Source organism: Vibrio nigripulchritudo ATCC 27043 (genome assembly GCF_000222685.1).
Lineage (GTDB): Bacteria > Pseudomonadota > Gammaproteobacteria > Enterobacterales > Vibrionaceae > Vibrio > Vibrio nigripulchritudo.
The window spans coordinates 115,344-173,014 of sequence record NZ_AFWJ01000267.1; the positions used below are offsets into that span (position 1 = coordinate 115,344).

The window sequence follows — 57,671 nt, forward strand, 5'->3', positions numbered from 1 at the left end:
CTACCCGTATGGCTGTGCTGAGCAGACCACCAGTAAAGCAATGCCGTGGTTGTTTGATGATTCAGACTTAACGGCAATAAAAGCCAAAGCGGCGGGCGATAAACCCGTTCGTCAAATCATTGAAGATTCGATGAACCGTTTGTCCACCATGCAGAAAAGCAACGGCAGCTTTTCCCTTTGGAGCAGGCATGGTGACGCGGACGACTGGCTCAGCATGTACGTGACCGAATACCTCCTGGAAGCCAATGCACGCTTTCATGATGTGGTTCCTGCCAAGATGCTGGAGCGAGCAAAAGAAAACCTGACACGACTAATCCGAAATGGCAAAGCCGATCAAGCCAGTCATTTCTATGCCTTATGGCTCGGAGCTAAAGCTGGTCTGGTCAACAATACTCAGCTGTACAACACATCGCAGCAGTTGACCGACAAACCGAATCACGCCATTTCACGCTTATCCGCAGCGCATTTTGGTGGCGCATTCCTTCTGAATGGCCAAACTAAGCAGGGGGAGAAATTCTTCAGTTGGACAGAGTCGGACACGATGCGCAGCCGGATTCGTTATTACGAATACGGCAGCAAAATTCGTGATATGGCGATGACGATTGCGATCCTCGAAGACGTTCGCAAGGTGATTAAACTGAGCCCTGAAATGCTTTCGCTGAGAAACCGACTGGCCATTCGCGTTATGGAACTGTCTGCTCAGAGAAACTGGCTCAGCACTCAGGAACGCATGGCGCTGGTTCGTGCAGGTATTGCATTGAAGCAAGATAACGGAACATCGGTTTCCATCGAGATTTCTGAAAACGGCACTCAGCGTGAGTCGACGGCGAAATCTTCTGGTCACGAGCTGCTGGCGGTAGGAAGTACCCTTTCCAATCCGAGTAAACAGCCCATTTTCATTCAGATCGCAACCAAAGGGCTGGCTAAACCGGAATACTTGCAATCCACGATTCAGTTCCGACAAGCCATCCGTTCTTACCGCTATGAAAACGGCGATAAGTACAAAGGAGAACCACTCAAAGTCGGTGACAAGCTGATAGTGTCTGTCGATTACAATCTTAGGGAAAAAACAAACAATGCACTGATTGTTGAGTACCTTCCGACGGGCTTTGTGCTTGAGAACCCTCAATTCACCAACAGCGCAGAAATCATCAAAGCAGCGAAAGTGGTGAAAAGCAGCAGTTGGGACATGCTTGAGTATCGCAACGATCGTCTGGTGGCTTCCACCAACATGAAATCGGGCAGTCAGTATCGCATTAACTATGTATTACGAGCTGAAACCCCAGGAGAGTCGGCAATTCCAGCCATGTTTATGGAAAACATGTATCAGCCTGAGAAGCTGATTTACAAGCCTTATCAATCCATTCCGTCGATCACCATTCGACCATAGAGGCTAAGCCGAGGTATGGCTTTGAAACTCAGAAAAGGATTGGTTTTGGCTGCAAGTATCACCGGCGTCATGGTGGTACTTGCAATCTTGTCTTTTTTTGTTGCCAATGCTTTGTCTCCTCTGGATTTTGAGGAAAAGTTTGACCACAGCACGACAGTCTACAGCCGCAATGGTGAAGTCCTCAGACAGTTTTCTAATTCCAAAGGTATATTTCGCATTCCAATCCATCATCAGATTGAGGAAGGCAATGTTAGCCGACCGGTGTCTGAGGTTTATCTCAGCGCCCTTTTGGAGTACGAAGACAAGTATTTTTACTACCACCCGGGGTTTAATCCCTTTTCGTTGGCTCGCGCCCTTGCTCAGCAAGTCGTAAACGGACGGGTCATTTCCGGCGGTTCAACCATTACCATGCAGGTCGCTCGTATGTTTTACCCGTATGAGCGTTCTTATTGGGGTAAGGTTGAGCAAATTTTCCGGGCTCTCCAGCTTGAACTTCACTACTCAAAGGAAGAGATTCTCGATCTTTACCTGACGCACACCCCTATGGGTGGCAACATTGAGGGAGTGGAAGCGGGTGCCCAGCGATATTTTGGTAAGTCGGCTCAGGATTTAAATTTAACGGAAGCACTGACTCTGGTGGTACTTCCACAGCGCCCCACCAGCACCAGACCAGATCGCCACCCCGAAAGAGCCTTGGCGGCAAGAAACAAAGTGTTGAAGCGCGTTCAGAGTGAGTTAGCACTTACCGATGAAACGTTAAAGCTCTTGTTGGCGACACCTCTGGATGCCTCTCGCTATTTCCCGCCCGTTTTAAGCCCTCTTCTGGCGAGAAGGCTTCATTTAGCCAGCCCTGAACAGCCGACGTTTAGCACTTTTGTTGATCAAACTTTGCAGGCGTCGATTGAAGACTTGATAACTCAGCGTTCAGTGAGTTGGTCAACCGCGCTGTCGAGCGCTGTTTTAGTGATGGATAATGAATCAGGGGAAGTGATTGCTTACAAAGGATCTGCCGACTTCAATAACCTGCGTCGTTATGGTCATGTGGATATGGTGCACGCATTACGCTCTCCAGGTTCCACACTCAAGCCTTTTATCTATGGTCTTGCTCTGGAAAAAAGACTGGTTCACAGTGGCAGTTTACTGATGGATATCCCCATTTCGCACGGAGACTATCAACCGCAAAACTTTAATCGCTATTTCAGTGGTCCTATTCGGTTAGACCGCGCGTTGCAGCTTTCAAAAAATGCCACTGTTGTTCAGGTGCTGAGTCAACTGGGATCACAACAATTTCTCGACTGGCTAACCAGCAGCCACATTCCCCTCAAAGCAAATGACCCGAACCTTACGGTTGCACTTGGCGGAGTGGGTACTAACTTATCGGGATTAGTTTCTTTGTATTCAGCGCTTGCCCGACAAGGAACCGCTGTTCATCCCAGATATGTAAAAGACGCTCCCAGCCACGTAACCCCATTACTCTCGCCCTCTGCAAGCTGGGTAATATTCGACATTCTTTCACAAATCCCACCACCTGAGCGTTTTGCTCCAGCCTATGGCAGAAAAGTGGCATGGAAGACAGGTACCAGCTACGGTTTTCGCGACGCCTGGTCTATAGGGGTCAGCAAAAAATATACGGTCGGCGTATGGGTTGGCAGGCCGGATGGCTCTCCTAACGTAGGAAAGACCGGCGCCAAACAGGCAGCGCCTATTATGTTTGATGTTTTTGACCTGCTCCCGTCAGAAAGTGAACCCATTCTCAAGCCAGAAAATGTCACTGCCAGTGAGGTTTGCTGGCCAAGTGGACTAATGAAAAACAGTGTTGAAAGCGAGCACTGTATCAGTGCACAACCAGCCTGGCTCATTGATGAGCAAGCGCCACCGACGTTGCGCTTTCAGGAGCCTTTAAACACGTTACACAAGTGGCCGACACCACTTCTTCAGTGGTCTTTAGCCAAAGGTGTTTCCTTAACGGACGAGACAGAAAGTGCCACCAAAAAAGTGAAGATACTCTCCCCACAAAGCGGGATGCAGTTTTTTCCTTATCCAAACCAAACTTTTCAGTTGAAAGCATCGAGAGAACCGGTTGACTGGTATTTGAATGATGTGCCGATAGAAAAATCTATTCTAACCTTTGATTCTATGCCAACAGGCAGCCATACACTGACAGCGTGCTCTATTCAGTGCGATAGCGTAGACATTTATGTTTACAAGTAACACTGAGCCAGCAGAATTCGCCTCTCTCCAATTGCGCTACTGATGAAAATCATTTTCTTTATGGTGCATAATTCGCAATAATTCCCGGCAGATAGCGGTGATTTTGAAAACTTGTAACAGCCAAGCCTCATCATTATTTGATCTAAGGCTACAGTTTGCCCTAAGAAGTGTAGTAAAATTACGCTAATTTGATTTAACAGTTACTTTGAATTTGACGAGGTTAGAACTATGTCAGCTAAGAAGCCAATGGCTCTTGTTATTCTGGATGGGTGGGGACACCGTGAAGAAATCGAAAGCAACTCGATTGCGAATGCAAATACACCGGTAATGGACGATCTGCTTGCCACTTGCCCAAACACTCTGATCTCTTCATCTGGTATGGATGTGGGTCTGCCTGACGGTCAAATGGGTAACTCAGAAGTAGGTCATACCAACATTGGTGCTGGTCGTATCGTATACCAAGACCTAACCCGCATTACAAAGTCTATTGCGGATGGTGAATTTGAGCAGACAGAAGCACTCGTTAGTGCTATCGACAAAGCAGTTGAAGCAGGCAAAGCGGTTCACTTGATGGGTCTGATGTCACCAGGTGGTGTTCACAGCCATGAAGATCACATCTACGCAGCTGTTAAAATGGCAGCAGCACGTGGCGCTGAAAAAATCTACCTACACTGCTTCCTAGACGGTCGTGACACTCCACCACGCAGTGCAGAGAACTCACTAAAGCGTTTTGATGCACTGTTCGCAGAGCTAGGTAAAGGTCGTATCGCTTCTCTGGTTGGTCGTTACTACGCTATGGACCGTGACAACAACTGGGATCGCGTGCAAGCGGCATACGAACTTCTGACTGAAGCAAAAGCAGAATTCAGCGCAGACAGCGCTGTTGCTGGTCTTGAAGCGGCTTACGCTCGTGAAGAAAACGATGAGTTTGTTAAAGCGACGGCAATCAAAGCAAAAGGCCAAGAAGACGCAAGTATTCAAGACGGCGATGCAGTACTCTTCATGAACTACCGCGCCGACCGTGCTCGTCAAATCACCCGCACTTTCGTGACAGATTTTGCTGGTTTTGAGCGCAACGTATTCCCATCTGTTGAATTTGTCATGCTGACTCAATACGCTGCAGACATTCCTCTTGCAACAGCTTTCCCACCAGCATCTCTAGACAACACACTAGGTGAGTGGCTATCTAAGCAAGGTAAAACTCAGCTTCGTATGTCTGAAACTGAAAAGTACGCACACGTTACTTTCTTCTTCAACGGCGGTGTTGAAACAGAGTTTGAAGGTGAAGATCGCAGCTTGGTTGCTTCTCCAAAAGTCGCAACTTACGACCTTCAGCCAGAAATGAGCTCTGAAGAGCTGACAGACAAATTTGTTGAGGCGATTAAGTCTGGTAAGTACGACTCCATCATCTGTAACTACCCTAACCCAGACATGGTAGGTCACACAGGTGTTTACGAAGCAGCAGTAAAAGCTATCGAAGCAGTAGATACATGTGTAGGTCGCGTAGTTGAAGCCATTCGTGAAGTAGGCGGTCAGGTTCTGATCACTGCGGACCACGGTAACGCAGAAATGATGGTAGACCCAGCAACAGGTGGCGTTCACACGGCGCACACGACTCTTCCTGTACCGCTAGTATACGTAGGTGAGCGTAACGTTGAGTTTGTTGAAGGTGGTAAGCTTTCTGACCTTGCTCCGACTATGCTTGAGCTAACAGATACAGAAATCCCTGCGGAGATGACTGGTCAGGTAATCGTTAATCTGAAATAATCATTGTCATAGTCAAGAGGCTGAAGAGATTCAGCCTCCCCTTATGGCGGAATTATTGTTAAGGATGAACCTGTTTCAATCACAGCATTCATTTAACGCCAGTGCCCTTCGCACTGGCGTTTTGTCATGTTTTCTGGCTCTCATTTTCCCAGCTCTCAGCGTCAATGCCGCAACGCAAACCGAGTTAAAAGGCGTTAAATCGGAGATTTCGCGTCAGCAGACGCAACTCAACAAGAATCAAAAGCAGCTCAATCAGCTTCAAAGTGCGCTAAAGAAACACGAGCTTTCTATCAACGCGATAGAGAAAGCAATCAGCCAGACTCAGTCTGCCCTGAAAAAAGCCAATGGCAACCTGACTCAGTACCAAAAACAGAAATCTGAATTAGAAGCCCAGCAGAAGGTGCAAAGCGATACGCTAAAAGAGCTGGTCAAAACCTACTACATTACCCGTCGCAAATACGATGCTGCAACACTGCTTCAAAGCGACAATAAAGCCGAATTAGATCGAATTGGTCATTACTTTCAACATCTTGCTAAAGAGCGTACTAAAGCCATAGAAGCGCTCCAAAAAACAGAAGCCGACTTAGAACACAACCACCGTGCACTGACTCAAAAGCAAAAAGAAATCTCTGACTTGTTAGTGACGCAGAAATCTAAAAAGAAAGAGCTAACCACATCGCAATCCAGCCGCAAGAAAACCGTTTCTAAAATTAAAAGTACGATTAAAAACGACAAAACCTATTTAGACGAACTTCAACGCAACGAAAATCGTCTAAAAGCCGAGATAGCCAAAGCCGCTAAGCGCGCCTCAATTCCAATGAATGGTTTAAGCCGACAGAAAGGCAAACTCCCGTGGCCATTAAGAGGCAGAGTGCTTCACAACTACGGAACTAAGCAAACCGGTCAGGTTAACTGGAAAGGCATGGTAATTTCCGCCAAGCACCAGCAACCAGTTAAAGCGGTATACCCTGGTACTGTTGTTTTCGCTGAATATCTTCGTGGGTATGGATTATTGGTACTTCTAGACCACGGCAAAGGGGATATGACACTGTATGGCTTCAATCAAACCTTGATGAAAAAAGAAGGCGATAGAGTCACCGCAGGTGAAACCATCGCATTAGCGGGAGACACTGGCGGGCAAGACAAAACATCACTTTACTTCGAAATCCGCCGCAACAGCAAAGCACAAAATCCTAAGTCTTGGTTGGTGCGGTAATCCAATATTCAGATAAAAAGAAAGGGAGCTTTGAAGCTCCCTTACTTTTAATAAGTCGAATAACTAGATTTAGTCACTACCGAATAAATCACGTGTGTAGACTTTTTCCGTTACATCGTTGAGCTCTTCAACCATACGGTTAGATACAATCACGTCAGAGACTGACTTAAATTCTTCAAAATCTGTCATTACACGCGAATTAAAGAATTGCTCTTCTTTTAGCACCGGCTCGTAAACGACCACTTCAATACCCTTAGCTTTCAGGCGTTTCATAATCCCCTGAATACTTGAAGCGCGGAAGTTATCAGAACCCGCCTTCATTATAAGACGATAAATGCCTACTACTTTTGGTGACTTCTTCAAAATCGATTCGGCAATAAAATCTTTACGAGTGCGGTTGGCATCAACAATCGCCTGAACGATGTTGTTCGGCACATCTTGGTAATTCGCCAGAAGCTGCTTGGTGTCTTTCGGCAAACAGTAACCACCATACCCAAACGATGGGTTGTTGTAGTGGTTGCCAATTCGGGGATCAAGCCCAACACCTTCAATGATTTGTCTAGAGTCTAGTCCCAGAGATTCTGCATAAGAATCTAACTCGTTAAAATACGCCACGCGCATCGCAAGGTAAGTATTTGAGAACAGTTTAACAGCTTCTGCTTCTGTCGAGTTAGTGAACAAAACTTCGATATTTTCTTTTTCAGCACCTTGCACCAACAAACTCGCAAACTTCTCTGCTCGTTCGCTCTGTTCACCAACAATTATACGAGACGGATGAAGATTATCGTAAAGCGCACGCCCCTCTCTCAAGAACTCTGGAGAAAATATCAGATTCTTACAATCTAGTTCTTTTCTAATACGTTCGGTATACCCCACAGGCACTGTAGACTTAATCACCATGGTCGCATTGGGATTGATTGCCATAACGTCTTTGATAACAGCCTCAACTGAAGAGGTATTGAAATAGTTAGTAACCGGGTCGTAATCCGTTGGAGTTGCGATGACGACAAACTCAGCATCTTTATATGCTTTCTCTTTGTCCAATGTAGCAACAAGGTTTAATGGTTTGTCTTGAAGAAAAGATTCGATCTCACTGTCTGATATCGGTGAGAGCTTGTCATTAATAAGGTTTACTTTTTCTTCAATGACATCCACTGCTATTACTTGGTTATGTTGAGCTAACAAAACTGCATTGGATAAACCTACGTATCCCGTCCCTGCTATCGCAATTTTCATCTATACCTACCCTACCGACAAAATCAGATGCGCACCTTTATCGTAAGTACAGCATCAATCTAGATTTGCGCAAATTACACGCTTATTTCGCTCAACGAGAAAGACAATGAGCTTTGTGGTAAATCTAGCAAACTAGATTAGGGTAGGATTATGAAACGGGGATGAAATCAACGACTAAGAGAGTATGAGGATGAAACAAAAGAAAAGAGAGAGGTGGCGACCCACTCATTTGTAGAGATCACACTTGAAGAACAACTCACCTTTAAACTCCACCTTATAAATAACTTCAACTCTCGTTATCGGTAGTTGAAACGAAAAAACTTGTTAAACCGTAAAGCAAGTTTGTATAGTAACCACTCTAAGATACTCGGGTTAATTTGAACTAACTTGCTGTATATAAATAGTAAACGCATTTTGGTACATAAAAGCTACATCTGCTAGGTGTTTTAATGGTATGCTTACGCATCCCTTTGTAGGGGAATTTTAATAAATCTCAAGCATATAAATTCAACTTTACGTCATGTTTCTAGAACTACTATTTGTATTCTTCTCCTCGTTTGCTACGTTATTTTTGATGCGTAAGATAGCCAAGCGTATTGGTTTAGTCGATACCCCTAATGCAAGAAAACTACATACGGGCGCAGTACCTCTGGTCGGGGGAATATCAGTTTGTATAACTCTAAGTCACTTCATTTTGTTTAAACCCGATGTCATCCAAAATAGCGAGCTATTTCTGGGATCTATTGCATTTCTTACAATTCTAGGGGCTCTTGATGACAAATTTGACGTTAGCTTCAAAATTAGGATGGCTTGCCAAGCTTCTCTTTCCATAGCCATGGTGTACTTTGGGGGACTCAGCCTTCATTTTCTTGGAGACATGTTTGGTATTGGCAATATTATCTTTGAATCTCCCTTATTCAGCTTGTTTATAACTACGCTTGCTGTAATTGGAGCTATAAATGCCTTCAATATGGTAGATGGAATTGATGGATTGCTTGGTGGATTATCAATAGTAACTTTTAGCGCGATAGCTATATTGCTGAGTTTAGATTCTCAGCATAATCTAGCATACCTCTGCTTAGTTATTGTTGTCGCGATGATACCCTATATTTGTATGAACTTAGGCTTGTTAGGCAGAACTCGTAAAGTGTTCATGGGGGATGCTGGCAGCATGTTAATTGGGTTTAGTGTTATATGGATACTCCTAAGTGCTAGTCAAAGCAGTAGAGAAGCAGGGGAAACTTTGATACGACCAGTGACTGCTTTATGGCTAATAGCCATCCCATTGATGGATATGGCTGCAATTATGCTGCGAAGAGTTAGAAGGGGTCATTCTCCCTTTAAACCAGATAGAGAACATTTACACCACATATTCCAACGCTTGGGTCTCGGTCCTAAGCAAACACTAATTACTATCTGTTCTATTGCAGCTTTATTTGCAGGGTTTGGTATTTATGGCGAGAGTGTGAATATACCAGAAGTACTCATGTTTAGCCTCTTTGTTGCATGCTTTGTTGTGTACTCAGCAATATTGGCATACATTTGGAAGATAACTAGCTTTCTGAGAGCTAAACTTGGTAAAACGGCAGATATTCAACACTCAAAACTCTAACGAAAATGACCACTAAACTTTAGCTATGAGTTAGTGGTCGCTAAGATAAGAATAGTCAATTATTTGAATGTCAAATGTAAACTCTAGCAACTCTACCTTCCGAGTTTAAAAGGTATTCTTCTGCATAAGCGGGGATAAAAACAGACTCCCCTTTCGCGATAACTAAGCTTTCACCAGAAGTATGTACAACCGTTACAATACTATCTATCGCAAATAAAATCTCTGCACCTTGGACTAATATTTTTTCATCGCTAGCCATAGTAAAGCAATCAAAGCTAAAATCTGGAACTGGTACGGAATAACTATTTTTTCTTCCAAGCACCTTCGGCGCAAGCAACAAAGACTCTAAAGGCTTTTCAACAAATGAAGTACAACGAACTAATTCTTTTACATCAATATGCTTTAACGTTAACCCTGCGCGTAAAACATTATCGGAGTTTGCCATGACCTCTAAACCGGTGCCTCTTATATAAGCATGCGGTGTTCTTGCATCAAGATACATGGCATCACCTGGTTTAAGTGTAAAAACATTAAGCATAAGAGGTCCAAAGAGACCTACATCATTAGGATAAGTTTGTTCAAGATCTAGAATTAAAGTCCAGATATCATTTTCTTTATTTGGTCTCTGATACTCTTTTGCATATTCAATTAGTCCACGAATTGATAGCTCTTTATCCTTATCACCTAGGGACAAAACACCAGTAAAGAAAACCTCCATTCCTTCAGGGGTCATATTCTTTCTGAAAGATTCTACTAATTTTTGAATAACTGGTAAGTCAAGTTTTTCAATAACCCTAGAAAACAATGAGATAATGTCTGCGTATGCTCGAAAACCGTTCATTGCCTGGTAAGTGGTCAAGGCATAAACTAGTTCAGGTTTATGATTGGCATCTTTATAGTTTCTATTCCAAGCAGAACGTAAGACACCTAAATCCTCTTCTTTAGCAAAGCCACTTTCCGCTTCCTCTTTATTTGGGTGAACTTGGATTGACAAAGCACTTTCTGCCGATAAGACTTTAAATAGATAAGGTAATTCTCCAAATTGTTTTTCAACTGAATAAGATAGAATTCGAACTTTATCTCTATTGATAAATTCAGATAAGAGAATATCTTCGTCTTCAAATTGAAGCTTTGAACAGCCATTAGGGTGTGCGCCCATCCAAATCTCTGCTTGAGGCTCTCCGTTGGGATTTTCAATACCAAATAGCTCTTGAAGAGCAGTATTACTGCCCCAAGCATAATTTTGTATTGGGTTATTAAGTTTAAAAAAGTTCATCAGCATTACCATTAAACGAAAAAAGCTTGACTCAGATTATTCCAAGTCAAGCTTTTATATTTCTTATATTTTATTAAACTTGCTGCACACGCAACAAAACAGAGTTTACAAGCGCTTTAGCAGTATCAAAGGACGCAGCTTCAGCATAGCACCGCAATTCTGGAGCATTACCAGAAGGTCGTAGGTGAATGATTACATCATTAGTCAAAGACAATCTCAAACCATCAGTAGTGTCAGTACATTCTACTTTTAAATCCGTAAAGCCAAGCTTTAGCAGTAATTCTTCAGGATTCATCTTGCCATATTCAAGTATTGCTAAACTATTTTCCGTAGGAAAGTTTTGAATACGATCACTATGCGTAAAACGCTGTGGTAGATTACTTACCAAGCTTTCGATCGATGTTTTTTTCGCTAAAGAAAGTAACATTAGCGTTGGTAGAACGGCGTCACGGGTTGGCAACGCTTTTAAAGGCTTCCCATTAACCAACATATCACTTCCAAGCAAATATCCTCCGTTAGCTTCAAACCCAGCAATTATTTTATAAGTTTTTGCTAATTCAGAAAATTCAGCAATGACATAAGGCGAACCAATCCGAGTTTTAGAAACAGCTTTGAACTCAGGAGATCTTGCGATAATAGTGTTACAGCTAACAGGCACAGCCAATGCTTCAACTTGAAGCGCTTGCGAACAAAGCAAGCCTAGGATATCACCTCTCAACCATTCGCCGTTCTCATCAGCAACTAATGGACGATCACCGTCTCCATCTGTTGAGAAAATAAAATCTAAATTATACTGTTTGGACCAAAAACGTGCTTTTTCTTTATCAGATTCAGCCACAGCTTCGGTGTCAATTGGAACAAACTCATCAGTACGTTCCAATGAAATGACTTCAGCCCCAAGTGACTCAAATAAACCTTGATAAATGTCCCTGCCAGCACTTGAATGTTCGTAAATACCTATGCGCTTTCCTTCTAGTAAATCTGAGTCAAACAAATCGACATAACGCTTTCGGTAAAGCTCGGCAGCTCGTAAGTCAATCGTTAACTCAGGCAACTCATCGATACGACTAAAGGCTACTTTCTTGTTTAAGATTGCTTGTTCATCTGCTTTGGTGATCTCTCCATCGGGGCGGTAAAACTTGATTCCATTACGATCAAAAGGTATGTGAGATCCAGTCACCATTATACAGGGCATATTATCTTGCATTGCTGTGTACGCTAGCGCAGGAGTAGGTACAACACCGTAGTAAATAGCCTCTATACCTGCATCGGTCAGCGCTTGAATGACAGATTGCGCCATTGCAGGGCTACTTGGGCGATTATCAATTGCCACTGCAATTTGATTGAAAGTAAAATTTCCACGCATTGATGCGACAAATGCATGAGTAAATGCAGCACAAACGTCCGATGTAAACTGTGTAACGAGCCCCCTTGCACCACTAGTACCAAATTGAACACCTGAAGCCCCAAGCACTTCACTACTGATTAATTGTGTTGCCATAATTTTCCTATCTCAATAAGTAGTTAGTAGTCACCACCAAACTTAGATGCTTGTTCATCAAAACGAACAATATCGTCTTCCTCAAGGTACGAGCCTGAGCGAACTTCGACAAGTTCTAAGGGCACCTGTCCTGGGTTTTCTACAGAGTGCGGTGTACCCACAGGAATATAAGTCGACTGATTTTCAGTAAGAAGGAAAGTTTCGTCGCCTTTTGTTACTTTAGCTGTACCTGATACGACAATCCAGTGTTCAGCTCTATGGTAATGCATCTGCAGAGCTGTTTTTTCTTTTGGTTTTACTAACACTTGCTTCACATGGTAGCGCTGACCTTCAGATACCGTCTCATGGGAACCCCATGGGCGATATACCTCTTGATGTTGCTGACACTCTGCTCGGTTTTGTTGCTTTAGCTGATTGACAATCGACTTTACATCTTGAACCTTTTCTTTATCAGCCACTAATACCGCATCTTTTGTCTCTACGATGATCAGGTTTTCGATACCAACGGTAGCAACGAGTTTATTTTGTGAATAAATGTAGCTATTCTGAGTCTGCTCAGTTAACACATCACCACGAGTTGCATTGCCTTTTTCATCTTTATTGTTCACGTCCCAAAGTGCTGACCAAGAACCAACATCACTCCAATTTGCGTCCATTGGAACGACTACAGCTTTCTCTGTTTTTTCCATTACCGCGAAATCGATTGATTCGTCGGGGATCTGTGAAAACAGTTCAGATGACATACGAATAAAGTCTAGATCGTCAAAATGACTATCGAATGCCTTATCACATGCTTTCAAGATATCTGGTCTGAACTTAGCTAACTCTTCAAGATAGGTAGATGCTTTGAATAAGAACATACCGCTGTTCCACAAGTAGCTACCATCCTCCAGATACTGCTTCGCAGTTTTGAGATTAGGCTTTTCGACAAAACTATCGACACTAAAACCTTGACTTTCATCCGCAGCGGTAACTTTATGACCGGTTTTAATGTACCCATAGCCTGTTTCTGGTGTATTCGCTTTGATACCGAAAGTTACCATATCACCACGTCGTGCATACGGAATGGCAGCTTTCACCGATTGATGAAAAGATTGAGTATCTTTGATTACATGATCCGCAGCAAGAACCAGCATCAATACATCTTCATCTGAAGTTTGGTTTTCAGATAGGGCAAACTTTGCGGCTAAGGCAATAGCAGGAGCAGTATTACGCCCGACTGGTTCTAATAGTATCCCGCTATAACTGCTCTCAATACGGCGAAGTTGCTCAGCAACTAGGAATCGATGCTCTTCATTACAGATAACAAACGGTGCATCGTGTTGTAGACCTACCATGCGATTTAATGTTTGCTGAAGCATTGTTTGCTCGCCAGTTACCGCTAGGAATTGCTTAGGGTATTTTGCACGAGATAAAGGCCATAAACGACTGCCCGAGCCGCCGGCCATAATTACAGGAATAAGCATTATCAACTCGTTGTTAAATGGGAATTACTTTGTAAAATAAGTTTCGGTAGCATAGTAAAAAGAGTTCTTTACAAGGTCAATTTTACATCATACAGATAAAGAATATAAATAATATGTTCTACGACAATTTTCTTTTTAGAATACTACGTCTCAGTCTCTTATATATAGTAGATAAGTTACTTACCTTAAAATAAAGTTCTGAAATTATAACCAAGAACGGATTCCTTTTTTTTAAATTATAGTATTTACTACGAACACCCTGCATTTCCAATAAACTAATGTCTCCATGATTACTGGTTAAAGAGCTGTCGTGGACTCGGAAGCTAGATAAGTATTTTGAAGAACGACTGATTTCTCTATCTAAGCACCTACAAAAAAAATCATAATCTCCAGCCATTTTTAACTGTGAGTCAAACCCTCCAACTTCAGAATATAACTCCGACTTCCAAAAAGTACTAGGTTGACCAAACATACTATAGTTAACATTTTTGAAAAAGGTCTTAATCAAAGGAGGATAGACAACCTTTTGCTTATATTCTTTAGTAAAAATATACATATTCCCAAAGATAAATTCAGCATTAGGTTCATTCATAAATTGTTTTAAAACGACTTCAAGTGTATCAGGTTCATATAAATCATCACTATTTAGATAACAATATATATCTCCACTAGCTAAGTCGAAGCCTTTATTTAATGCATCATACATCCCGCTATCTTTAGAGGATCGAACCAAAACATCAAAGTCTTTAGAGTATGATTCAGCAATCGATAGGGTATTATCTGTTGACAAACCATCAGAAATTATAACCTCAAAATTTTTATAAGTTTGAGAATCAAGAGAATCAAGAGTTTCAGAAATAAATTCTTCACTATTAAAGGTCGGAATGACTATACTAAATTTCATTTTCTGATGCCAACTTCCTTATTATATCCTTAAATTTATATTTTGATTTCCAGTTTAGATTAACAAGTGCCTTACTCGGATTTCCCACACTGATTTTTATATCATCCTTTCTTACAAAGCTAGAATTAAGCTCGTAGTAGTCCTTCAAGTCGAGGTCAAAAAAATCAAAAATCCCTTCTGCTAATTCTTGCAAGCTATGCCCTTCACCGGTAGAAATAATATAATCTTCTGGGGCATCTTGATTTAACATTAAATGCATGGGAACAACATAATCCTCTGCCCAACCCCAATCTCTAATATTATCTAAACACCCCAACTTAACTTTTGAACTATTTCCACTTCTAATATCTTTAGCTGCGTTAACCAATTTTTTACTAAAAAACTTATCCGGTCTAATATTAGATTCATGATTAAATAAATATCCGTTAACACAATACAAATCATAAACCTTCCTGTATAACTTTACCAAGTCTGATGTCATTTTTTTAGCTACACCATAAGGGCTCACGGGGCTCATATCTGACTCCTCGCTAACCCCGTCCAGCGAGGTATTACCAAAAACTTCGCTAGAGCATGCATTATACAAACGTATTTTCACGTTCATATTTCTAATTCCATCAAGAATCATAGTTAAGGGCACTACAAAACTAAATAGCGTTTTTGAAGGCTCGTTAAATGAATGTCCGACAGAAGACTGACCAGCTAAGATGTATATTTCGTCAATCTTTGACCAATCTAAAAATTCATAGAGTTGTGTTTCGCACCAGTAATCCCAACTTGACCACTTATCAACGTATGAATTGTCACAATTACTATCGGTTCTAGACACACCATGAACAAAATACCCTTTACCTTTCAACAACTTAGATAAAAAGAAACCATCTTGTCCCGATGCGCCAAAAATTACCGCATATTTACGCACTATCACACCACCTTTTGTATGGTTTTATTACCATGCACACCGCACACTAAGCTATCACTCTCTATGCAGCTTTAAGCAATCAGATTTATTTACATAAAGCCAATAATTCAGTTCAAATCAAGAATTGAAAGAAACTCTTTCCTCTTTCTATCGTATGAGAAACCGCGTATAAAATCCTTAGCGCTACTACTCATCTCTTTAAGCTTTGACTTACTATTTATAAGAGTAGCGATTTTTTCTACTAGGTCATCAGAGTTTTTAGGCTCAGTAATCAAAGCTGCTCCAGATGAAGCAGCCACCTCTCCAACTCCTGACCTTTCAATATTGCTAGCAATTACCGGTAAACCATAAGCGTAAGCTTCAATCTGAGCCATTCCATACATTTCTTGTTCTGAAATCGATGGAAAACAGAATATATGTGAGCTTTGAAGTTCTAATTCCAATTCTTCTATTGGTAAGTTTTGTCTAATTTTAATTCTTTCTTCAAGATCATATTTTTTTATTAGAGAAGATAATTCTGAATATAGCGGACCACTTCCTATAAGAGTAAGATGAACGTCATAACCCTTACTTACTAATTTTCTAACAGCGTCTATTAAATAGCACTGACCCTTGTAATCTACCAATCTTCCTACATTTAGTAACCTTACCCCTTCACTAAAGTCAAAAGATTTTTCCCTCTGATTCAAAGATACCTCATATAACCTTTGACTTATGGGATAGCTATACTTCCTACACCTTTCCGAAATCGAATCGTAACCTGGCATATTTTTATAATGTTCTGAGGTCGCGCCAAATATATAATCGACTCTTTTCAACAATTTACTTTGAACAAAATCAACAATACGCTCTAGAATTGGGTTACCTTTAGATTCTGCATGCCAATACAGGATTACTTTTCCTCTATATCGTGATAACAAAAGTGACAATATTGACCACGGATTAGGTACATGCAATATTATGTAGTCATACTTATTCGCCTGTTTAATCACATTAAGCAGCATTGAAAAACTTATTGGTGTTCTATGAAAATGTATATAGTCAAATCGACTAATTGATTTATCGATTTCTTTTTCTCTAGGATCACCATAAACGAAAGTTGTAACTTCTATGTCTTTACTCGATAATACTTGGTTCAAATTGTAAGTTACGGTCTCAATCCCCCCCCAATTAGGGGGGTAATATTTGCCAAGTTGCAGTACTTTAATGGCCATTTTTATACCACTTAGATATTTTAGAAGTTAGATTTAAAAAATTCATAAGTAATTTTGAGTCCATCGCTTAAGGATACTTCGGGTTTCCAACCTTTATCTCTAAGTAAAGAGGAATCTAACAACTTCCTCGGTGTACCGTCCGGTTTATCACTATCAAATACAATTTCTCCTTGGAATCCGACTATTTCCTTGATTGTATTTGCAACATCTTTAATACTGATATCTTCACCATAACCTACATTTATATGAGATTGCATATCATCAAGCTTATCGTAATATATATCTTTAGGAAGGTTTATCAGATGAACACACGCTGATGCCATATCGTCAACAAATAGGAACTCTCGCTTTGGTTTACCCGAGCCCCAAACCTTTACAGATGGTAAATTTCCAAGTTTTGCTTCATGAAAACGACGAATTAGGGCTGGGATAACATGGCTATTTTCTGGGTGAAAGTTATCTTTCGGACCATAAAGATTTGTTGGCATTACACTTCGATAGTCTCGCCCATACTCACGGTTATAGCTTTCACACATTTTTATTCCTGCAATTTTAGCAATTGCGTACGGCTCATTTGTGGGTTCAAGCGACCCTTTAAGAAGAAACTCCTCTCGTATAGGTTGTGGTGCCATTTTAGGGTATATACAAGAAGACCCCAGAAACAGAATTTTATCTACATTGGCTAAATGAGACCCATGAATAAGATTATTTTGGATTTGGAGATTATTATAAATAAACTCACCAGGATAATGGCTATTTGCATAAATACCACCAACCTTAGCCGCAGCTATAATTACAACATCTGGTTTTTCATTAGACAGGAAATCAAATACTTCACGCTGCCTTAATAGATCTAACTCAGATTTATCTCGAACTAATAGCTGTACTTTACTTTGCTTACTCAAAATACGGCAAATAGCACTACCAACCATGCCATTATGCCCTGCAACAAAAACCTTCATTGGATAACCACTCCACTAAATTTCCAAGGATACAGGAAGAGCAAGTCCATTTGTTTGTAAAACCAGAGATCTTTTTGCGTTTTTCAGATCTTCTGCAACCATTTCTGCGCACATTTCTTGAACTGTAATTTCTGGCGTCCAACCCAGATTTTTTTTAGCTTTAGTTGGGTCCCCCAATAAGGTATCAACTTCTGCTGGTCGGAAAAACTTCTCGTTAACTCTTACGATTACATCACCAACTTTGACCTCAGGAGAAATCGATTGATCAACAGACTTTACAATGCCTATTTCTTTTACACCCTCGCCCTGAAACTCAATATCTATACCGAGCTCCATAGCTGACATCCTTACAAACTCTCTCACAGATATCTGTTGACCTGTCGCAATAACATAATCTTCAGGTTTGTCTTGCTGCAACATTAACCATTGCATTCGAACATAATCTTTGGCGTGCCCCCAATCTCTAAGAGAGTCCAAATTACCTAATTCAAGCGCGCTTTCTAATCCCTGCGATATATTCGCCAAAGTCCTAGTTACTTTACGCGTAACAAAAGTTTCACCTCGTCTTGGAGACTCATGGTTAAATAAAATACCGTTACAGCCATAAATGCCATATGACTCGCGATAATTCACGGTAATCCAATAGGCATACATTTTAGCAACGGCATAGGGTGAGCGCGGGTAGAAAGGGGTAGACTCTCTCTGAGGAACTTCTTGAACCAAACCATATAACTCTGAAGTAGAAGCTTGATAGTATTTACTTTTCTTTTCAAGCCCATTTATACGTATTGCTTCTAACAATCTTAATGTTCCGATAGCGTCAACATCAGCAGTATATTCAGGAGATTCAAATGAAACTGCCACATGAGACATTGCACCTAAATTATATATTTCATCTGGTTGAATCTGTCCTACTAACTGAATCAAATTGGATGTGTCTGTGAGGTCTCCGTAATGTAGATGAAGATTTGTGGTACTTTGCTTAACTAGATCAATTCTTGTTGTGTTGAATGAAGAAGAACGACGTACCAAACCGTGTACTTCGTACCCTTTTTCAATTAGAAACTCAGCTAAATAAGAGCCATCTTGCCCCGTAATACCTGTTATAAAGGCTTTTTTCATACTCTGTTATCCTTTAAATTACTGCTAAAAAACACCCAACATAGACACATTATAAAAGGAAAGTTAAAATATCCCATCCCTCTAACGAATAGTAATACTAAAATAGAAACGCAACACACAAAACCGAATGAAATTTCTTTGTCTTGTACTAATTCTTTAAAAGTAATTTTACTCAGAAACTGCCTAACTTTTAATAGTATGTATATAACTATGCCAAATCCAAAAATACCAAACTCTGAAACTATTTTCGAAAATAAAAAAGATCCGTCACTAGCATTTAGTGGGGCTCCCAAATATTGCGTTATGTCTTTTGTATAAATACCATATTGAGATCCTACCCCACATCCCATTTGATTTATGCCCACACCTAGCCCATTTGTATTGACTAAGTATTCATAAAGCATGCTCCATCCGTTTAACCAAACAATAGAGCTCAACGCCGAATCTTGGATATCACTTCCCGTATTAATTATCCCAGTAGCACGCGCTATTGTATCATGCATACCAAACGTGACCATCAGCAGAGCAGCTAAGAAAGTGACGATAGGAAAGGTTAATGCTAGAGACAAAAAACCATATCTAATATACAGTAGTAAATTAGTAGCAATAAACAAAAATACAATTGCTGTAGAACTGAATGCAAACCAAAATATTATTGACAAACAAGTAAGTGCGTAAACCCTATTCCCTAGAAAAAATAGATATAAAGTTGATGGCAAGCTAAATATGGCCAAATGCGAATATTCTGAATACAATCCAACTTTACTTCTCGTTTCATGGGCAAATATATCAATAACACTATAACCCACAATTGATAATAATAAAAAAAATACTGTAAATCCAACAATCATATAGTGAAGGATAGGCTCAGACAAAGTATTAAAAATCACTCTATTATTATATACTATAAAGACAGATAATAGCATAAGCAATGAAAGTACCTGCTTAACTCCAAGGTTACAGGAATTAAAAAAATAGGAAACCACAAAATGTATTGAAATTAAAAGAAAGGCTATTAATAAACCTATATTAACTCTTAAGTTAAGCCCTTTCAAAGCTAATAGTATAGCTAATATCAATAAAGACACAGCCATTGGGTATATATTTAACCCAATTATTTTTTCTATTATTTGAGAAAAAGTCGCTAAAGATAAAAAAATAAAAATTAACGAATATGAAGACCGAGTATTATAACTAATTCCAGATATTTTTAACATGTTCATTGATTGTTTTATCGGCTCTAGTTTTGTAACTAACTAACGTATCCATAGAAGCTTTCGAGCAACGAAGCCAATATTTCTTTTCATTAATTCTACTTAAAAGTATTGGTAATTCTTCAAAATCTTCGGGTTCAAAAAATAAATCATAGTCCCTTGGAAAGTAATCTGCTACACCACATCTTCTTGACAAAATTGTTGGAGTCCCAAATACGGCGGCTTCAAGAGGGACTAAACCAAAAGACTCATACCATATTGAAGGCATAATGACAGCTCTTGCCTCTTTGATATAGCTGCTAATCCTATCTTTATCACACCACCCAATGTGCGTGATCAAGTCAGTTTTAGGAAGAACTTTTCCATCAATATCACCAATCACCTTCAGTGGTATTTGATATTTTATGCATGCCTCTATAAGCTGATGATAACCTTTCTCATCGTCAAGTCTCCCAATATACAATAGGCCTGATCTAGAGTCAAAAGAAGCTATTTTATCTCCTATCGATAAAGAAATCTGATTGAGTACGACATTTGTAGAATAACCAAAAGCGCACAATTTAGCTTTAGACACTTCTGATATAGAAAGTATTTCAGGTTTACGAAAGAAAAATACCGCTTTTTCAATGCTAAACTTAACTCTCCTAAGGATTCCCTCAAACCAGTTTCGCTTATCACATTGTGTTAAATAGCATCGCCCTCCTCCTCCTCTAATTTTACATGGCTTATGCGTTCTAAAATTATAATGAGCTCCATTGGGACATATAGTAAAGTAATCATGAGCAGTTAAAAATACCTTTCTCTTTCGAAAGTTAGGTATAGAAAGGAATAGGCTTGAGGTAAACTCATTAACGTAAGTATGTACGTATATTGTGGAGTCAATTGAGAAACTTATTAGCAGTTTTTTTAACAAGAAAAAAGATTTAATGTTGAACAAATAATTCAAAACTTTAAGAGGTTTCCAATGACACTGTACGGGAAGGCAGACTAGCGATACATTATTATCAGAAAAATATCTTCTTGTCTTATCGTCAGATTTTGTACATACAAATGTAACATTAAACTTTTCTGATCTAGCCATGTTAATTGCAGAATCCACTGCAACCCTTGCAGCCCCACCGTTAACAAAGCCATAGTCAGATATTATAATTACTTCTCTCTTTTTAAGCATGTTCCTGGTTTCACGATACTGCTCTCTTCTACTTTAACCCCGCGTAAAATTGTTGCATTCGCACAGAGCCATGAATTTTGACCGATGATTATATCACCATAGCGTTTTCTCATGAAGTCTATCTTGTTGCTAGTTTTGTTAGAAATATAGTAGTCGTTATCAGTAATAGTACAAAAATGTGCAACTCTTACGCCACTGTTAATCGTTATTCCACTCTGACAATATATAATGTTATAAGGACCAATCCATACGTTATCCTTAATATCCAATATTGCACCATTTAAAACGTGTATTACGCTCCCCGATGAAATACGAGAATTCTTCCCTATAGTCAACTTTGCGCCAGGCTCGACTCTAATTTCGGCAAAAATAGATATCCAAGCTTTGTATTTTATCAGTGAAACAGCTCTCAAATAAATTGAATTGAAATATATCACTATCCTGGATTGTACTTTTTTGAACTCCATTTTAACCATTCTCTAATTTTTTATAACAAATCAAGATAAAATTTAGAAGTTTCCTTCCTCATATTATCCCATGTAAACCTAGTATTACTCTTAGAAAGAAAGCTAATGTTCTCTAGTGCGACGTCATTTAGATTGTAATCATCCATTAGTTCGATCAATACACCAGTATCATTGAGGTCAAATACAAATTTGTGAGGACAAAATAATTCATTAAATACACTATTACTATGGACTATCGTTCTACATCCGCTCGCTATTGACTCAAAGGGGGTTAATCCAAAACCCTCATACAAGGAGGGTACGATATGTAAGTATGCATTTCTATAAAAATCATTTAGAGTTTCATCGTTTCCTTGAACATGCATGATCTCGTGTTGGCTCAACCCTAAGAACTTAAGTTTACGTATCTCTTCGACACTAGCAGGCGCACCAAACGCTACAAGCATTCCTCCATTTTTCCGAAAAGAGGACATGGAATAAGCTTCTAATAGTGTGCTAAAATTTTTGTATCCGTTTCGACCGCCTACAAATAAAATATAAGGGTTGTTTTGACGAAAGCAATTAAAGTCATCTAGCGTTCTACTATCACCTTTTTCAAAATCAACACCAAGATATATTGTCTGTATTTTGTCATCTGGAACCCCGTAAATATCAATCACATCTTGTGCAGTTGTATTCGAAATAGAAATTATCTTATCTGCATTTTCAATGCATCTACGTTTTTGATATATAACTAATTCATCATTAAAATCAACTCCAAACTTCTCATGAATACAGTCGTAGACAGTAATTACATTACGACTATTATCACTAAAGCTATCATAGTCATAATAGCTTAAGTGACGAATATTACTGTGATTATATTTATAGTATTTTCTATTAATTTCCTTCTGAACTCTATTTATATATCGATTGCTGAACATCCCATATTTACCCGGTAAGTACTCATTATCACCGAATATAACATCACAGCTAACGCTCAACTTATCATCTTCTATTTTTTTGAGTTCCGAGAAGTATCTAGATATTCCACCTACAGTTTGAGAGTGAAATATCTCCGGAGATATGTTTACCTTCAGCATCTTATCATTTCTTTAAGCTTATCTTGAGAGCACTTTATCCATTCTTCCAAAACCGAATTAACACGTTCATAATCCAAGTTGCAATCTAGTTTATCAACTATTGATGATTCATCAACAAACCTATCATTCAACCTTAATCTTTCAACTACAGTCTCTAATTTATTACGTCGATATAAATCTTCATAAATAAGAAATTGTTTATTGAACTTCAAGGAAAACATAACGCCATGAAACATTGACGTAACAACCATCTTACTACTAGAAAGAATATCTATAAACTCAGATGGAGATAATGATATCAAACTTTCAATACCTGCAATTCTATAGCCTATCGCTATTACTTTTAGATTTTTCTCATCGGCATAAGCTTTAATCTTACGAATAAAAACGTCAGGCAAACCTGTCGAATATATTACGATAGTATTCTGGTATTCAATCAAATCAATTTTATCTATATCACACAAAAATACCGGATCACAGACAATATCTGTCTGCCTTTCAAGGCATTTAGATATTATTGATTCTGAGTTTAAGTCTCTCGTAGTTATATGTTCAAAATCACTTAATGCGTTTACAACTTCTTCAGGTAGTCGTTTATTTCTGTCAACAGTTCCAAAACTAGGGGCGTAAGATATCTTTTTCTGGCTTTTGGTCCCAACTTTCCCAAAAAACGTCAATTCTAATCCTATCAGTGGATTAGTAAAGTTCCATATCTCATCAGCTCCAAATACCAGGATCTCTATACCTAAGTCGTTAATTCTATCAACTTCAACTAACTCGAAATTTTCCTTTTGATAGCTTCTAAACTTTCTTAGTTTAAAGTAGTTCTTAATTAATAAGTTAATTCTCTTGGTAAAAAACAAAGTCTTCAATTCATTATACTTAAGACTTTTTGGCTTATAATCAACTATATAAACTTCATGACCTAGTGATTTTAAGAATTGAGCTAGACAACTTGCCTGCCAATATGCACCATAATTTATCCCATCATGATAAGTAACTGTAGCTATTTTCATTTTATTTCATCTACTATTTCAATTTCTAATTCGGTTTTTATGTTTGTAACTTTCCTGAATTCCTCTATATTACCTTTGAATTCATTATAACTTAAACCCTTATTAACGAAACAATTCAAGGTGAACTCTGATATATTCTCTGACAAGGAATCAGGTATCCCTCTTGAAATAACTGTATATTTCCTAATAAGATTTGAATACGTTTTATGTCTGTCCGTTGTTAGTTTTGATATGATACGGATCATTATTTCAGCTATCTTATCAAGTCTATTATCTTGGAAAATATCTTTATATATATTTCTAGTCGAAAATGTACTTCCAAGGTTAGGGTACTTCTTTTCTTGATAAGAACCTCTCAATAACTTAACCATGTCAACATTTTCAGTACTACTTTTTTCCTGTTTGTCAGTTTTCTTTAAGTTTGAAAGTAGACAGCTTATAATGATTGCATCCTTATAATCGCCACTTCTAAAAATACTATTTCTCCATTTAAAGTCACATTCTCTCTTAGATATTGTTTCGATTGAACCATTTTTAGTTATGTATGTTATGCTCTCTATGAAATCGGAGATACAGCTACCATAAGAACTGGCATTCATGTAAATTCCACCACCTACAGTACCAGGTATACCTACCAAACCTTCGAAGCCGAGATAACCTTTTTTTAGAAGAGATGTCGCTAATGTTGGCATAAGTGCACCCGCGCCAACTTCAATTTTCTCGCCCATTATCTTAATATTTTTTAAATACTTGAGCGAAATTCCAATGGTCTCAATCCTACCATCACGAATAAGAACGTTAGATAAATTCCCTAAAACAAAGTAGTCCAGATTTTTCTTATTTAGATAGTTTACGATTTCGAAAACTTCGCTTACACTTTTGGGAAAGTAAACAATATCAAAGGTCCCACCAATTTTTACGTGACTTTTCTTTGACGTATCATAGTCTCTTTTACATAAAATATTTTCTAACACACTTTTTCCTCATTCTTTGCTTTATAAATAACCTTAATTAAAAGCGTGCAAATTAATACAGAATATCCTGCTACAACACAAAAGGGGACATATGTAGAATTGTCAGCCCCAAAAATTAGAAGCGAAAAAACATAAACTAAAGTCGCGATTAAATTATGCTTGGACACGCTTAAGTTATTTCCAGTAGAAATTAGCATGGTTTGAATCATAGAAGCTATATGCGATAAAACCACGTACATTACAATAGGGAGAATAAACTTAGCATCACTATGAAATTTATCGTCAATGAAGAACTCCAAGCCGAAATTAGCAATTGGGATATAAAAGGCACTACCACCAATTGCAATTAATGAAAATATCGCTACAAACCTGGACTGTGTTTTTATTTTTTCCTTATTCCTATACACCGATGTATATATTACCCTACCAAAACCATTGAGACAAAGATCAAGCGGAAGACATAAGCTATATATTAAAAAATACCCTCCAGCAGTATCCATTCCATGGAGTTTACCAATAAGCAATTTATCTGAATGTAAGAGAAACCATGTCATTATTGAAAGAGGGTATAATTTCGTTCCTTCCACGATCCATTTTTTTTCGAGTAACTTTATAGAAAATCTATATAGAGAACTATTTATCTCTCGATAAAATGGTAGATATAAACCAACTACTATAGCAAGAGCTCGGGTTAGGTAATCTAGTTCATTGAGAGCAAAAAATAGTAGCGTAATAGATATGTTAACAGTCATACCCACTAACTGCAAAATACCGAAGCCTTTAGCATCGTTATTTAACTGAAGCTTCATCAAATGGAGTGAACTGAAGGAACCAAATAGTGATGCAACCAATGACAATAAAATCAAGTCAACATGTATAGGAAAAATTATGTAAAGAGCAGCTGTAAAAGTTACTGCAACTATGAAAAAAAAACCGAGTTATTCTGCAGATTCTCTAACAAAAATTTATTATCTGAGCTGAAATTGCGGGATAATATAATGTTGCCGTTTATTGATATTATCGGTGTGAAGCATATCATCAAATTAGAAAAAACAGCCAAATAGCCAAAATCGGTCTTGGTCATATTTACAGTTAATAGTGGAAGTAGTAGAAATGCCCCTGACCGCCCTATAGCCGTAAATATTATATATATTAGAGCTGTTTTAAACATTATCTCTTACTACTTTCGCAGGGTTTCCTGACGCTATAGTATTATCGGGAATATCCTTCGTTACAACACTTCCAGCCCCTACTATGACATTTTTCCCAATCGTCACACCCTTTAATATAATCACACCAGCACCAATCCAACTGTTATCGCCAATCGTAATTCTCGATATTTGAACATCAGACCAGTCTTTAGGCTTACCGACTAAGTAATCTGGCAAGTCATTTATTCTGATTTCTGGTCTCAATGAATGCCCGTTATTATCAGTAAAAAGACAGTTGAATGATACTAATACATTATTACCAATAATTACCGAATCAGCTATGGACAATATAGTTCCGGCTCCAATAGAACTGTTATTCCCTAGATGCAACACTGATTCATTTCTCTCAAAACTTACCAAAGCTCGACATATTGAACCCTCGCCTAAATGTAGCCTAGATATATCAGGGCTTACTCCATAAGCATATTGGACATTACCTAAATTGCTAAGCTTTGATTTGATGAGTTTAGATTTAATTTTCTTCAAGATTTTGAACAACATGATACTATATCTTTGCTTTCATTCTTCAATAATAAATTATGTACCATTTCAAGTGCTTTGTCTGACAAACCACTATCGCGTATTTCTTTCATCGAAACTGTGTTGTCAAAATATGATTTCAGCACGCTAGATTGAGCGGCTTTAACTTCCATGTAGGTATACATTGCACGCTTTGCTACATCCATATTGTCAAATGAGAAGTCTTTAACTCCTTCCAAGTATGTTATATATTCGGTTGCACTACTAAACTCTTCTGCTATACCTAATCCAGTGTGAGGACCATCTCCCGCTGTCACTACCTTTTTTCCCAATGATGCAGCTTCAAATGTAATTGTTCCTCTACAAGTAACTATAAAGTCAACTTCTTCAATCAATTGAAAGGTGCTCACGTCTGTGTCAGAATCCAAAAAGTATATGTTTTGAGGTATATCACCATCAAATACGTCATTGAGAATTGTAGCTACTTGCTCATTTGTTCCCAAATGTTTTTCTGAAGGGTGAGACTTGACAATCCAGTTAACATCATTTCTTTTTTCTGCAACTTTGAGTGTTTGTATTAACCAATCAATATAGTCATTAAACAAGCTTTCGTAACCAGGGTTATCCCATACTAGATGACAGGCGACTAAAGCAATAAATCTGTTTTCTTTCATATTCATTGATCTAATTCCCGAGCACTTATCTTTTTGATAACCTCCATCAAAGAGTTCTGTTCTTCCTTCAAAGCGTCTGCTAACAAATTCTTCAATTGCTAAACAATCAATTGCTTGTGCTTTAGACCAAGTTGATTCGTTAAAAGAAAACGGAAATCTTCTTACTACATTATTATAGTCAGATTGGCTAACGTAGCTTCTTCCACCTATTTTACCAGTTTTTCCGTAGGGAAATGACACTATTGTGTTTATGTTTTTATTCAAAGAAGCTATAAAGACGGGCAAAAAGGATGTATATGCGATATCTGATATCAATAAGCAGTTAATATTATTTTTATCTAAAATCTCATTCATTGCCATATAACGACTTAAGAACTGCTTAATTTCTTTTCTATAACGATAAATATCTAAACTATACCGCCCAACTTTAGAATTTCTAAGTTTGCTAAAATAAATATCTTGCCCTACATTAAATCCATTAAACTTCACATCTGTTATATACTTGAACTGTTTAGTAAAATTTGAAATATCATCTTCATTTATTCCCCGTTCAAATAGTGTAACTTCTTCTGCATCTAAATAGTTTTTCAAAAATTTATTTTGCCATAGATGTTTATCCATAGAGTTCTTATAAACCAGAAAGATTTTGTTTATTTTTTTTCTTTTAGTAAGTTGGATAAAAGCACTACATAATAGAAATTTAAAACATCATACCCGGTAAAGCACTCTATAGCTATATTAATTCCTTCGTTACTATTTCTTCTGTACTCACTTTTTTTAGGGATCCAAATATCTTTACTTGGAGAGAAGTTTTCAATTCTATATAATATGCTGTTCAAAAAACTCATTTAACACTATTGCCCCGCTATATAACAACCTTTCCCAAAGACAATAAAGTCTCTATTTTTATTCTTCGGTGAAGTTAATCTCTTAGTCAATCCATTTGGTAAGTTTATACTTCCTAGAAAATTATTATCCTCAGTAATTAGATGACTTAGATTATTCAACTTGTGAAGTTTATACCATTCGTATCCGCTTGATGTTACACCTAACCAGTCAAAAAACGGTTTAATATAAACTTTTGAATTCGTGTATTGAGCCGATATCCATTTACCCTCTTCGGCAGAGATCCTCCCATGTCGAATCTCTCTAGCTACGTGATCTGTTACTTTTCTATAGCCAATACGTTTATACTTTAGAATATCATGTAGATTGTAATAAACCGAGCTACCTGCTCTCTCATAGATGTCAAATGATGAATTATTCTGCTCAGGCTGAAACCCATGCTTTATCATTGCCTGATTTTGAGCTAGAGGATCCCAACGCATGTAGTTACTCAAATAGAGCCCTCGAACTCCACTACGAGAAATTGAACTTATTTCTGGATAGCGATAATAATTCAAATCACGTTCGTTTACTTGTGCACCATTACCAATGAGACACTCAATTTCTACGTTAAACAAATCGTGCTCTCGACGACTCCAACGGCTCATTTCTACAGTATCATGGTGAGAGAACTTCCCCACCTGCTCGACGGCTTGATTTTGCCCCCAAATAATGAGTGGGATTTTCCTTTCATGAGCAACATGCACAGGAAAAGCCGTATGCAGTTGTAAAAATGGGAGCATTATATGATCGAGTTTACGAAGCGATGTACGAACGAGGTCTTTATACACTCGCATGTCAGGGTTAAACACGAAAGAATCGACGTCAAAGTGGGTAATCAAATTGTGGAGATTATGCCAACCAATATCATTTTTGAAATAGTCATTTACACAAACAACTAAAGGGGACAGACCAGCATTTAGCACTTTACTCAGGGTATAATAATCTTCAGCATCACCAACAACAGGGACAACACAGTCATACCCACTATATTTTTTTTAAATCGTTCTAAGATAAATTCAAGCTCTTTCGCTTTATCATCCCAATTGATCTGATCTTTTTCTTTATGAGTCAAACACCCTGAGCATTCTCGCCCATTGACTGTGAGCCCAAATGGGTGATTAAGAGGATAGTGACATTTAGGACAATTTGGTAGCATGTTTGTAGCTCGTAATCGAATATTCTTTATGTAAGACCTTGTTATCAATCAATACAGAAGCAAGACCTTTCTCGCTCGCTATTCTCACAGACTCGTGACCAATACCACCACTCACAATGAGTTTGCTATTTTCAATTGGTATTGTTGACAATAACTCAAAGTCAAATTTGTTATGTTCACCTTCAGATGTAACATCAAACAAGATAATCTCATTCGCGTAAGATTGAATGAAAGAAAAGTCAACATCATCAATGGTAACAAAGGCCGACTTTTCGGAACAGAAAACTTCAAAGTCCCCATTAAGTGCTCTTATTGGTAGCAAGCATTGAATAGCCTGATGACCAAAAAGGTTCTTGGCTTCATCCAATAACGCATGGTCTTTAGCTAAAAATGCTGAAGAGAAAACCAACCTTTCAACAGGTAAGTCATTCAATAAAGCTAAATGCTTAAGCGAACGAATTCCCCCACCAAAACTAATTGGTGTCATCGTCTTCAACCGATGTAATACTTGAATATCTGCTTCAAACTGAGCAAACGTATCTTGGCCTCTTACAGGACGAATGATTGCGACTTCATCACATTGGTATTCCTCCAATGAATCCAACACACTTTGTAAGTCTCCAAGCGGTCGCAAAGCACTCCAATGGTAAGACTGCACACAACGCTGGGCACGCAATAATACGGTAGAACCAACTCGCATGTTTGCTCCCTATAGGATCATGTTGATTAAGTCTGTACCCGAGATTTGACTTTTTTCCGGGTGAAACTGAATACCAATGATATTGTCTTTAACCAACAAACCACTGTATTGAGAAAATGCTCTACTCACTGGAAGAGAAAAAGCGTCTTGACTTTTATTAATCACACCATATTCATGGTTGTAAAAAACACGTCCATTGAAAATGCGCTTTTGTGTAAGTTGATGCCTACAGCCAAATGACTGCCCTGCCATATCTTGACGACGGAAGGAAAGTGGTTCCCATGAGTTATGGGACACTTGCCCAATCAGACGTTCTACATGTCCATCAAGAAACCCTAAGCCTTCAACATGCCCATCTTCTTCTGAGTATTCCATCATTATCTGAAAACCTAAACAGATCCCCATTAGTCGACAACCTTTATCAACATGAGCCTTGATCGCTTCATCAAAATTACCAGCCTTAATACGTTGCATATAAGAGCCCGCGGAACCAACACCGGGTAATACTAACATTTCAGACTGTATATCATCAGGCTGAGTGACAATCCGCGTGGAAACGTTTGAATTCTCAATCCAGTTTTTGACTGAACGAATATTACCACTGCCAATATCTAAGATATCAACCTTCATAATCGACACCGACAGTAAACTTTCTGATTGGGCGTTGACCAAAGCGAATATCAAAAATAGAAGTGTTCACCCATTTATTGGCAATGTTCCAAAACTCATCAACCGTTATTCCGACATAGTCCGAATAGCTCTTAACAATACGGTCAGAACAAAGACCATCGTGCTTTTCCACGATCTCAATACCTTGTTCACGCGTGAGTTTACCAGAACGGATTTTTTCGTTCACCGCATCCGTTGCTCGACCAAACCCAAACTTGTAGTACTTAAGCATCATGTTGATATTAGTAAATTCTTCATCAAGCATAGAAGCATTGGAAAGATCTCCCGTTTCTAACTCTTCTCCTGGGCGTAAAGTAAGCCCCTGTAACGATGCGTATGTAGAGTTATCATCATTACTCCAGTCATCCCACGCAGGACCTAAGTAGAAAATATTAATTTTCTTTCGCTCAAACTCAATTTCATCTGGGTATAAGTAATGCTCGGCATGATAAGGGTACTTAACAGCCTCTTTCAGCCAATCAGTTCCGCCAGCAGTGAGTGTATTTAGACGGCGTAAGTTATTGCCATCAAACTCATCAAACCCCTCTACAGCAGCATCGCCAACTTGTAAGGCAGGGTTCTCCCCCCAAAAGATGGTATTAACACCTAACTCAATAGCCAAACGAGGAACAGTTGAGAACAGAGACATTTCCGTTGACTTACATACGTTACCAAATTGCTTAAACGACTCTAGAGCAAGCTGAGCGGCCGTTTGAGGGGCTGGGGTCGCAGCTATCACATCAAATCCCATTTCAATCAGGTTGGTGAGATTTTTAGCGCCAATTTCAGACATCTGTTTTGGTGGGTAGGCACAACAAACCAATAAAGGTCTTAACCCCAACCGATCCCTAACCCAGTGAGCCTGACGCGTGCTGTCTTTACCTCCACTAACGCCAACGATGCAATCGTAAGCCCCTTTATTCCTTTGCTTTTGACGACTTTTTTGGATCTTGTCTCGAAGCAAATTAAGCTTCAATCCCACGTTGTCGTGGTGTTCTGAAGCGGAATATCGGCAAGCAATACAAATCCCACCTGACAAAGACGCATTAGGTCGTAAGTCTGTCGTCAAACATTTTTGACAATATTTCATTACTTAACAGTCTCAATCACATCAAAAGTAAGAGGCGTTCCTCGCACAATGTTCTGCACGACTTTCTTTCCTAAGATTGCTTCATAGTGTTTAGGAGCAAGTCCAAATCCAGGGCGAATACTTCGAACATTTTCTGACGTAAGCATCTCACCTTCAGCTACATCTTTTACAACGTAAAGAGAACGGCGAAACTTTACATTGCCTTTTTCAGCTTCAGTTCTTTCATAATTAACTTGACCAAGAGCTTGCCATGCAGTTTTAGTGTCTTTACAAAGAGCTTCTAACTCCTGTGGTTCCAAAGAGAAACTATCATCTGGACCTCCACCATTTCGATCAAGTGTAACGTGTTTCTCAATCAAACATGCACCTAAAGCAACTGATGCTACTGCCGTTGCATTATCAATAGTGTGATCAGATAAGCCAGACAGAACATTAAAGCGACTTTGCATGTCTTTTATCGTTCGCAAGTTATATTGATCTGCGGGAGCTGGGTAGCCACTAACGCAGTGTAAAACAACAAGCTCTTTACAACCGTTGTCTTTTGCAACAGCAATAGCTTCGTAAATCTCTTCTTTGTTTGCCATTCCAGTTGACATGATCATAGGCTTACCAGTTTTAGCCACTTTCGCAATTAAAGCGTGATCAACCAGTTCGAAAGAAGCAATTTTATATGCTGGTGCATTCAACTCTTCAAGCAGGTCAACAGCTGTAAAGTCAAAAGGGGAGCTGAAGATCGTGATTCCTACCTCTTTTGCTTTCTCAAATAATGCTTCATGCCATTCCCACGGAGTATGGGCCCACTCGTAAAGTTGGTAAAGGCTATTTCCATCCCATAAGCCACCGTGGATCTGAAAGTCTTCTTTATCACAGTCAATCGTGATCGTATCTGGACGATAAGTTTGAAGCTTTATAGCATCAGCACCAGCTTTTTTGGCCATTTCAATAATCTTAAATGCATTATTGATATCGCCATTATGGTTGGCAGAAAGTTCAGCAATAATATATGGCTTATAATCTAAACCTATCTTTCTGCCATCAATTTCTATAAATGTGTTAGTCATCGACTTTCTCCAATCGAATTTTGTATTTTTGTCCTTGCACTACAATATAAGCAGGGTATCTATCTGGGTCGCTGATGCGTAGCAGGTTAAATTGAGAGACTATACTTTCATTAATATCAACTTGACTGTCTTCTGGAGCCCTTTTCCTATAATAATGACTCTCGCTGATTGGTTGGCTTTCTGGTTGTGAGGTATAAATATTTTCACACGCCCAATCCATCAACTGAAGTTCAGCTTCGAATAACTTGCTATTCACTTCGTCATACAGCTCGAGACCATCCAATGGTATTTTCAATTTCTGCCAAATGTCACCTGTGTCTACGCTATCTTCAGCGTTTAGTAATGAGAGTGTCAGCTCTTGTGATCCATTTAACACGTCCCAAATATGAGGGCTCCAACCTCGCCCTTGAGGTAAATCACTCGCATGTAGCACTAATGTAAAGTTGAATTTATCTCTTATGTCTTGTCTAACAATCTCGGAACAAGAAATCAAAAAAAGAATATCTCCACCTTCTCGTATTGAATTCACAGAATTCAATATCTTAATATCGTACTTACTCTCATTTACTTTTTGCCAATGATGCAAATACTTGTAAACTGGGTGGCTGCTATCACTACATAAAATTGTTATTTTCATTCTCTAACTCTATGATTTCTGACACAACTCTACGAGTACCTAAACCATCACATACTCTTAAATTGTTTAAGTGCATTTGATGCCAGTCTGAACACACTTCTATATAAGTGTGAAATAACTCACTTCCGATAGAGCTCAGTTCAACCTTACGAGATAAATTCTCGGTGACCAACTGATGACAAATATCTTTTTGATTATCCGCTAACGGCACTACGATACTGGGTAACCCCAAACAAGCTCTTTCCCAGCTAGTGCTCCCCGGAGCACCTATTGCGATATCATGATCCAACATCATTTGAGCCATATCATTAGTAAAATCAATATGTTTAATATTGCCTTTAGTCTTGCACCAATCGGAAACTTGATTGTAATGTGGAGACCGCGAACTCATTAATACTGTAATTTTGGCACAAACGTTTTCACGCTCAAGAGACTCCAACACTTGAAATGTCGCATTAGGTAAATCGACACCTCCCATCGAAATCAAAATCTTCGGGGTATCCAGGTTTGGCTGCCTGTTTTCTGCAGAGCTTCTAAACTCACTGAATTTAGGACTCAACAACGCATAATCTACACCAGCGAGCACCTTACCCGCTGTTTTATACCCAATGGCTTTTCTAGACAGAGTTTGGTCGACTACAATATCGGCATAGTGTTTTCTAACAAGATCATCAATGGCTAATATACGAACACCAGTACGCTGCTTTATTTGCTTCTGCCAATCGTGACCTAGCGCGTAATGATCACTTATGACCCAATCCACGCCGTCTAAATGTGGAAGCAAGTCATCAGCATCCTCTTTCACACTACGTTGAAGCCAACCTAGATAATCGCTACTGTTCTTTGGGGTGATCTGACATTCTGGTGGCGTGAGTTTGATAACCGAGTATCCACGCTCTTGAATAAAATGACACAAATCCCCTTCTTGAGGGAGACACGCAAAAACTACTTGATAGCTGTGCTTAGTTAGCTCATCAGCTAAGACCAAGCAGCGCATTACATGCCCACTACCAATCCAAACAGATGCATCCACACGAAAGATTACTTTTTTCATAGTGCTTACTAAAGAATACTAAACAGCTTCTCTGCCAACTCCCAATCCTCGGGAGTATCGATATCTTGAACACGGCACCTAGGCAGAAGTACAACTTTAGAATGTGGAGAGAAAATCGATAGCTTGTTTAAAAACGCTGTAGTTTGTCCCCAATAAAACTGACCAGCATCATGGTAGCCTTCTTCAAGATCCTGTGACCTTACCTGTTCATTTTCAGGTGAAAACATCGAAACAGAGCCTTGTTCATCAAGCTTTATTGCGCGCTGAATTGGAAACGGAAATGATGTGGCACTAAATACGAATTGTACCGTATCGTCACGAATTAGTTCGTAACCTTTCTGAAGATCTTCAGGCAAAATAAACGGCGCAGTTGCATACAAACAACAGACTGCATCTATCTGCCAACCTTCACTTTTACACCATCGGATAGCATGCTCCATTACATCCATGGTGGTCGCATAATCATCAGAAATATCTTTGGGACGAAGAAACGGTACATCCGCACCATATGTTTTCGCGACTTCTGCAATTTCTGAATCGTCCGTCGAGACTATCACTTTATCAAAGCAACCTGATGCTTTAGCAGCTTCTATCGAATAAGCGATCATCGGTTTACCGTGAAATGGCTTAATGTTTTTTCTCGGTATGCGCTTACTACCACCTCGAGCTGGAATAATCGCGACTTTCATTAGCACCCCTGCAAAATTTCAGTAAGTACCTGAACAACCGTATCTTGCTGCTCTTCCGTCATACAATGGAACATAGGAAGAGAAATAGCTTCACTGTAATAGCGCTCAGACTCTGGGAAGTCTCCTGCACTGAAGCCCATTCTTTCATAATATGGCTGAGTGTGAACAGGAATGTAGTGCAAATTCACCCCAACCCCTTTTCCTCTCAAAGCATCAAACACTTCTTTGTGTGTCAAAGATAGCTTATCTAACTGTAACCGGATCACATAAAGATGAAGACCAGAGTAAGTATTCTCCAACTGATACGGCAATACTACAGGTAGTGTCTTCAATAACTCATTATAGCGCTCTGCAAGTTGGTGACGTGCCGTAATAAAATCGTCTAAACGTTTCATCTGGGAAACACCCAGCGCAGCTTGAAGTTCTGTCATACGGTAGTTAAATCCTAAATCGATCTGTTGGTAGTACCAACCACCGTGGCTTTCACCTTCCATTTGCTCTGAGTCACGAGTAATCCCATGGCTACGAAGCAAAGTCATCTTATCAGACAAGGCTTTTTGGTTAGTCATTGCGGCACCACCTTCCGCTGTCGTTACAATTTTGACCGGATGAAAGCTAAATACTGTAATGTCAGAGTATTTACAATTCCCTATCGGTAAATCTTGATATTTGCCACCAATAGCATGGGATGCATCTTCAATTACCTTAAAGTTATATTCTTTTGCCAACTTAGCAATCGCTTTCATATCACATGGTTGACCACATAAATGCACTGGTACAACAACTTTTGGAAGCTTACCTTCAGCTTTCGCTTGAATTAACTTTTCTTCTAAGCGTTTTGGACACATATTGTAAGTGTCAGGGTCAATATCAACAAAGTCGACCTTTGCGCCACAGTACAAACCACAGTTTGCTGACGCAACAAAGGTAATTGGAGAAGTCCAAAGCCAATCTCCCTCCTCTAAGCCCAAAGCAATACAAGCAATGTGTAACGCTGATGTTGCACTGTTAACCGCTAGTGCATAACTAGCACCAGTATGCTCAATAAGTGCTTGCTCAAATGCTGGAACTTGAGGCCCCTGAGTTAAAAAGTCTGAGTTCAAAACGTCAACAACACTATCAATGTCTTGTTGATTAATATCTTGCTTACCGTAAGGAATCACTACTGTTCTCACACTGTAAAGTTTGGATCAACGTGTTCTTTAATTAGCTCGCGTAGGCTTTCAATACTCTCCCACTCTGTGTTTGTACCCGAGTTATATTTGAAGCCAAACGGTACTTTTTCAGCTTTGTGGTGATCTAGATACTCTTGCTCCGTATAAGTGAACGATACAGAAGGTAGAATGGCGTAATACTTACCAAGATCGATCGTATTTAGAGAGTCTGTATCTGTGATCATTTCTTCATGCAGTTTCTCTCCAGGACGAATGCCAACCACTTTGGTCTCACATTCAGGAGCAATCGCTTCGGCGATATCTAAGATCTTGTATGATGGAATTTTGGGTACGAATATCTCGCCACCAAGATGGTTTTCGAGAGCGTACATCACCATATTCACACCATCTTGCAATGAAATATTGAAGCGTGTCATCTCTTCATGAGTAATTGGTAATACACCTTCCGTGCGCTTGTTCAAAAAGAATGGAATCACTGAACCGCGAGACCCCATTACGTTACCGTAGCGTACAACACTAAAGCGAATATCTTTTGAGCCTTTGATGTTATTTGCTGCTGTAAATAGCTTATCTGATGCCAGTTTAGTCGCACCATAAAGGTTGATTGGCGCGCAAGCTTTATCAGTTGATAACGCTACAACATCTTTTACACCACAAGTTAATGCCGCGTTAATTACGTTCTCAGCACCATCTACATTCGTTCGAATACACTCCGTTGGGTTGTACTCAGCCGTATCAACTTGTTTGATTGCGGCGGCATGAATGATCACGTCAACACCTTCACAAGCTTGAACCATACGGTTGCGGTCACGAACATCACCAATAAAGAAGCGAAGTTGTGGGTAGTCTTTTTGAGGATATTGTTGTTTTATTTCAAACTGTTTCAGTTCATCTCTAGAAAAGATTATAATTTTTTTAACTTCAGTGTAACGCTCTAGTATCGTTTTGATGAACTGCTTACCGAATGAGCCTGTGCCACCAGTAATTAAAACTACTTTGTTATTTAACATTTATATACTCTTTTAACATATTTGTATTTCATTTATCGGAAGGAATAAAAAGAACACTGACACCGAATAATCTTCCCCGTCATTACTGGATTGCAAGAACCTTACTTAAGTAATTTTATATTCTGCACATTGCATCCATTTAAGTTTGATACCACGTCGAGAAATTTTCCTGCAGTCGGGGAGAGTTAAAACTGCTGGCGCACTTTTGACCAATTTTAGCTTGTTCTAGCACAAAATTATTTCACTTCACTGAAATCTATCACTATGTGGGTAAAACCTTCTAGCTTATTCTTAATTCATATGCAGCACGTACCACTAGACGTGATATCTCCATTTCCGGCATCATCACAACAGTCCTCACTAACTGAAAACACCCTTGAAACTAGTTGTTCTTACACTGCAAACAAATATTTTATCTCTTAAAAATATACCTGATTAAAACAAATCCGATGCCTGCCATCCCTCCCAGTAACGTCGCTAACACGCATATTAGTGCTCGCTTTGGCCCAGTCTTCTCCTCTGGTACTACTGCTGGGTCTAATACTTTGAATGCAAACTCTGTTTCAACTTCGGCCAACATTAAATTTTTAGTTTGCTCTTCAATTAATTGAAAGAAAACTGTTCGCATATCAGCTATGTTAGTCTTGTTCAATTGCTGCTCTAAATAACCAATATTTCGTTTAGTTTCGTTTAAAGATTTATCTTTCATCCATGCGTTTATATCAGCAATCAATAACTCAACCCAACGTTGTGCAATTATTGGAGATTGATGGGTAATTGAGACGCTAACTAAACCCGTTTCCTTTGCGACCGAAGTTGACAAAATGGCTCTAAAAGCCTTATAAGACTCCCAATCTGTTGGGACAACCGAATGACCAGCTGGTACCTGTCGAACCCATTGCTTGACTGAGATATCATATGAGTCGGGATTGAGTTTAAGCTCTCCACTGTCTTTGTGCCATTCAGCCGAAGCCATTAGTGGCACCAATAAATTGTGCTTTTGGATAAAGTAATTAATAAATTGTCGAGACTGAAGTACTGCAAGGGTAATGGCTGTGTTATCGCTCCCACTTCCCCCAAGATTGATGCCTGCTAGAGATGCTAAGCCACCAAATTGTGATGCCATGGTCGCCATACCTCCTTTCCGACTATCGCTGGTAGCAGCCAAAACCGCAGTTGCTTTATAGATATTAGGCTTTGAAAGCGCATAGAGGACACCGCCCGCGGCAAAAGTAATAGTAAATAAAATGATTATCCACTTCCCTTTCCATTGAGCTGAAAACAACTCTCTTAAATCAATTTCGTGATTTTCAGAAATCGAGGGCTGAGGATAATAAGGCGGAGACGGTTGGTTTAGCGGTGATCGTTGATTCATATTGATACCTAAAAACGGAACACGTAAATAATCGTGCTCCAAGTACATATTTAGAAAATAGTTGTAATCATTAATTAATCTGTAACTGCCTTCCAAGCAACACCAATCTGGTAAAGAATTTGGGTAGCTGACGTCAATGTACTTAGTCCATCTAAGTAATCAGTATCAATTGGCACTATAATCGTGTCACCTGGTGCCAGTGGCTTGTCTTTGCGACTAAACCAGAATGAATTGTTTGGTAGCATTACAGACCCGTCAGCTCTAACTATATAGATACGATCTGTATCTGCCTGCTTTTTAGTACCACCCGCTGATTGCAAATATTCTTCCACTGTCATACTTGGGCGAAAGGTATGGTTAGAAGCATATTGAACTTCTCCCATAATACTGATCGTTGGATTCTTCGCTGGAATATACAGCTTGTCACCTTTTTCAAGCATTACGTCAGATATTGGATCTTTTGCCATTGCTTCAGATAAGTTGATAACAAGTCGTCCAACCGCCTCGGTTTTTGAAAGCTCTTCTGCAATTTCCATAGCCTGTGCAGGGGGAGTTGTATAAGTTGCGGATGAACTTTGCCTTCTAAGTGCAAGGCTGCCTATCTCTTGCTTTAGCTGCATGTTAAGCAGCCTCAATCGCTCTTGCTCCTGACGCTTAAGCCTTACACGGCTGAACACAGCACCTTTAGCGTATGCATATTCTGTTAAGCCACCAGCGCGGTTGATTACGTCGCTTAGTGTCTCACCGCGTTGAAAGCTATATCTGCCAGGGAATACAACTTCACCTTGAAGCTCAACCACCATATCTTGCTGCCAATTTGGCTGAGTTTTAATTACGATATGATCTTGTGCTTTTAGCTCTAGCATCGAATTACCAGCTAGTACATCACGCAGTGAGAATGGTATGTGGCGGGACTCAAAGCTCTCGCCAGTACGTTGGCTACGTGTAACCTCCGCTTGCGTTAAGTAGGCTCTTTCACTCAAACCACCTGCGGCTTGAAGGAGCTTGATTAGCGTTTCGCCAGCAGGTAACGGATACGTTCCCGGAAACTTCACAGCCCCTGAGATTTCCACAAGCTTGGCTGGTTCTTCAAAACTTGATTGCGCTTTCAGTCGTTCGATTATTGGATTGAGCAACTGTTCACGACTTGATTGTTTGATGTTGTCTGCATTCGCGATCGTATCCGCTTCTTGAACGTTTATTTCATTGACGCTTTCATTGATAACAACCGCTCCCGTCTCGACATCAATCATTTCTTGATGCTTCTCGACCAACCCCTTTTTAGCCTGGGCTTTTTTGTTCTTTTGGGTGCCGTACCAGTAACCAAGCTCTAAACCATTATCGAAAACAAAGATTTGGTCTCGCTCTTTCAGTCTCAAGTTCTCTTTAGATCTTCTGTTTTCTATAACTTGACCAAGGTTAAACTGGAGAACTTCAATATCTCTGTTAGCGTTGATTTCTCGGACGATAAGCGCATATTCTAGGTCGGCATTAAGTTTAAGATCCTTTTCAACGGAGCCAATTACATCTGAGATTCTCATCCCTTTCTTATATTCAATGGATCCTTGCCTGACTACTTCACCACGAATAGCGACGGCACCTTGAAGATTATTGGAGGAAGTGGCAACCTCAATTTCATCTCCTGACTTAACCATAAAATTAAGACCTGAGGATTGTGTAATGTCGAGTGTAAATTGCTCTTGACCACTAGCTGTTTGTCTACGAACACTTATCTTGGAAAGATATGCTTGAGGCAGCATACCACCAGATAACGATAATACGTTTTCTAAAGATGTAGAACCAGAAAGCTCATAGATAGCAGGTCTTAAAACCTGTCCATCAACGGTAACCGTAGACGACTTCGTTGGAATAAAGAGTGTATCACCGGCACGAAGGCGTACATCTGACGATATATCGCCATCCATAAGGAGCGCATAAAGGTCTAATGTTGCAACAATTGCGCCTTTGCGTTTTAGCTGAATGTTTCTTAAACTTCCGCTCTCTTTTATACCGCCGCTAGCAACAAGTGCCTGTGTCATTGTTGTAAGACCATTGACGTTGTATGCGCCAGGCTGCGTTGATTCACCAACGATGTAAACCTGCATAGTTCGCATATTGCCCATGGTCACAACGACATCTACGCCCAAAACTTTTTGTTCTACCAGCTGTTTTATTTGTTCTCTAATTTGAGCGAAGGACTGACCAGATACGGCTACTGGACCAAATTCTGGAAAGTAGACCTTTCCTTCTCTATCAACTTTTAAGCGAAACTCTTGGTTGGTTTTGCCGTATAGTTGAACTTTCAACTCGTCACCAGATTCCACAACATAATCTAGCGGTACCGGAAGATTATCTATAGCCGTAAAACCCTGAGATTCGCCAAGTAGAACATCGTAGCCGAATGCCTTGAGCTCATCGTCATCTAGACTAGCTTCAGTTTTAGCATCAGTTTCAGCCGTACGAATATTCGGCGTTACTCTTTCAGGAGCATTAGTCATTTTTTGCGAGTCATCAGAATCGGCTTGCTCTGCACCAGGAAGCGCATTTAATTCAATTCCATACTGACGAGCCAATTGCTCCTGCTGGGCTTTAGGCAAACTCTTAAATTGAGCCATCTGAGCTGCCGTTGGTGATGCTGCGATCCCACTAAAACTTACGGTTGATATACACAAAGCTAAGAATCGAGTTTTGAAGGAGTTTTTCATACTTAACGTCACTGTTGAAAGCTCACAGATACTAATATCACGAGCAAAATGTCATTTATTTTATTTGTTTACATATCGCGTATAACTAGAAGCGGAACTCATAGCCTGTCCAAAATGAGGTTTGACTTTCTCGCTCATCATTTTGACTATATCCAGCTCCAACATGAACCATACCAGCTAAAGCAGGTAATCGATAAGATAGCTGGCCCGTACTGCTTCGCTCCTGATCTTGCTTTGAATCCCGCACAACAAGACTGAGTTTGTGATCGTTTTCTAGCTGAATATATAAGGCCGCAGAAACACTGCTGTCTAGAGTGTATGTGCTTCGCATCTGATTATTATGAGATGAGGGGTAATTATTTCTCTGCCAATGCGAATCACCACTGTCAAGCTTGCCTTTTGTTGAGTTTTGTTTTTCTAGAACCAATCGCCACGTTTGGTCAAATAAATCGAGCTGCCCAGTCCAGCCATAAAGGTACGCGCCAAGCTTTGTTATGTCAGAAGTTGACGCTAGCTCAGTATAGACAGAGTGATACATTCCATTCATTTCTGGTAGAGAGAATTTTAAATCCAAAGCACTTTGCTGCTCACCACCTCCAAGATTCGCTCCATCAAACCATGCTTGGTAAGTAATACCGATATCTAACCAACGACTGGGTTTTAACGTGAAACGAGAAGCGTTGTGCCGCTCATAGGTGGAATCATCGGTAAATCCGATGATACTTTCAACACTCCACCCACCCAAGTAGTCATTACTGCTAATATAACTAATACTTAAATCTGGACTCGAAGCGCTATTACTGCCCAATATTAAATTGTGTTGCCAGCCTTGCCCCCACCAGCGGTCTAAATCGCCGAAAGAAAGCAACCACTTCCCAGCATTTAAAGAAAGATAGCTATCATCCCAAACAAACTGGCTTTCACTTGCTTGATTGGCATATCCAGTAGATACGCGGAAAGCAAAGCTATCTTCCAAAGACTCATAACTGGCATATGCTCCCCATTTCTTTTGGTTAAACTCCCCGAAGCTATTGAGTTCAGGATCATGACTTCCCAAGATGACCTTGGCAGCGCGATTACCGCGCTGATATTTTGCCGAGTTCAAAGCATAGCCAACATGCGCTTTGGGTCGCTCTAACTCTATATTGTTATTAGTAGAACCGCTTAAATAATCTCCTATGGTCGCCCATCTTAAGGGATAGTGATTGACTGAAGAATTGAACAGACCAGCGTCAGAAAGTAAGACAACATCTGAACGAAGGAAAGGATCGGTAGCTTCTAACCATGGGGAGGAAAATGAATGCATTGGGGTGAAACATAGTGAAGATAGAGCAGCTAATCGCGTTAAAGCTGGTCTTGTCAAAGCCAAAGAAGTGCAATGAGAATTTGTCACGAGGGTGCGTCCTGTCATAATGCAACTCGTCTTTTAAACACGCTACCGCCCATTAGCAAACGCATAGCCACATTACGTATCATCTATCCAAGTATTGTATTCAACACGGCACTTTCTAGGTATCTTCTTAATATCGTGCCGACTATTTGGGTCACCATTATCCACACTGCGAGTCAAATCTCAACGTGCCTATTCTGCTATTTGATAAAAATACATCATTCATTTATCTCAAAAACACACTCAAGCCACATAGCTTCGAGGTTTTATATAGAACGCTTATTTAGAGCAACTGCGTAACTATTTATTTATACGAAAGAAATTTCAAATATCATCTCAAACAAAATGAAAGGTCTACCTACACAGATCACTTCAAATCATCGCCAGTTAAACTGTTGTAATATCTATTCATTATTTAAACTCTTAGCGATACATGACGACAAGACGGAGTTTCCTTTTAATGTTGCATAAGGCTGAACAACACTCAGCATCTGTTTAACTCCACTAATTACGTCACTTTTCGTGACTTTTGTCTCATGTTTCAATGCTGCCTGATAGTTAAACCAGTTAGTGGTGACTAAATGCATATTTGTGATAATTGCTTCTTGCTCTTTGTCATTCATCGCTAGTAGCTCGGCATCCCGAAAAAGAAGACAGACTTGCCTTAAATTCTCCCTCAAACGCTTTTGAGTAGCTGAGTACCTTGCATGCAATTCAGCATCATTGGAAAGGAGCTCCGGAAGATTTGAGTAGAAAAAACGATATTTCCACATCATATTAAAGATACTGCCCATATACGTTTCGAAAAGATTAACCGAATTGTCTGATTCTATAGGTGTAAATGAAGTCAAAAGTTCATTTTCGTAGATATCATATATGCTTTGGATAATTTCTTTTTTGTTTCTGAAGTGATAATAAAGGTTACCAGGACTTATGTTTAAATTTTCGGCAATATGATTGGTGGTGATATTTCGCTCCCCCCTTTCATTAAAAAGCTCCAAGGCGGTAAGCACAATTTTTAATTTTGTCTTCATATAATATCCATTTAATGGTAAGTCATTCCCAAGACCCGACACAACGAGACTCTAGTTTGACAAAAAATTTCAATAAACTTGGTCTGATCTGCTTACTGATTATTTACTTTTTCTAAATCAGTACACTAGAATAGTCTTGAGGTAATTTTCATCACCTCATTACATCGATGTAAATTAGTAAGGATAAAAAATGAAACATATCGCTCTAGCAATGCTGGTTGCACTAGGTGCTGCAGGTAACGCTTTTGCTGCTGGCGAAAGCAGCTCAACAGCCGCTTCAGGTGGCGGTGCAGCAGGTGGCGCTGGCGCTACTGGTGCTGCAGTTGGTACTACTACTGCAATCGTTGGTGGTGTTGCAGCCGCGGCAGTTGTGGCAGTAGCTGTAGCTGATTCAGGTACGACTTCTACGTCTGTATCTCAATAAGCGCGCACTGCACTGCAATCGCCCTGACTTGTTCAGGGCGATTTTTTATCTGCGCATTTAGGAAATCAGAATTGTGCAATTTAGACCTTTAAAAATCTTAACCTTTACGGCATTGATAATTCTTGCGTCAGGTTGTACGCAAAAAATGACAGATGTAGGCAGTAGCTTATCGGAAGCATTTACAGCATCTGATGATGTTACACTTTCATCTGACGAAATATCAGAGCTTCCTTATGCTAGTACCTATGTTCGTATCAACGATGGCAAACAGGTTTTTATGGTTCTGGCGTTCGCCGACCTAAATCCCCAGACAGGTAATACCCAATTAAAATGGGTCTCCGCAGACAGCTCGATTATCGTTACTGAAAAAGGGAGAATTGTTAAAACGAATGGATTTGATGACGACAACCTAATGCAGCTTTCAGGGTCAGGTCTTAATAATGGGTTATCCTCTCAAGGACATTGGAATGCTGTGTATGACTGGTCACCAGATTATCGTTATCAATTCGAAGCAACAGTAAACTCAAAGCTTGTTGCAAGCGAGACTCTAACAACAAGTCAATGGACGCTAGAGACCCAAAAAATTGAAGAAAAAGTCAGTTTCAAAGCGTTTAGCTCAAATTTTACTAACCTGTTTTGGGTTACAAACGATGGGAAAGTCATGAAATCCATTCAGTATATCGGTCCTGACATGAATAAATTTGAGATGACTATTCTCAAAACGTTCGCTCCAAATGAGTAGTCCGTTATGAAAACACTTTACTCCCTACTTAAAAGTAGTCCTTTTGTTTTATTGTTCTTTCTTAGCAATGCGTTAAGCGCACATCAACTGACAATTCATCTACCTAATCAACAGGCCAACCTCAGCTACATGGTGCCAGCTCGCCTGTCTCAAGTCATCTCAGATACCCAAGCTCAAAGTAAAGAGAACCTATTTTTCCCAGCTGCAATATTAGCTAGTCGTAGCAAACAAGAAGAAGTTGATACTCTATGGCATTCGATTTCAAAACAACTGACTCGAAAAAACTCTGACGACAGCTCAAAAGTGCTTAATCAACTCACAGACTTTCAATACGTTGGAAGAGAGTGGGTTAGCACCGATTTTGATGAGCTTCGCTTAAATCCAGGACTCAACCCATTGCTATCCGGTAGCTATGACTTATATGTTTCCCCTCGAAAAAACACAGTACAAATTTTAGGATACGTTAAAAATCCTGACTCTCTATTGATGGTGAGCAGCCAAGATTTAAGTCATTACCTAGATTCTTTTGAAGCTCTTATATCTGGTGATTTGGATGAGTTGTACATTATCCACTCCGATGGCACAGTTATCAAAACAGAACTTGGATACTGGCAACCCAAGCGATATTATCTTAACCCTGGAGCTAAAATTTTTGTCGGTTCAAAAGACAATCCAAATCTGAATAAAGAAATTGCCGAACTTCTAAGATACGCAGTGGAGAAACCGTAATGCGCTTGTCTGTCATCACTGCATCACTCTTCGCATGCTTCTACGCAAACGCCTCAAGTGGTAATTATTTTCAGCCAGTTACCTACGTCCCCTCCCAAATGGACTTTGGCGGTGTAGGATTGATAAAGATGCCGACTGGAAGAATGGCTCCGGAAGGTGAATTCAATCTCAGTGCCAATATCAACCGCGAATACCGAATGTACAATGCTTCCATAGCTTTGTTTCCTTGGTTTGAAGCGACTATTCGCTATGCGATTGTTCCCAACAAAAGAATGGGTGCGCAAGATTTTAGTGGGGATAGCCCCTATCTGGATAAAGGCATTGATTTTAAATTCCGATTGTTGGAAGAAAGCCGTTGGCTACCCGAAGTGGCAACAGGTGTACGAGATTTTGGCGGTACTGGCCTATTTGATGGGGAATTTATTGCTGCATCTAAGAAGGTCTATACCAATGACTATGGCGTGTTCGATTTCACCGTCGGTATGGGCTGGGGATACATGGGCATGCATGGGAACGTGACCAACCCATTTTGTAAAGCCAACAGTAAATTCTGCGAACGTCCGAAGGACTTTGGCGGTACTGGCGGTGAAGTAGACTACCATCGATGGTTCAAAGGTCCAGCAGCGGTTTATGGTGGCGTTGAATACCAGACACCTTACCAACCATTGCGTTTAAAAATTGAATACGACACAAACGACTACACAGAAGATTTCCCAACGAAATTTAGACCGGGTGACTTCTACGAAGTCGATATGACACAGCATACACCATGGAACTTTGGTTTAATCTATCGCGCTCACCGAAATATCGACCTTCGATTAAGCTACGAGCGAGGCGACACGGTCTCAGCCGGTGTCAGTTTGCGTACCAATTACAACGAACTGGCTTCGCAATGGCGAGATGAGCCTATTCCGAGACCAAGTAACAACCAACCAAAAGAATTGGCGGACGTTGATTGGCAAGCTCTAGAAAAGCAACTTGCTATTGTTGCAGGCTATGAGAATACCAAAGCTTACCTGGATGAAAATACCATTGTCATTGAAGGTGAGCAGATAAAGTACCGCGACTCTGAGCTTGCTCATGAACGCGCTGCAGCAGTTCTACGCAACCAACTGCCAAAGAGTATTGATACCTACAAAGTGATTAATACTCAACAGCACATTGCGACAGAATCCGTCGATATTGATGCAAAAAAATATGACCAAGTTGCGAATGTAAACTACATCAATTCTCATATTTCGGATGCGTCTACGACAAGTGAAAATACCCGTACGACAGGCAGATTGTTACATGATGGTTCTGAACGCCTTTACTATGGTGTTTCACCAACCCTTCGTCAGTCCATTGCAGAACCCGAAGAGTTTTACATTTTCAATCTTGGTATTCGCGGTGAAGCCAGCTATTGGTTAACAAATCAACTTCAAGCTTCTGGTTCAATTCAAGTAAACCTATACGACAACTACCCAGAGCTGAATTTCATTGTTCCGCCAGATGGCACCACAGTGCCGCCAAGAGTGCGTTCGCTGGGCAGAATGTACTTCCATGACAACCCAGTGCGCATGGACACGCTTCAACTGACCTGGTTTGATAATTTTGGCGACAGTATTTATCAGCAAACTTATGCGGGTTATCTAGAGAGCATGTTCGCCGGAGTCGGAACCGAATGGTTGTATCGTCCAAAAGGAAAGAATTGGGCAGTCGGGGCTGATATTAACCTTATCACGCAGAGAGATCCGAATAGTTGGTTTGGAGTATACCAGCAAGAAAATCAATTCAGTGAAAAGGACGGACGTTCATTCAAAGTGCTAGACAAAGGCTACACCGGATTTGTTTCTGGCTATTATATGCCAAAATGGTCCTGGTTAGATGACACACTGTTCAGAATTGACGTCGGTCAGTATCTGGCTCAAGACGTTGGTGTACGCGGTGATTTCTCTAAGCAATTTAAAAGTGGTGTTATTGTTGGAGCATACGCAAGTATGAGTAACCTTTCTGCAGAAGAGTTCGGAGAAGGCAGCTTTACCAAAGGCTTTTATATCTCCATTCCATTTGACGTCATGACAGTCAAACCTAGCCGAAATCGCGCTAAGTTCGACTGGCAACCCCTGACTCGAGATGGGGGGCAGAAACTCAACAAAGAGCATGATCTATTTAGTATCACCGACTCTGCATCACCTTGGTATACAAGGAAAAATAACGTCCCTCAACCTTAAACTGACATACAGAGGCAATATGCCTCTGTATTTTTTAGCACCTTATTTGGTACACTCGCATCAATTCAATATTAAGCTTGGTGGAAACATGATCATTGTAACTGGCGGCGCTGGCATGATTGGCAGCAACATTATCAAAGCCCTGAATGAAAAAGGCATCAACGACATCTTGGTCGTTGATAACTTGAAGAATGGCAAAAAGTTTAAAAACTTGGTTGATCTTGATATTGCCGATTACATGGATCGTGATGACTTCCTGACTCAAATCATGGCTGGCGATGACTTGGGTCCAATAGACGCTATCTTCCATGAAGGTGCCTGTTCTGCAACCACCGAGTGGGACGGTAAGTACATGATGCTCAACAACTATGAGTATTCAAAAGAGCTCCTGCATTACTGTTTAGATCGCGAAATCCCTTTTCTATACGCATCTTCTGCTGCTACCTACGGCGAAACCGATGTATTCAAGGAAGAGCCTCAATATGAAGGCGCACTCAACGTTTACGGATACTCAAAGCAGCAGTTCGACAACTATGTAAGAAGAGTCTGGCAAGATGCGAAAGCGCATGGTGAAAAATTGTCTCAAGTGGTTGGCTTTCGCTATTTCAATGTTTACGGGCCAAGAGAAGATCACAAAGGCTCAATGGCATCTGTCGCCTTTCATCTAAATAACCAGATGAATGCTGGCAAAAACCCGAAATTGTTTGAAGGTAGCGAGCATTTCAAGCGTGACTTTGTCTATGTGGGTGATGTGGCTGCGGTTAACTTGTGGTTTATGGAAAACGGTCCATCAGGTATTTTTAATTTAGGCACTGGTCAGGCTGAATCTTTTAAAGAAGTGGCTAAAGCAGTTATCGCGCATCACGGTCAAGGCCAGGTCGAAACCATTCCATTCCCGGAACATCTAAAAGGCGCTTACCAAGAATACACTCAGGCGGATATGTCCAACCTACGAGCGGCAGGGTGTGATCATCAATTCAAAACGGTTGCACAGGGAGTCGCAGAATATATGAAATTAGCGAATGCATAATATCTATATACAGGCTCTAGATTATTAGTGCCTGTACAAAAGACTGCTGCAAAGTATCAGGACGCTATACTTTCATTAAAATGATCACGCGATAGGATTCAAAGATGATATCGTATTGTGTTTCGATGAGTATTCAGTGAGCAACAAGATGAAAATTCTGGTAATTGGTCCTTCATGGGTAGGTGACATGGTGATGTCGCAAAGCCTGTATACCGAGTTGAAGAATCAACACCCAGAAGCCGTAATTGATGTTCTTGCCCCAGCATGGTGTAAGCCCATCTTAGAGAGAATGCCAGAAATAGCCAAGGCAATCGAAATGCCTATGGGGCATGGGCAATTTGATCTAATGGGTCGCCGAAAAATTGGTAAATCTTTGTCTCAGGAAGGTTATACGCATTCCTTCATCTTGCCTAACTCCGCCAAATCGGCTCTCATTCCCTGGTTTGCTGGTATTCCGCATCGCATTGGCTGGAAAGGAGAGATGCGATACGGTCTTTTGAATGACTTGCGCCCGGATAGAAGAGTTTTTCAATACATGGTTGAGCGTTATGTCGCGCTTGCTCACTCAAAAAACAGGATGTTAGAGTCCGTTTCTCTGTCGGATTGCCCAACACCTAAGCTTACTATCGACTCTGAATCTCAGAACAATGCAATTCAGCGTCTGAATCTTTCCAATGAGCGTATTGCGGTAGGATTATGCCCCGGGGCAGAATACGGTCCAGCCAAACGATGGCCAGATCATTACTATGCTGAAGTGGCAAAATTTGTCATTCAACAAGGCAAACAAGTGTGGCTTTTTGGTTCAGCTAAAGATAGAGAAGTCACCCAGAAAATTCGCTCCACCTTACCTGAAGGACTTCAGAATCACTGTCATGATCTGGCAGGCGAAACCAGCTTAATTGAAGCAGTAGATTTGTTAGCAGCATGCGATACCGTTGTGTGCAACGATTCAGGACTAATGCATGTGTCTGCTGCGGTGGGTTGCAATATTGTGGCTATTTACGGCTCCAGTTCACCAAAATATACGCCACCACTCACCGAAAAGTTAACTATGCTGCATACCGACATTGAATGCCGACCTTGCTTCAAAAAAACGTGCCCCTACGGACACATGAAATGCTTGACCGAACTTCCTCCAAGTCGTGTTATTTCTGCTCTTGGTTCAATTAGGCTTTCAGCATGATAGTAAGAGTGCTCTACACCTTTATCTTGGCAATAGCCGCCCCTTTTCTATTGTATGGACTGTTCAGAAAGCGTTCGAATAAGCCTTCAGTCGGAAAACGCTGGAAAGAACATTTTGGGTTTACACCCAAATTAAATGTCGATAAGCAGCCTATATGGATACATGCTGTTTCCGTCGGAGAAGTATTGGCAGTGGCTCCTTTCATTAAGGAGCTCAATTCACGTAAGCCAGAAACACCTATTCTACTAACGACGACGACCCCAACAGGAGCAGAGCAAGCGGAAAAACTGTCTGCGATAGCTACGCATCGTTATATGCCAATTGACTTTGGCTTTGCGGTTAAGCGCTTTTTGAATGTCACCAAGCCTTCAAAAATGATCATTGTTGAAACCGAACTTTGGCCTAATACTCTGCACACAGTAGGAAAATCAGGTATCCCCATTTCAGTATTAAATGCTCGGTTGTCTTATAAATCTCGACGTGGCTATCAAAAAGTTCGTCCTCTGTTCAATGAAATCAGTAAAAATTTGACCAAAGTACTTTGCCAGCACCAAGAAGATGCTGATAACTTCAAAAAGCTCGGTGTTTCCGAAGAAAAACTGCATGTAACTGGCTCGATAAAATTTGATATCACGGTTTCAGATGAAGTCATTCAGGCTGGTAATATGTTGCGAGCGCAGATAGGAAAAGCCCGTCCAGTATGGATTGCAGCTAGTACGCATCAAGGTGAAGACGAGCAAGTATTAAACGCTCATACAGAAATCATGAAAACACTTCCAGACGCAGCTTTGATTCTTGTACCTAGACACCCAGAAAGATTTGATGCGGTTTCACAACTTGTAGCCAATGAAGGTTTTTCTTTTGCAAGACGAACTTCTGCGGATTCTCTGGACTCCATTCAAGTATATATCGGCGATACAATGGGCGAGATGCTCACTCTGATGCAAGCGGCTGATGTGTGCTTTATGGGGGGGAGTTTGATTGGAGATAAAGTTGGTGGGCATAATTTATTGGAACCTACAGCAATAGGAATTCCTTCATTAATTGGCCCGAGTTTTTACAATTTTAAGAGTATTACAGAGAAATTAATTGCTATCGGTCTAACTGAGGTTGTGGGTGGAAATGAATTATCAAGTAAAATCCATAAGTATTTTTCATCTAATAATCATGATTTTTTAAACATATCTAGAGAGTTCGTTCATAAGAACAACTCCACATCCTCGTATATAGAATTACTAAATATTTAGATAAAAATGAGTAGAGACAAAGTAGCCAAAATTTTAGATTCTGAAAAATTCATCCTTCTAATGGTTTTCAGCGCTTGTATTTATGCGACCTTTAAGGATTCATGGAGACTATTTGCTGATATTTTTCAGACTTTTTTATTATTAGTGTCTTTAGTAACCCTAATTGTCCATTGGTCTTTCTTTAAAAAAGAAAAATTGTTATGGCTTTTGCCTGTAGCACTAATAGCTCAACTAAGTAGCTGGCTTTACTCCTTACACTTTTATCCAGAGCTAGCAACTGACTCTCCACAGGTAGGACGATTACTTGAGTTTTTTGTTTTTTTCTTTATCGCATTTTGGCTGAGAGGTAATAAAAAATACATCTGGACTATTTTATCATGTTTTGTTTTTGGCTCTATTTTCACACTCAACTATCACGCTCCTATTCTTGAAGAAATATCTATAGGGTTATCAGGAAAACGAGTAGACTTTAACTATAGAAATGCCCAGCATGGAGCTTTAATAATAGGTTCTGCTTTAATAGTTCATATTTGTTATTTTGTTGTTTCATTTAGTAGTAATTTTATTGAAAGAAAAAAAACACTAATACATACAATATTAATCCTAACTCTATCAGTTATTTTAATTGTAATGCAAACTCGTCAAACCTTTCTTGGACTGACCTTAGGCGTACTAATTTCAGTAATATACTTTCTATCTATATATAATAAACTAACAATTAAAATAATATTGAAACTAATTATTATTCTATCTCTAATTTTATTACTCAGTATAAATACTGACATTATATATCAAAGATTAAAATCAGAGCTATTTGTTATTACTGATTACATTGTTACAGGCGATTTTTCCAACGCACCTAATACAAGTATTGGTGTAAGAGCTCAGTTATGGTACGAGTCAACTTCATGGATTGAAAAAAGTCCACTAATAGGTTTAGGTAACGGTATTGAAAAATTCCTAATTGAAAGTTCAACAAGATTACCATCAGAAATAATAGAAAGATACAAGCATATGCATAGCTCGTATGTAGCGACCCTGCTAAGATTTGGGATAGTTGGGCTGGTACTAAGCTTAGCTATCTTTATAATCCCAATAACTCATCTTTTTAAAATATCCAACAACAGCCAGGTCACAAGATATGTTAAATGTTTGGCAGTAATATTTTTAGTCTACTGGCTAGTTGTCAATACTTTCGAGTCTTTTTGGTATATGAAAGCTGGCCTATGGACATATACAGTCTTTATGGCTGCAATCTATACCATTCCTTTATCCCAAAGATACGAAAAGTATCAAGCTTCGTTAAAGCGCTAGCTTACTTCCATCTAAATAGGGGCTTCTGGTATTCATACAACTTTCCAAGAAGCCCTTTATGTTTGGACTTCAAGTAAGGAATTTCATTATTCTCCCAAGTATGCTGATACCAATGTATCAAATATGCATTATCTGGATGAGAAAATTCGATAGCTTGCCCCTGATAGGAAAAAAAGTACTCCGTATCTAATATTTTAACTGAACTATCATCTTGAGACTCCTCAAGTATCCGCGTCATGATATCTGGTCCCATGTACAAGTCAGACTCCATTATGCTTTTTTGATAGAAATCCAACAATTTACTTAAAACTTCGTTTGAGCGTTTTGCAAAAATAGAGGCAGTGCCAACCAAACTATCATTTTCACGTCCAACGCAGAAATCACAGTCACTAAACAACTGAAACGGTTCTCGCACTATCGTCACATCCGTGTCTAAGTACAAGCCACCAAACTCAAATAAAATGCGAATTCTTAGATAATCACTAACGAATGCAAAAAGCCCTCTCTTGTAACACTCTTTTGTAAACTCGCATTCATCAATCCAACTTAAAACCTGCTCAGACGAATCTGTCCATAGTTTCACTTCATACCCTTGTTTTTTCCAGTCATTAACACAGGCATGGGAAAGAGGGGGCATTTTGTTACCAAGCCAAATGGCATGAATCAATTTACTCATATGAATTAGAAGAACTTTGTTATGCGTGGTCTTGTGTTGCTATGTTAAACTACATGCCGAACTAAGTCAGCAGATACAGTTAATAGACCATGGACATCTTCATCATAAGTTTGGCGGAAGCCACTGAGAGACGTTCAAGAATCACAAGTATTCTTGACGAAGCAAAGCTAGACTATTCCATCTTTGATGCTGTCAACGGGCACAAGGGGTTACCCAGCGAGCTTATCGGTTTACCTGATGACCATTTTCGAAAAGTATATAAAAGCCGACCTCTTTCAAGTGGAGAGCGTGGATGTTATGCAAGCCATTATTTGCTATGGCAAAAATGTATCGAATTGGGAAAGCCTATTATTGTTCTCGAAGATGACGCCATCCCATTAGATGGCTTTAGCAGCATACTCAATAAACTCAAAGAACTTCATACTAAGTACGGTTATATACGGCTAGAAACACAGTCAGGCAGGCAGTCTAGAGTTCAATCAATAGACGAATCCTTCGATTTGGTGTATTGGGACTCCAATGATATGCGAACTGGTGGTTATTCAATATCACCAGCAGGTGCTAAGGCATTTCTTGAAGCAAGCTCAAGATGGTGTTACTCGGTTGACTACTTTATTGGAAGCTCTTATTTGCATAAAGTACCTTCTGTTGGCATTGAGCCTCCAATAGTATCTGCGCCCAATGATTTAGGCACCCATATACAATTGGACGCTAAAACAAAAGTTCACTTCTTCTATAAGATCACACGTGAAAGCTACAGGTTTTATCGTTTTTGTCGAATGAGATTGTGGAACTTAATGTGGAAGAAACACGTTTCCTAGAACCAGAAAAAGGTAACCATGAGTCTCGTTAAACCATTAGCAAAGATCTACCTCTATTGCCGGGCGATACCAAAAAGCATTCTCTTTAATTTTTGGTATTTGCCGTTTTCTCAAGCCATTAGACTACCGATCGTCGTATCTCACCGAGTTAGAATTTTACGCTTAAGCGGGAAGCTAGACATTCCCAAATCAGCAAAAACCGGGAAAATCAGATTTGGCTTTGGTCAAGTTCAAGTTGCTGATAGTCACCATTCTCGTATGCTTTGGTCGTTAGGAGAATCCGGAAAGATAACACTGGGCGAGCGAGTAAAAATCGGTACTGGTTGTAAGCTATTTGTGGATGGAAAACTTAATATTAAGGCTCAAACAAACCTCACTGGTGAGTCCACTATCGTTTGTGAAAAAGAAGTCCACATTGGCGAGAGTTGCCTTATTTCATGGCAGACCATAATCATGGACACTGACTTTCACCCTATCTTCGACACAAAGCAAGACACAAGATTAAACCCAAACTCCCCTGTCTCTATCGGAAATAATACGTGGCTCGGCGCAAGAGTGACTATGAACAAAGGGGCTTCAATCGGAAGTAATTGCGTGGTTGCTACCTCAACGCATATTCACAAACCATTCAGTCAGGATGACATCATTCTGGGCGGAAACCCTGCCAGGGTAATCGGTAGTATGAAAGACAAGCATTTCACTGACTAACCAGCGATACAACATATTCAGAAATTAAAACCAAGTTGAACAAAAAGCATGACCTTAAAACACAAACTACGTAATACTTTATTGCTTACTGTATTGCTTTCAGCAGCCTTGTATTTCGCCGAATATTTACTGCGTTCAATTACAGATATTACGTCTAGCCAAAATATTTCTGAGAGTTTACAAATCTCTCTAGTGCTTAGCTTACTTATCGTTTTTTCAACTAAGAAATTCAAAGTCTTTCTTTCTGCGTTTATCTCTATCGCATTGATTTTTCAAAGTTCAAACGCACTTTTTTATGGAGGGTGGATCGATCCTGTAAATCTCTACCTGTTCTTTGAAAACCTGTCTGAAGTAGTCAATATTCTCCCTAAGCTGAGCCTCTCAATTATATTGAAATCTTTGGCTTTTATTGTCGTATCAATAACCCTGCTGTATTGGTGCTATAGACTTGCCAAAGACTCATCTGGTTACAAAATCGCCAATATACTCATCTTGTTAATTTTTATATTTCAACCCATTAGAGATGGTGTGTTTTATCCTGAAAAAATTGAAAAGAGATTCACGAAAGACACGCACAGTCTGATTCGATCTTTTCACAACTCATACGGTATTTTTGCTTCTATGCTGATTTCCGATGCAACAGGGGGAAATCTTTACTCGAGTTTCAGGCAAGATGAATATCAGGATTTAAGAAACAGCTCGTCTGAAACTCCTAATATCTTCATCTACTTTGGGGAGAGCCTAAGCTCAAAATACATGGGAGAGTATGGCTATCATTTAGACACAACACCAATTATTAGCCAGCTCATTGAAGACAGTAATATACATACATTATCAAAAGAAACCGTCGCCGGGGCAGCCGCTACGATGCCGTCAAGTGTGCGCTTTTTCCACATGATTGATAAGCCGGATGCGAGAAAACAAGCATCTTCATTCAACACAAGTTTATTCCGATACGCAAAACTTGCTGGTTATGAAACGACTTATCTAAGCACACAGGGAGAAAGCTATGTGAATCACATATATAAGCTGATAGCAGGCAAATATAGTGACCACTACTTTACCCCCCCGCTCATGGATAGTAGCTACAATGACAGGCAAGAGTCAGACGACAGACTCGCCATTGACCAGTTCGCAAACTTGGAGCTTCAAGAACCATTTTTTGCAGTATTACAACCAAACGGAAGCCATGCACCGTTTGATGCGAAATCTCCTAGTGATAAAAAAATCTTCGGTACCGGTACCGAGTTGAAGGAATATGAAAACTCTGTGTACTACACAGACTTAAATATCAAGGCGATCATAGAACAAGTTAAAGAAAAATCTAAATCTAAGCCTTGGATCATTTTCATTACTTCCGACCACGGTACACACGTTGACGGAAAGCGAATCAGTCGCTCTTTGGATTTACCAGCATCCTATATGGTTCCTGGTATTGTGCTAACGGACTCTCAGAGTATCTACAATACCATCGTCAAACCTTATGCAGACTGTAAAAAGCTCTTCCATAAAAATTTCAGCGAGATGATAGCGAAAGCCTTAAACAGAGACGTCCCTATTGGTTCTTGCGATAAAGGCGTTTTGTTTAACGGATTGCTCAACGGGTACGACTCAAGGTTTGTCGATATAGATGAAGACGGTGCCGTTAAATTATCCGTTTTTTCCGAGACTAAAAGTTAAGTAATATATCTCTATGTTCACTATTTTAATGTATTCATATTGTGAAGAATAAGCTGGTACCTGAATCAATCTGCATTGTCAGACTCTCCGCTCTCGGAGACGTCTGCAATGCCATTTCGGCTATCCAGGCGGTTCAGAAACATTACCCTTCTGCGAGAATAACTTGGGTATGCGGTGCAGTAGAAGCACACCTTATCCGGCTAATTCCTAACGTTGAAGTCATACCATTCGATAAAAATAATGGTATGAGAGGCTACTTTGATATTTGGAAAAAACTCAAAGACCGTCGTTTTGATGTCCTTCTCCATATGCAATACGCGTTGCGCGCCAGTTTTGTTGCTTTGGGTATTAAGGCAAAACGTAAAATTGGATTTGATGAAGACCGCAGTAAAGATCTTCAGCACTTGTTTATCAACGAAAGAATCAAAAGCTCTGACAAAAAACATGTGCTCGATGGAGTGATGGGGTTTGCTGAAGCAGTTGGTGTCGAAGACATAACGCCAACTTGGAACATCCAGAACTCTGAATCAGACAAAAATTGGGCGACAGGACAGCTATCTGAATCAGGCTCGAACTTAGTTGTTGCGCCAGCAACCAGCAAAGCTTACAAAAACTGGACGACAAAGGGTTACCAAGATTTAATAAACCATGCTATCAGCCAAGGTTGGAAAGTTACGCTTATTGGAAGCCCTGACAAAACCGAGGTAGCGCTCGCACATGACATTGTGAGTCATTTTGAAGACACCCAAATTAATAATTTGGTTGGAGAGACTACGATAAGTCAGATGATCGCAATCATAGACCAAGCTGACCTTCTCGTTGCTCCGGATTCGGGTCCAACGCACATCGCGAATGCAATGCAAACTCCGGTCATAGGGTTGTACGCACACCATAACCCTGAAAGGACTGGTCCCTATTTGCAGCTTGATAACGTTGTTTCTGTTTATGACGAAGCTATTTTGGAAGAAACAGGGAAAACATCAGATGAGCTTCCATGGCGAACCAGAGTAAAAGATCCGAATGCCATGGAGCGTATTACTTCTGATATGGTGATTAACAGATTTGAAACTGTTGTTAGCCGACTCCTACTGACCAAAAAGGAATCATTGTGAGCAGACCAACACTTGCCGTTGCACTGATAGTAAAAAATGAAGCTGCTCATCTAGAACAGTGCCTCTCGACT

Annotated in this window: 51 protein-coding genes (2 of these 51 cut by a window edge); 18 read left to right on the forward strand and 33 right to left on the reverse strand. The window is 39.8% G+C overall.

The window, feature by feature from the left end; genetic code table 11:
* The 4 genes from RH89_RS18715 to RH89_RS18730 all read left to right on the forward strand — a co-directional run.
* On the forward strand, positions 1 to 1,390 hold the 3' portion of the coding sequence (locus RH89_RS18715; RefSeq protein WP_004405404.1) for an alpha-2-macroglobulin family protein. Its footprint begins 3,389 nt before the window's first position; 1,390 of the gene's 4,779 nt are visible here — the last part of the coding sequence; its start codon lies off the left edge, out of view; its stop codon occupies positions 1,388 to 1,390.
* Positions 1,391 to 1,435: 45 nt separating this feature from the next.
* Positions 1,436 to 3,601 (forward strand): penicillin-binding protein 1C, encoded by a 2,166-nt coding sequence (gene pbpC / locus RH89_RS18720; RefSeq protein WP_158091123.1) that lies wholly within the window; start codon positions 1,436 to 1,438, stop codon positions 3,599 to 3,601.
* Positions 3,602 to 3,829: 228 nt separating this feature from the next.
* Positions 3,830 to 5,368 (forward strand): 2,3-bisphosphoglycerate-independent phosphoglycerate mutase, encoded by a 1,539-nt coding sequence (gene gpmM / locus RH89_RS18725; protein WP_004405407.1) that lies wholly within the window; start codon positions 3,830 to 3,832, stop codon positions 5,366 to 5,368.
* 64 nt (positions 5,369 to 5,432) lie between these two features.
* A complete protein-coding gene (locus RH89_RS18730) occupies positions 5,433 to 6,584 on the forward strand; it encodes a murein hydrolase activator EnvC family protein (RefSeq protein WP_004405409.1) in 1,152 nt (383 codons plus the stop codon).
* 69 nt (positions 6,585 to 6,653) lie between these two features.
* Here the strand turns inward: RH89_RS18730 and RH89_RS18735 are convergent, their stop codons facing one another.
* Entirely contained in the window at positions 6,654 to 7,820 is a 1,167-nt protein-coding gene (locus RH89_RS18735; RefSeq protein ID WP_004405411.1) for a nucleotide sugar dehydrogenase, read from the reverse strand.
* Between the two features lie 520 nt (positions 7,821 to 8,340).
* Here RH89_RS18735 and wecA point away from each other — a divergent pair.
* Positions 8,341 to 9,432, forward strand: a complete 1,092-nt coding sequence (wecA, locus tag RH89_RS18740; RefSeq protein ID WP_004405416.1) for a UDP-N-acetylglucosamine--undecaprenyl-phosphate N-acetylglucosaminephosphotransferase — start codon at positions 8,341 to 8,343, stop codon at positions 9,430 to 9,432.
* 70 nt (positions 9,433 to 9,502) lie between these two features.
* On the opposite strand, the gene manA is transcribed toward wecA, so the two are convergent.
* The 31 genes from manA to RH89_RS18905 form a co-directional block, all read right to left on the reverse strand.
* Positions 9,503 to 10,708: a mannose-6-phosphate isomerase, class I gene (gene manA / locus RH89_RS18745; RefSeq protein ID WP_004405417.1), complete on the reverse strand. Its 1,206-nt coding sequence runs from the start codon at positions 10,706 to 10,708 to the stop codon at positions 9,503 to 9,505.
* Positions 10,709 to 10,781: 73 nt separating this feature from the next.
* Positions 10,782 to 12,209, reverse strand: a complete 1,428-nt coding sequence (locus RH89_RS18750; protein ID WP_004405418.1) for a phosphomannomutase — start codon at positions 12,207 to 12,209, stop codon at positions 10,782 to 10,784.
* 23 nt (positions 12,210 to 12,232) lie between these two features.
* Positions 12,233 to 13,675 carry a mannose-1-phosphate guanylyltransferase/mannose-6-phosphate isomerase gene (locus tag RH89_RS18755; protein ID WP_004405419.1) on the reverse strand — a complete coding sequence of 481 codons (1,443 nt, stop codon included), beginning with the start codon at positions 13,673 to 13,675 and terminating at the stop codon, positions 12,233 to 12,235.
* A 118-nt stretch (positions 13,676 to 13,793) separates the two neighbouring features.
* On the reverse strand, positions 13,794 to 14,579 hold the full coding sequence (locus tag RH89_RS18760; RefSeq protein ID WP_004405420.1) for a glycosyltransferase family 2 protein: 786 nt from the start codon (positions 14,577 to 14,579) through the stop codon (positions 13,794 to 13,796).
* Entirely contained in the window at positions 14,569 to 15,501 is a 933-nt protein-coding gene (locus RH89_RS18765; RefSeq protein WP_004405421.1) for a GDP-mannose 4,6-dehydratase, read from the reverse strand. The genes RH89_RS18760 and RH89_RS18765 overlap by 11 nt, the downstream gene beginning before the upstream one ends.
* Before the next feature lie 107 nt (positions 15,502 to 15,608).
* On the reverse strand, positions 15,609 to 16,715 hold the full coding sequence (locus tag RH89_RS18770) for a glycosyltransferase (protein WP_004405422.1): 1,107 nt from the start codon (positions 16,713 to 16,715) through the stop codon (positions 15,609 to 15,611).
* Between the two features lie 20 nt (positions 16,716 to 16,735).
* Positions 16,736 to 17,677 (reverse strand): GDP-L-fucose synthase family protein, encoded by a 942-nt coding sequence (locus RH89_RS18775; RefSeq protein WP_004405424.1) that lies wholly within the window; start codon positions 17,675 to 17,677, stop codon positions 16,736 to 16,738.
* Between the two features lie 15 nt (positions 17,678 to 17,692).
* Positions 17,693 to 18,799: a GDP-mannose 4,6-dehydratase gene (gene gmd / locus RH89_RS18780; protein ID WP_004405426.1), complete on the reverse strand. Its 1,107-nt coding sequence runs from the start codon at positions 18,797 to 18,799 to the stop codon at positions 17,693 to 17,695.
* Entirely contained in the window at positions 18,796 to 20,016 is a 1,221-nt protein-coding gene (locus RH89_RS18785) for a hypothetical protein (protein WP_038146660.1), read from the reverse strand. The genes gmd and RH89_RS18785 overlap by 4 nt, the downstream gene beginning before the upstream one ends.
* A complete protein-coding gene (locus tag RH89_RS18790; RefSeq protein WP_004405429.1) occupies positions 19,994 to 21,184 on the reverse strand; it encodes a glycosyltransferase family 4 protein in 1,191 nt (396 codons plus the stop codon). Before RH89_RS18790 ends, RH89_RS18785 begins: the two co-directional genes overlap by 23 nt.
* Positions 21,163 to 21,651 (reverse strand): acyltransferase, encoded by a 489-nt coding sequence (locus RH89_RS18795; protein WP_038146663.1) that lies wholly within the window; start codon positions 21,649 to 21,651, stop codon positions 21,163 to 21,165. The genes RH89_RS18790 and RH89_RS18795 overlap by 22 nt, the downstream gene beginning before the upstream one ends.
* Before the next feature lie 20 nt (positions 21,652 to 21,671).
* Positions 21,672 to 22,733: a glycosyltransferase gene (locus RH89_RS18800; protein WP_004405433.1), complete on the reverse strand. Its 1,062-nt coding sequence runs from the start codon at positions 22,731 to 22,733 to the stop codon at positions 21,672 to 21,674.
* On the reverse strand, positions 22,727 to 23,749 hold the full coding sequence (locus RH89_RS18805) for a polysaccharide pyruvyl transferase family protein (RefSeq protein ID WP_004405434.1): 1,023 nt from the start codon (positions 23,747 to 23,749) through the stop codon (positions 22,727 to 22,729). The genes RH89_RS18800 and RH89_RS18805 overlap by 7 nt, the downstream gene beginning before the upstream one ends.
* Entirely contained in the window at positions 23,746 to 24,723 is a 978-nt protein-coding gene (locus RH89_RS28830) for a UDP-N-acetylmuramate dehydrogenase (protein WP_004405435.1), read from the reverse strand. Before RH89_RS28830 ends, RH89_RS18805 begins: the two co-directional genes overlap by 4 nt.
* Positions 24,717 to 25,532: a polysaccharide biosynthesis protein gene (locus tag RH89_RS18815; protein ID WP_004405436.1), complete on the reverse strand. Its 816-nt coding sequence runs from the start codon at positions 25,530 to 25,532 to the stop codon at positions 24,717 to 24,719. The genes RH89_RS28830 and RH89_RS18815 overlap by 7 nt, the downstream gene beginning before the upstream one ends.
* A 354-nt stretch (positions 25,533 to 25,886) precedes the next feature.
* A complete protein-coding gene (locus tag RH89_RS18825) occupies positions 25,887 to 26,435 on the reverse strand; it encodes a DapH/DapD/GlmU-related protein (protein WP_004405438.1) in 549 nt (182 codons plus the stop codon).
* A complete protein-coding gene (locus tag RH89_RS18830) occupies positions 26,417 to 27,709 on the reverse strand; it encodes a hypothetical protein (RefSeq protein WP_004405440.1) in 1,293 nt (430 codons plus the stop codon). Before RH89_RS18830 ends, RH89_RS18825 begins: the two co-directional genes overlap by 19 nt.
* 233 nt (positions 27,710 to 27,942) lie before the next feature.
* On the reverse strand, positions 27,943 to 28,899 hold the full coding sequence (locus RH89_RS18835; RefSeq protein WP_004405444.1) for an adenine nucleotide alpha hydrolase family protein: 957 nt from the start codon (positions 28,897 to 28,899) through the stop codon (positions 27,943 to 27,945).
* Between the two features lie 213 nt (positions 28,900 to 29,112).
* On the reverse strand, positions 29,113 to 29,832 hold the full coding sequence (locus RH89_RS18845) for a HisA/HisF-related TIM barrel protein (protein WP_004405446.1): 720 nt from the start codon (positions 29,830 to 29,832) through the stop codon (positions 29,113 to 29,115).
* Between the two features lie 9 nt (positions 29,833 to 29,841).
* A complete protein-coding gene (gene hisH / locus RH89_RS18850) occupies positions 29,842 to 30,462 on the reverse strand; it encodes an imidazole glycerol phosphate synthase subunit HisH (RefSeq protein ID WP_004405447.1) in 621 nt (206 codons plus the stop codon).
* Positions 30,452 to 31,591 (reverse strand): N-acetyl sugar amidotransferase, encoded by a 1,140-nt coding sequence (locus tag RH89_RS18855; protein ID WP_004405448.1) that lies wholly within the window; start codon positions 31,589 to 31,591, stop codon positions 30,452 to 30,454. The genes hisH and RH89_RS18855 overlap by 11 nt, the downstream gene beginning before the upstream one ends.
* The gene (pseI, locus tag RH89_RS18860) at positions 31,591 to 32,652 is read right to left on the reverse strand and encodes a pseudaminic acid synthase (RefSeq protein WP_004405449.1); all 1,062 of its coding nucleotides are present in this window, start codon (positions 32,650 to 32,652) and stop codon (positions 31,591 to 31,593) included. The genes RH89_RS18855 and pseI overlap by 1 nt, the downstream gene beginning before the upstream one ends.
* The gene (locus RH89_RS18865) at positions 32,645 to 33,289 is read right to left on the reverse strand and encodes a formyltransferase family protein (protein WP_004405450.1); all 645 of its coding nucleotides are present in this window, start codon (positions 33,287 to 33,289) and stop codon (positions 32,645 to 32,647) included. The genes pseI and RH89_RS18865 overlap by 8 nt, the downstream gene beginning before the upstream one ends.
* Entirely contained in the window at positions 33,267 to 34,343 is a 1,077-nt protein-coding gene (pseG, locus tag RH89_RS18870) for a UDP-2,4-diacetamido-2,4,6-trideoxy-beta-L-altropyranose hydrolase (RefSeq protein WP_004405451.1), read from the reverse strand. Before pseG ends, RH89_RS18865 begins: the two co-directional genes overlap by 23 nt.
* Positions 34,344 to 34,351: 8 nt before the next feature.
* Entirely contained in the window at positions 34,352 to 35,032 is a 681-nt protein-coding gene (gene pseF, locus RH89_RS18875) for a pseudaminic acid cytidylyltransferase (protein ID WP_004405452.1), read from the reverse strand.
* Positions 35,032 to 36,195 carry a UDP-4-amino-4,6-dideoxy-N-acetyl-beta-L-altrosamine transaminase gene (pseC, locus tag RH89_RS18880; protein ID WP_004405453.1) on the reverse strand — a complete coding sequence of 388 codons (1,164 nt, stop codon included), beginning with the start codon at positions 36,193 to 36,195 and terminating at the stop codon, positions 35,032 to 35,034. Before pseC ends, pseF begins: the two co-directional genes overlap by 1 nt.
* 8 nt (positions 36,196 to 36,203) lie before the next feature.
* The gene (pseB, locus tag RH89_RS18885; RefSeq protein ID WP_004405454.1) at positions 36,204 to 37,217 is read right to left on the reverse strand and encodes a UDP-N-acetylglucosamine 4,6-dehydratase (inverting); all 1,014 of its coding nucleotides are present in this window, start codon (positions 37,215 to 37,217) and stop codon (positions 36,204 to 36,206) included.
* 412 nt (positions 37,218 to 37,629) lie between these two features.
* A complete protein-coding gene (locus RH89_RS18890; RefSeq protein ID WP_004405455.1) occupies positions 37,630 to 38,592 on the reverse strand; it encodes a Wzz/FepE/Etk N-terminal domain-containing protein in 963 nt (320 codons plus the stop codon).
* 74 nt (positions 38,593 to 38,666) lie between these two features.
* Positions 38,667 to 41,297, reverse strand: a complete 2,631-nt coding sequence (locus RH89_RS18895) for an SLBB domain-containing protein (protein WP_004405456.1) — start codon at positions 41,295 to 41,297, stop codon at positions 38,667 to 38,669.
* A gap of 85 nt (positions 41,298 to 41,382) precedes the next feature.
* A complete protein-coding gene (locus RH89_RS18900) occupies positions 41,383 to 42,708 on the reverse strand; it encodes a capsule assembly Wzi family protein (protein ID WP_038146671.1) in 1,326 nt (441 codons plus the stop codon).
* Between the two features lie 383 nt (positions 42,709 to 43,091).
* Positions 43,092 to 43,721, reverse strand: a complete 630-nt coding sequence (locus RH89_RS18905; RefSeq protein ID WP_004405458.1) for a TetR/AcrR family transcriptional regulator — start codon at positions 43,719 to 43,721, stop codon at positions 43,092 to 43,094.
* A 190-nt stretch (positions 43,722 to 43,911) separates the two neighbouring features.
* On the opposite strand from RH89_RS18905, the gene RH89_RS18910 reads away from it, so the two are divergent.
* The 8 genes from RH89_RS18910 to RH89_RS18945 all read left to right on the forward strand — a co-directional run bounded on the left by RH89_RS18910 (position 43,912) and on the right by RH89_RS18945 (position 52,603).
* Complete coding sequence (locus RH89_RS18910; RefSeq protein ID WP_004405459.1) at positions 43,912 to 44,145, forward strand: hypothetical protein; 234 nt, start codon at positions 43,912 to 43,914, stop codon at positions 44,143 to 44,145.
* 73 nt (positions 44,146 to 44,218) lie between these two features.
* Positions 44,219 to 44,887 carry a YjbF family lipoprotein gene (locus RH89_RS18915; RefSeq protein ID WP_004405460.1) on the forward strand — a complete coding sequence of 223 codons (669 nt, stop codon included), beginning with the start codon at positions 44,219 to 44,221 and terminating at the stop codon, positions 44,885 to 44,887.
* Between the two features lie 6 nt (positions 44,888 to 44,893).
* Positions 44,894 to 45,616, forward strand: coding sequence for a capsule biosynthesis GfcC D2 domain-containing protein (locus RH89_RS18920; protein WP_004405464.1), 723 nt, complete (start codon positions 44,894 to 44,896; stop codon positions 45,614 to 45,616).
* Complete coding sequence (locus RH89_RS18925) at positions 45,616 to 47,829, forward strand: YjbH domain-containing protein (protein WP_004405465.1); 2,214 nt, start codon at positions 45,616 to 45,618, stop codon at positions 47,827 to 47,829. The genes RH89_RS18920 and RH89_RS18925 overlap by 1 nt, the downstream gene beginning before the upstream one ends.
* A gap of 88 nt (positions 47,830 to 47,917) precedes the next feature.
* Positions 47,918 to 48,859, forward strand: coding sequence for an ADP-glyceromanno-heptose 6-epimerase (gene rfaD, locus RH89_RS18930; protein WP_004405466.1), 942 nt, complete (start codon positions 47,918 to 47,920; stop codon positions 48,857 to 48,859).
* A gap of 148 nt (positions 48,860 to 49,007) precedes the next feature.
* On the forward strand, positions 49,008 to 50,042 hold the full coding sequence (waaF, locus tag RH89_RS18935) for a lipopolysaccharide heptosyltransferase II (RefSeq protein WP_038146673.1): 1,035 nt from the start codon (positions 49,008 to 49,010) through the stop codon (positions 50,040 to 50,042).
* On the forward strand, positions 50,039 to 51,289 hold the full coding sequence (gene waaA / locus RH89_RS18940; protein ID WP_004405470.1) for a lipid IV(A) 3-deoxy-D-manno-octulosonic acid transferase: 1,251 nt from the start codon (positions 50,039 to 50,041) through the stop codon (positions 51,287 to 51,289). Before waaF ends, waaA begins: the two co-directional genes overlap by 4 nt.
* Before the next feature lie 6 nt (positions 51,290 to 51,295).
* Positions 51,296 to 52,603: an O-antigen ligase family protein gene (locus RH89_RS18945; protein WP_004405471.1), complete on the forward strand. Its 1,308-nt coding sequence runs from the start codon at positions 51,296 to 51,298 to the stop codon at positions 52,601 to 52,603.
* A gap of 1 nt (position 52,604) precedes the next feature.
* Here the strand turns inward: RH89_RS18945 and RH89_RS18950 are convergent, their stop codons facing one another.
* A complete protein-coding gene (locus tag RH89_RS18950; RefSeq protein ID WP_004405474.1) occupies positions 52,605 to 53,279 on the reverse strand; it encodes a glycosyltransferase family 32 protein in 675 nt (224 codons plus the stop codon).
* A gap of 89 nt (positions 53,280 to 53,368) precedes the next feature.
* Here RH89_RS18950 and RH89_RS18955 point away from each other — a divergent pair, with 89 nt between their 5' ends.
* The 5 genes in view from RH89_RS18955 to RH89_RS18975 are tightly spaced (at most 48 nt apart) and all read left to right on the forward strand, a layout consistent with a single transcriptional unit that may run on beyond the window.
* Positions 53,369 to 54,100, forward strand: coding sequence for a glycosyltransferase family 25 protein (locus RH89_RS18955; RefSeq protein WP_004405475.1), 732 nt, complete (start codon positions 53,369 to 53,371; stop codon positions 54,098 to 54,100).
* An 18-nt stretch (positions 54,101 to 54,118) separates the two neighbouring features.
* Complete coding sequence (locus tag RH89_RS18960; protein ID WP_004405476.1) at positions 54,119 to 54,808, forward strand: acyltransferase; 690 nt, start codon at positions 54,119 to 54,121, stop codon at positions 54,806 to 54,808.
* Between the two features lie 48 nt (positions 54,809 to 54,856).
* Positions 54,857 to 56,488, forward strand: a complete 1,632-nt coding sequence (locus RH89_RS18965; RefSeq protein ID WP_004405477.1) for a sulfatase-like hydrolase/transferase — start codon at positions 54,857 to 54,859, stop codon at positions 56,486 to 56,488.
* 41 nt (positions 56,489 to 56,529) lie between these two features.
* Complete coding sequence (locus RH89_RS18970) at positions 56,530 to 57,600, forward strand: glycosyltransferase family 9 protein (RefSeq protein ID WP_004405478.1); 1,071 nt, start codon at positions 56,530 to 56,532, stop codon at positions 57,598 to 57,600.
* On the forward strand, positions 57,597 to 57,671 hold the 5' end (the start) of the coding sequence (locus tag RH89_RS18975) for a glycosyltransferase family 2 protein (RefSeq protein ID WP_004405479.1). Its footprint extends 705 nt past the window's final position; the window shows 75 of its 780 coding nt (coding positions 1–75); its start codon is at positions 57,597 to 57,599; its stop codon lies off the right edge, out of view. The genes RH89_RS18970 and RH89_RS18975 overlap by 4 nt, the downstream gene beginning before the upstream one ends.

Coding starts and splice junctions, on each gene's coding strand:
- gpmM (WP_004405407.1), top strand. CDS start 3,830: ATGTCAGCTAAGAAGCCAATGGCTCTTGTTATTCTGGATGGGTGGGGA.
- RH89_RS18730 (WP_004405409.1), top strand. CDS start 5,433: ATGAACCTGTTTCAATCACAGCATTCATTTAACGCCAGTGCCCTTCGC.
- RH89_RS18735 (WP_004405411.1), bottom strand. CDS start 7,820: ATGAAAATTGCGATAGCAGGGACGGGATACGTAGGTTTATCCAATGCA.
- wecA (WP_004405416.1), top strand. CDS start 8,341: ATGTTTCTAGAACTACTATTTGTATTCTTCTCCTCGTTTGCTACGTTA.
- manA (WP_004405417.1), bottom strand. CDS start 10,708: ATGAACTTTTTTAAACTTAATAACCCAATACAAAATTATGCTTGGGGC.
- RH89_RS18750 (WP_004405418.1), bottom strand. CDS start 12,209: ATGGCAACACAATTAATCAGTAGTGAAGTGCTTGGGGCTTCAGGTGTT.
- RH89_RS18755 (WP_004405419.1), bottom strand. CDS start 13,675: ATGCTTATTCCTGTAATTATGGCCGGCGGCTCGGGCAGTCGTTTATGG.
- RH89_RS18760 (WP_004405420.1), bottom strand. CDS start 14,579: ATGAAATTTAGTATAGTCATTCCGACCTTTAATAGTGAAGAATTTATT.
- RH89_RS18770 (WP_004405422.1), bottom strand. CDS start 16,715: ATGGCCATTAAAGTACTGCAACTTGGCAAATATTACCCCCCTAATTGG.
- RH89_RS18775 (WP_004405424.1), bottom strand. CDS start 17,677: ATGAAGGTTTTTGTTGCAGGGCATAATGGCATGGTTGGTAGTGCTATT.
- gmd (WP_004405426.1), bottom strand. CDS start 18,799: ATGAAAAAAGCCTTTATAACAGGTATTACGGGGCAAGATGGCTCTTAT.
- RH89_RS18785 (WP_038146660.1), bottom strand. CDS start 20,016: ATGTTAAAAATATCTGGAATTAGTTATAATACTCGGTCTTCATATTCG.
- RH89_RS18790 (WP_004405429.1), bottom strand. CDS start 21,184: ATGCTTAAAAAGAGAGAAGTAATTATAATATCTGACTATGGCTTTGTT.
- RH89_RS18795 (WP_038146663.1), bottom strand. CDS start 21,651: ATGGAGTTCAAAAAAGTACAATCCAGGATAGTGATATATTTCAATTCA.
- RH89_RS18800 (WP_004405433.1), bottom strand. CDS start 22,733: ATGCTGAAGGTAAACATATCTCCGGAGATATTTCACTCTCAAACTGTA.
- RH89_RS18805 (WP_004405434.1), bottom strand. CDS start 23,749: ATGAAAATAGCTACAGTTACTTATCATGATGGGATAAATTATGGTGCA.
- RH89_RS18815 (WP_004405436.1), bottom strand. CDS start 25,532: ATGAAGCTTCAGTTAAATAACGATGCTAAAGGCTTCGGTATTTTGCAG.
- RH89_RS18825 (WP_004405438.1), bottom strand. CDS start 26,435: ATGTTGTTCAAAATCTTGAAGAAAATTAAATCTAAACTCATCAAATCA.
- RH89_RS18830 (WP_004405440.1), bottom strand. CDS start 27,709: ATGGATAAACATCTATGGCAAAATAAATTTTTGAAAAACTATTTAGAT.
- RH89_RS18845 (WP_004405446.1), bottom strand. CDS start 29,832: ATGCGAGTTGGTTCTACCGTATTATTGCGTGCCCAGCGTTGTGTGCAG.
- hisH (WP_004405447.1), bottom strand. CDS start 30,462: ATGAAGGTTGATATCTTAGATATTGGCAGTGGTAATATTCGTTCAGTC.
- RH89_RS18855 (WP_004405448.1), bottom strand. CDS start 31,591: ATGAAATATTGTCAAAAATGTTTGACGACAGACTTACGACCTAATGCG.
- pseI (WP_004405449.1), bottom strand. CDS start 32,652: ATGACTAACACATTTATAGAAATTGATGGCAGAAAGATAGGTTTAGAT.
- RH89_RS18865 (WP_004405450.1), bottom strand. CDS start 33,289: ATGAAAATAACAATTTTATGTAGTGATAGCAGCCACCCAGTTTACAAG.
- pseG (WP_004405451.1), bottom strand. CDS start 34,343: ATGAAAAAAGTAATCTTTCGTGTGGATGCATCTGTTTGGATTGGTAGT.
- pseF (WP_004405452.1), bottom strand. CDS start 35,032: ATGAAAGTCGCGATTATTCCAGCTCGAGGTGGTAGTAAGCGCATACCG.
- pseB (WP_004405454.1), bottom strand. CDS start 37,217: ATGTTAAATAACAAAGTAGTTTTAATTACTGGTGGCACAGGCTCATTC.
- RH89_RS18890 (WP_004405455.1), bottom strand. CDS start 38,592: ATGAATCAACGATCACCGCTAAACCAACCGTCTCCGCCTTATTATCCT.
- RH89_RS18895 (WP_004405456.1), bottom strand. CDS start 41,297: ATGAAAAACTCCTTCAAAACTCGATTCTTAGCTTTGTGTATATCAACC.
- RH89_RS18900 (WP_038146671.1), bottom strand. CDS start 42,708: ATGACAGGACGCACCCTCGTGACAAATTCTCATTGCACTTCTTTGGCT.
- RH89_RS18905 (WP_004405458.1), bottom strand. CDS start 43,721: ATGAAGACAAAATTAAAAATTGTGCTTACCGCCTTGGAGCTTTTTAAT.
- RH89_RS18910 (WP_004405459.1), top strand. CDS start 43,912: ATGAAACATATCGCTCTAGCAATGCTGGTTGCACTAGGTGCTGCAGGT.
- RH89_RS18920 (WP_004405464.1), top strand. CDS start 44,894: ATGAAAACACTTTACTCCCTACTTAAAAGTAGTCCTTTTGTTTTATTG.
- RH89_RS18925 (WP_004405465.1), top strand. CDS start 45,616: ATGCGCTTGTCTGTCATCACTGCATCACTCTTCGCATGCTTCTACGCA.
- rfaD (WP_004405466.1), top strand. CDS start 47,918: ATGATCATTGTAACTGGCGGCGCTGGCATGATTGGCAGCAACATTATC.
- waaF (WP_038146673.1), top strand. CDS start 49,008: ATGAAAATTCTGGTAATTGGTCCTTCATGGGTAGGTGACATGGTGATG.
- waaA (WP_004405470.1), top strand. CDS start 50,039: ATGATAGTAAGAGTGCTCTACACCTTTATCTTGGCAATAGCCGCCCCT.
- RH89_RS18945 (WP_004405471.1), top strand. CDS start 51,296: ATGAGTAGAGACAAAGTAGCCAAAATTTTAGATTCTGAAAAATTCATC.
- RH89_RS18950 (WP_004405474.1), bottom strand. CDS start 53,279: ATGAGTAAATTGATTCATGCCATTTGGCTTGGTAACAAAATGCCCCCT.
- RH89_RS18955 (WP_004405475.1), top strand. CDS start 53,369: ATGGACATCTTCATCATAAGTTTGGCGGAAGCCACTGAGAGACGTTCA.
- RH89_RS18960 (WP_004405476.1), top strand. CDS start 54,119: ATGAGTCTCGTTAAACCATTAGCAAAGATCTACCTCTATTGCCGGGCG.
- RH89_RS18965 (WP_004405477.1), top strand. CDS start 54,857: ATGACCTTAAAACACAAACTACGTAATACTTTATTGCTTACTGTATTG.